This window comes from Vibrio sp. Y29_XK_CS5, assembly GCF_024181835.1.
GTDB lineage: Bacteria > Pseudomonadota > Gammaproteobacteria > Enterobacterales > Vibrionaceae > Vibrio > Vibrio harveyi.
On the sequence record NZ_JAMZAM010000004.1, the window covers coordinates 403,700 to 461,370 of the forward strand.

At 42.1% G+C, this 57,671-nt stretch carries 64 protein-coding genes and 3 pseudogenes (2 of these 67 running past the window's edge); 19 read left to right on the forward strand and 48 right to left on the reverse strand.

Going from position 1 to position 57,671, the window contains the following annotated elements; translation table 11 throughout:
- The 15 genes from pheS to thrS all read right to left on the reverse strand — a co-directional run.
- On the reverse strand, positions 1-311 hold the start of the coding sequence (pheS, locus tag NL647_RS18065) for a phenylalanine--tRNA ligase subunit alpha (protein WP_005439802.1). It extends 673 nt beyond the left edge of the window; 311 of the gene's 984 nt are visible here — the first part of the coding sequence; its start codon is at positions 309-311; the stop codon falls past the left edge of the window.
- Positions 312-592: 281 nt separating this feature from the next.
- Positions 593-1,717 (reverse strand): GGDEF domain-containing protein, encoded by a 1,125-nt coding sequence (locus tag NL647_RS18070; protein WP_029791128.1) that lies wholly within the window; start codon positions 1,715-1,717, stop codon positions 593-595.
- A gap of 177 nt (positions 1,718-1,894) precedes the next feature.
- Positions 1,895-3,076 (reverse strand): hypothetical protein, encoded by a 1,182-nt coding sequence (locus NL647_RS18075; RefSeq protein WP_253650503.1) that lies wholly within the window; start codon positions 3,074-3,076, stop codon positions 1,895-1,897.
- 9 nt (positions 3,077-3,085) lie between these two features.
- The gene (locus NL647_RS18080) at positions 3,086-3,823 is read right to left on the reverse strand and encodes an outer membrane lipoprotein-sorting protein (protein ID WP_253650542.1); all 738 of its coding nucleotides are present in this window, start codon (positions 3,821-3,823) and stop codon (positions 3,086-3,088) included.
- 95 nt (positions 3,824-3,918) lie between these two features.
- The gene (locus NL647_RS18085; protein ID WP_253650504.1) at positions 3,919-6,294 is read right to left on the reverse strand and encodes an RND family transporter; all 2,376 of its coding nucleotides are present in this window, start codon (positions 6,292-6,294) and stop codon (positions 3,919-3,921) included.
- Positions 6,295-6,495: 201 nt separating this feature from the next.
- Complete coding sequence (locus NL647_RS18090; protein ID WP_009697355.1) at positions 6,496-7,284, reverse strand: TetR/AcrR family transcriptional regulator; 789 nt, start codon at positions 7,282-7,284, stop codon at positions 6,496-6,498.
- Positions 7,285-7,454: 170 nt separating this feature from the next.
- Positions 7,455-8,264, reverse strand: a complete 810-nt coding sequence (locus tag NL647_RS18095; protein ID WP_005445576.1) for a helix-turn-helix transcriptional regulator — start codon at positions 8,262-8,264, stop codon at positions 7,455-7,457.
- A gap of 348 nt (positions 8,265-8,612) precedes the next feature.
- Positions 8,613-9,062, reverse strand: a complete 450-nt coding sequence (locus NL647_RS18100; protein WP_253650505.1) for a hypothetical protein — start codon at positions 9,060-9,062, stop codon at positions 8,613-8,615.
- A 144-nt stretch (positions 9,063-9,206) separates the two neighbouring features.
- On the reverse strand, positions 9,207-9,521 hold the full coding sequence (locus tag NL647_RS18105; RefSeq protein WP_005443150.1) for a heavy metal-binding domain-containing protein: 315 nt from the start codon (positions 9,519-9,521) through the stop codon (positions 9,207-9,209).
- Between the two features lies 1 nt (position 9,522).
- On the reverse strand, positions 9,523-9,912 hold the full coding sequence (locus NL647_RS18110; protein ID WP_253650506.1) for a VOC family protein: 390 nt from the start codon (positions 9,910-9,912) through the stop codon (positions 9,523-9,525).
- Positions 9,913-9,924: 12 nt separating this feature from the next.
- Positions 9,925-10,305 carry a RidA family protein gene (locus tag NL647_RS18115; protein ID WP_005445587.1) on the reverse strand — a complete coding sequence of 127 codons (381 nt, stop codon included), beginning with the start codon at positions 10,303-10,305 and terminating at the stop codon, positions 9,925-9,927.
- Between the two features lie 317 nt (positions 10,306-10,622).
- Entirely contained in the window at positions 10,623-10,976 is a 354-nt protein-coding gene (gene rplT / locus NL647_RS18120; protein ID WP_004727974.1) for a 50S ribosomal protein L20, read from the reverse strand.
- Between the two features lie 40 nt (positions 10,977-11,016).
- Positions 11,017-11,211: a 50S ribosomal protein L35 gene (gene rpmI, locus NL647_RS18125; protein WP_005445589.1), complete on the reverse strand. Its 195-nt coding sequence runs from the start codon at positions 11,209-11,211 to the stop codon at positions 11,017-11,019.
- Between the two features lie 123 nt (positions 11,212-11,334).
- On the reverse strand, positions 11,335-11,886 hold the full coding sequence (gene infC / locus NL647_RS18130; protein WP_074050532.1) for a translation initiation factor IF-3: 552 nt from the start codon (positions 11,884-11,886) through the stop codon (positions 11,335-11,337).
- Positions 11,887-11,889: 3 nt separating this feature from the next.
- Positions 11,890-13,818, reverse strand: a complete 1,929-nt coding sequence (gene thrS, locus NL647_RS18135; protein ID WP_005445593.1) for a threonine--tRNA ligase — start codon at positions 13,816-13,818, stop codon at positions 11,890-11,892.
- A gap of 295 nt (positions 13,819-14,113) precedes the next feature.
- Here thrS and NL647_RS18140 point away from each other — a divergent pair, with 295 nt between their 5' ends.
- Positions 14,114-15,103, forward strand: a complete 990-nt coding sequence (locus NL647_RS18140; RefSeq protein ID WP_038897611.1) for a DUF3187 family protein — start codon at positions 14,114-14,116, stop codon at positions 15,101-15,103.
- A 4-nt stretch (positions 15,104-15,107) separates the two neighbouring features.
- Here NL647_RS18140 and NL647_RS18145 read toward each other — a convergent pair whose 3' ends face one another.
- Positions 15,108-15,851, reverse strand: a complete 744-nt coding sequence (locus NL647_RS18145) for a sporulation protein (RefSeq protein ID WP_009697351.1) — start codon at positions 15,849-15,851, stop codon at positions 15,108-15,110.
- Between the two features lie 193 nt (positions 15,852-16,044).
- On the opposite strand from NL647_RS18145, the gene hutC reads away from it, so the two are divergent.
- The 6 genes from hutC (at position 16,045) to NL647_RS18175 (ending at position 23,792) form a co-directional block, all read left to right on the forward strand.
- Positions 16,045-16,752: a histidine utilization repressor gene (gene hutC / locus NL647_RS18150; RefSeq protein ID WP_005445599.1), complete on the forward strand. Its 708-nt coding sequence runs from the start codon at positions 16,045-16,047 to the stop codon at positions 16,750-16,752.
- 121 nt (positions 16,753-16,873) lie between these two features.
- Positions 16,874-18,124, forward strand: a complete 1,251-nt coding sequence (hutI, locus tag NL647_RS18155; RefSeq protein ID WP_222326317.1) for an imidazolonepropionase — start codon at positions 16,874-16,876, stop codon at positions 18,122-18,124.
- Position 18,125: 1 nt separating this feature from the next.
- On the forward strand, positions 18,126-19,139 hold the full coding sequence (gene hutG / locus NL647_RS18160) for a formimidoylglutamase (protein ID WP_253650507.1): 1,014 nt from the start codon (positions 18,126-18,128) through the stop codon (positions 19,137-19,139).
- Positions 19,140-19,252: 113 nt separating this feature from the next.
- The gene (gene hutU / locus NL647_RS18165; protein ID WP_009700165.1) at positions 19,253-20,950 is read left to right on the forward strand and encodes a urocanate hydratase; all 1,698 of its coding nucleotides are present in this window, start codon (positions 19,253-19,255) and stop codon (positions 20,948-20,950) included.
- Between the two features lie 11 nt (positions 20,951-20,961).
- The gene (gene hutH, locus NL647_RS18170; protein WP_253650508.1) at positions 20,962-22,497 is read left to right on the forward strand and encodes a histidine ammonia-lyase; all 1,536 of its coding nucleotides are present in this window, start codon (positions 20,962-20,964) and stop codon (positions 22,495-22,497) included.
- Positions 22,498-23,066: 569 nt separating this feature from the next.
- Positions 23,067-23,792 carry a DUF3581 domain-containing protein gene (locus tag NL647_RS18175; protein ID WP_005445610.1) on the forward strand — a complete coding sequence of 242 codons (726 nt, stop codon included), beginning with the start codon at positions 23,067-23,069 and terminating at the stop codon, positions 23,790-23,792.
- Between the two features lie 82 nt (positions 23,793-23,874).
- Here NL647_RS18175 and NL647_RS18180 read toward each other — a convergent pair whose 3' ends face one another.
- Positions 23,875-24,336, reverse strand: coding sequence for an isoprenylcysteine carboxylmethyltransferase family protein (locus tag NL647_RS18180; protein WP_049535844.1), 462 nt, complete (start codon positions 24,334-24,336; stop codon positions 23,875-23,877).
- Between the two features lie 92 nt (positions 24,337-24,428).
- A complete protein-coding gene (locus tag NL647_RS18185) occupies positions 24,429-27,464 on the reverse strand; it encodes an FAD-binding and (Fe-S)-binding domain-containing protein (RefSeq protein WP_253650509.1) in 3,036 nt (1,011 codons plus the stop codon).
- A gap of 259 nt (positions 27,465-27,723) precedes the next feature.
- On the opposite strand from NL647_RS18185, the gene NL647_RS18190 reads away from it, so the two are divergent.
- From NL647_RS18190 to NL647_RS18220, 7 genes are all read left to right on the forward strand, one after another.
- Complete coding sequence (locus tag NL647_RS18190) at positions 27,724-28,407, forward strand: DUF3334 family protein (protein WP_009697342.1); 684 nt, start codon at positions 27,724-27,726, stop codon at positions 28,405-28,407.
- 145 nt (positions 28,408-28,552) lie between these two features.
- Entirely contained in the window at positions 28,553-29,248 is a 696-nt protein-coding gene (locus NL647_RS18195; RefSeq protein ID WP_005445617.1) for a DUF2786 domain-containing protein, read from the forward strand.
- Between the two features lie 156 nt (positions 29,249-29,404).
- Positions 29,405-30,073, forward strand: a complete 669-nt coding sequence (locus tag NL647_RS18200; protein ID WP_005445618.1) for an OmpA family protein — start codon at positions 29,405-29,407, stop codon at positions 30,071-30,073.
- A 76-nt stretch (positions 30,074-30,149) separates the two neighbouring features.
- The gene (locus NL647_RS18205; protein ID WP_152163271.1) at positions 30,150-31,127 is read left to right on the forward strand and encodes a J domain-containing protein; all 978 of its coding nucleotides are present in this window, start codon (positions 30,150-30,152) and stop codon (positions 31,125-31,127) included.
- Positions 31,128-31,308: 181 nt separating this feature from the next.
- A complete protein-coding gene (locus tag NL647_RS18210; RefSeq protein WP_005445621.1) occupies positions 31,309-31,494 on the forward strand; it encodes a hypothetical protein in 186 nt (61 codons plus the stop codon).
- 361 nt (positions 31,495-31,855) lie between these two features.
- Positions 31,856-32,248, forward strand: a complete 393-nt coding sequence (locus NL647_RS18215; protein ID WP_253650510.1) for a SulA-like leucine-rich domain-containing protein — start codon at positions 31,856-31,858, stop codon at positions 32,246-32,248.
- 203 nt (positions 32,249-32,451) lie between these two features.
- Positions 32,452-33,555 (forward strand): phosphoribosylaminoimidazolesuccinocarboxamide synthase, encoded by a 1,104-nt coding sequence (locus NL647_RS18220; RefSeq protein WP_253650511.1) that lies wholly within the window; start codon positions 32,452-32,454, stop codon positions 33,553-33,555.
- 293 nt (positions 33,556-33,848) lie between these two features.
- Here the strand turns inward: NL647_RS18220 and NL647_RS18225 are convergent, their stop codons facing one another.
- The 21 genes and pseudogenes from NL647_RS18225 to NL647_RS18375 all read right to left on the reverse strand — a co-directional run bounded on the left by NL647_RS18225 (position 33,849) and on the right by NL647_RS18375 (position 47,789).
- Positions 33,849-34,250, reverse strand: coding sequence for a hypothetical protein (locus NL647_RS18225; RefSeq protein WP_005445628.1), 402 nt, complete (start codon positions 34,248-34,250; stop codon positions 33,849-33,851).
- 136 nt (positions 34,251-34,386) lie between these two features.
- On the reverse strand, positions 34,387-34,833 hold the full coding sequence (locus NL647_RS18230) for a hypothetical protein (RefSeq protein ID WP_199450026.1): 447 nt from the start codon (positions 34,831-34,833) through the stop codon (positions 34,387-34,389).
- A 648-nt stretch (positions 34,834-35,481) separates the two neighbouring features.
- Complete coding sequence (locus NL647_RS18235; protein ID WP_017817976.1) at positions 35,482-35,727, reverse strand: hypothetical protein; 246 nt, start codon at positions 35,725-35,727, stop codon at positions 35,482-35,484.
- 665 nt (positions 35,728-36,392) lie between these two features.
- Positions 36,393-36,644 (reverse strand): DUF2442 domain-containing protein, encoded by a 252-nt coding sequence (locus tag NL647_RS18240; RefSeq protein WP_017817975.1) that lies wholly within the window; start codon positions 36,642-36,644, stop codon positions 36,393-36,395.
- Between the two features lie 1,244 nt (positions 36,645-37,888).
- A complete protein-coding gene (locus NL647_RS18245) occupies positions 37,889-38,320 on the reverse strand; it encodes a GNAT family N-acetyltransferase (protein WP_253650512.1) in 432 nt (143 codons plus the stop codon).
- Between the two features lie 208 nt (positions 38,321-38,528).
- Complete coding sequence (locus NL647_RS18250; protein ID WP_005445653.1) at positions 38,529-38,945, reverse strand: hypothetical protein; 417 nt, start codon at positions 38,943-38,945, stop codon at positions 38,529-38,531.
- A gap of 170 nt (positions 38,946-39,115) precedes the next feature.
- Positions 39,116-39,532 (reverse strand): hypothetical protein, encoded by a 417-nt coding sequence (locus NL647_RS18260; RefSeq protein ID WP_253650513.1) that lies wholly within the window; start codon positions 39,530-39,532, stop codon positions 39,116-39,118.
- The gene (locus NL647_RS18265; protein WP_253650514.1) at positions 39,529-39,963 is read right to left on the reverse strand and encodes a T6SS effector amidase Tae4 family protein; all 435 of its coding nucleotides are present in this window, start codon (positions 39,961-39,963) and stop codon (positions 39,529-39,531) included. The genes NL647_RS18260 and NL647_RS18265 overlap by 4 nt, the downstream gene beginning before the upstream one ends.
- Before the next feature lie 277 nt (positions 39,964-40,240).
- Complete coding sequence (locus tag NL647_RS18275) at positions 40,241-40,567, reverse strand: hypothetical protein (protein WP_253650515.1); 327 nt, start codon at positions 40,565-40,567, stop codon at positions 40,241-40,243.
- A gap of 144 nt (positions 40,568-40,711) precedes the next feature.
- Complete coding sequence (locus NL647_RS18285; RefSeq protein WP_025640084.1) at positions 40,712-40,996, reverse strand: MazG nucleotide pyrophosphohydrolase domain-containing protein; 285 nt, start codon at positions 40,994-40,996, stop codon at positions 40,712-40,714.
- 158 nt (positions 40,997-41,154) lie between these two features.
- Positions 41,155-41,574 (reverse strand): hypothetical protein, encoded by a 420-nt coding sequence (locus NL647_RS18295; protein ID WP_045459106.1) that lies wholly within the window; start codon positions 41,572-41,574, stop codon positions 41,155-41,157.
- Positions 41,575-41,711: 137 nt separating this feature from the next.
- On the reverse strand, positions 41,712-42,152 hold the full coding sequence (locus NL647_RS18305) for a hypothetical protein (protein ID WP_047517177.1): 441 nt from the start codon (positions 42,150-42,152) through the stop codon (positions 41,712-41,714).
- 33 nt (positions 42,153-42,185) lie between these two features.
- A pseudogene (locus tag NL647_RS18310) lies at positions 42,186-42,288 on the reverse strand (DUF3265 domain-containing protein).
- Positions 42,289-42,297: 9 nt separating this feature from the next.
- A complete protein-coding gene (locus tag NL647_RS18315) occupies positions 42,298-42,858 on the reverse strand; it encodes a hypothetical protein (RefSeq protein WP_253650516.1) in 561 nt (186 codons plus the stop codon).
- Positions 42,858-43,550, reverse strand: a complete 693-nt coding sequence (locus tag NL647_RS18320) for a hypothetical protein (protein ID WP_253650517.1) — start codon at positions 43,548-43,550, stop codon at positions 42,858-42,860. Before NL647_RS18320 ends, NL647_RS18315 begins: the two co-directional genes overlap by 1 nt.
- 694 nt (positions 43,551-44,244) lie before the next feature.
- Positions 44,245-45,090 (reverse strand): hypothetical protein, encoded by an 846-nt coding sequence (locus tag NL647_RS18335; protein WP_080539600.1) that lies wholly within the window; start codon positions 45,088-45,090, stop codon positions 44,245-44,247.
- Between the two features lie 134 nt (positions 45,091-45,224).
- Positions 45,225-45,668, reverse strand: coding sequence for an N-acetyltransferase (locus NL647_RS18340; protein WP_017817951.1), 444 nt, complete (start codon positions 45,666-45,668; stop codon positions 45,225-45,227).
- Positions 45,669-45,809: 141 nt separating this feature from the next.
- Entirely contained in the window at positions 45,810-46,337 is a 528-nt protein-coding gene (locus tag NL647_RS18350) for a CbrC family protein (RefSeq protein WP_253650519.1), read from the reverse strand.
- A 135-nt stretch (positions 46,338-46,472) separates the two neighbouring features.
- On the reverse strand, positions 46,473-47,132 hold the full coding sequence (locus NL647_RS18360) for a hypothetical protein (protein WP_061065189.1): 660 nt from the start codon (positions 47,130-47,132) through the stop codon (positions 46,473-46,475).
- A 157-nt stretch (positions 47,133-47,289) separates the two neighbouring features.
- Positions 47,290-47,628, reverse strand: coding sequence for a hypothetical protein (locus NL647_RS18370; RefSeq protein ID WP_152816208.1), 339 nt, complete (start codon positions 47,626-47,628; stop codon positions 47,290-47,292).
- Positions 47,629-47,656: 28 nt separating this feature from the next.
- Positions 47,657-47,789, reverse strand: a pseudogene (locus NL647_RS18375) (DUF3265 domain-containing protein).
- Between the two features lie 85 nt (positions 47,790-47,874).
- On the opposite strand from NL647_RS18375, the gene NL647_RS18380 reads away from it, so the two are divergent.
- A complete protein-coding gene (locus NL647_RS18380) occupies positions 47,875-48,180 on the forward strand; it encodes a hypothetical protein (protein ID WP_253650521.1) in 306 nt (101 codons plus the stop codon).
- Positions 48,181-48,401: 221 nt separating this feature from the next.
- Here the strand turns inward: NL647_RS18380 and NL647_RS18390 are convergent, their stop codons facing one another.
- From NL647_RS18390 to NL647_RS18435, 6 genes and pseudogenes are all read right to left on the reverse strand, one after another.
- Positions 48,402-48,797 (reverse strand): ACT domain-containing protein, encoded by a 396-nt coding sequence (locus tag NL647_RS18390; RefSeq protein WP_253650522.1) that lies wholly within the window; start codon positions 48,795-48,797, stop codon positions 48,402-48,404.
- A gap of 727 nt (positions 48,798-49,524) precedes the next feature.
- A complete protein-coding gene (locus tag NL647_RS18405; protein WP_253650523.1) occupies positions 49,525-50,169 on the reverse strand; it encodes a hypothetical protein in 645 nt (214 codons plus the stop codon).
- A 773-nt stretch (positions 50,170-50,942) separates the two neighbouring features.
- Positions 50,943-51,161, reverse strand: a complete 219-nt coding sequence (locus NL647_RS18415) for a hypothetical protein (RefSeq protein ID WP_253650524.1) — start codon at positions 51,159-51,161, stop codon at positions 50,943-50,945.
- Positions 51,162-51,305: 144 nt separating this feature from the next.
- Positions 51,306-51,764 carry a GNAT family N-acetyltransferase gene (locus NL647_RS18425; RefSeq protein WP_253650525.1) on the reverse strand — a complete coding sequence of 153 codons (459 nt, stop codon included), beginning with the start codon at positions 51,762-51,764 and terminating at the stop codon, positions 51,306-51,308.
- Between the two features lie 31 nt (positions 51,765-51,795).
- A pseudogene (locus NL647_RS18430) lies at positions 51,796-51,898 on the reverse strand (DUF3265 domain-containing protein).
- A 15-nt stretch (positions 51,899-51,913) separates the two neighbouring features.
- Complete coding sequence (locus NL647_RS18435) at positions 51,914-52,372, reverse strand: GNAT family N-acetyltransferase (RefSeq protein ID WP_253650526.1); 459 nt, start codon at positions 52,370-52,372, stop codon at positions 51,914-51,916.
- A gap of 1,403 nt (positions 52,373-53,775) precedes the next feature.
- Here NL647_RS18435 and NL647_RS18450 point away from each other — a divergent pair.
- A complete protein-coding gene (locus NL647_RS18450) occupies positions 53,776-54,246 on the forward strand; it encodes a hypothetical protein (protein WP_253650527.1) in 471 nt (156 codons plus the stop codon).
- A 163-nt stretch (positions 54,247-54,409) separates the two neighbouring features.
- Here the strand turns inward: NL647_RS18450 and NL647_RS18455 are convergent, their stop codons facing one another.
- On the reverse strand, positions 54,410-55,195 hold the full coding sequence (locus NL647_RS18455; RefSeq protein ID WP_061065152.1) for a hypothetical protein: 786 nt from the start codon (positions 55,193-55,195) through the stop codon (positions 54,410-54,412).
- Between the two features lie 173 nt (positions 55,196-55,368).
- Positions 55,369-55,929: a lasso peptide biosynthesis protein gene (locus tag NL647_RS18465; RefSeq protein ID WP_069545884.1), complete on the reverse strand. Its 561-nt coding sequence runs from the start codon at positions 55,927-55,929 to the stop codon at positions 55,369-55,371.
- Positions 55,930-56,121: 192 nt separating this feature from the next.
- Between NL647_RS18465 and NL647_RS18475 the strand changes: the two genes are divergently transcribed.
- From NL647_RS18475 to NL647_RS18485, 3 genes are all read left to right on the forward strand, one after another.
- Positions 56,122-56,406 (forward strand): type II toxin-antitoxin system RelB/DinJ family antitoxin, encoded by a 285-nt coding sequence (locus NL647_RS18475; protein WP_225478357.1) that lies wholly within the window; start codon positions 56,122-56,124, stop codon positions 56,404-56,406.
- Entirely contained in the window at positions 56,403-56,681 is a 279-nt protein-coding gene (locus tag NL647_RS18480) for a type II toxin-antitoxin system mRNA interferase toxin, RelE/StbE family (RefSeq protein ID WP_005377065.1), read from the forward strand. The genes NL647_RS18475 and NL647_RS18480 overlap by 4 nt, the downstream gene beginning before the upstream one ends.
- A gap of 290 nt (positions 56,682-56,971) precedes the next feature.
- Complete coding sequence (locus NL647_RS18485; protein WP_253650527.1) at positions 56,972-57,442, forward strand: hypothetical protein; 471 nt, start codon at positions 56,972-56,974, stop codon at positions 57,440-57,442.
- A gap of 179 nt (positions 57,443-57,621) precedes the next feature.
- Here the strand turns inward: NL647_RS18485 and NL647_RS18495 are convergent, their stop codons facing one another.
- Positions 57,622-57,671, reverse strand: the 3' end of a protein-coding gene (locus tag NL647_RS18495) for a hypothetical protein (protein ID WP_253650529.1). Its footprint extends 721 nt past the window's final position; the window shows 50 of its 771 coding nt (coding positions 722-771); the start codon falls outside the window, past its right edge; the stop codon is at positions 57,622-57,624.

Here is a 57,671-nt window from a genome sequence, read left to right on the forward strand (position 1 = left end):
CCGTTCTCGATACGACGACCTGGTAATGTTACGTCGATCGTTTCTGCCGCTAGCTTCGCTTCAAGCTCTGCACGTTGTAGTGCGTCTTTACGAGCTGCGATAGCTTGCTGAACTACGCCTTTCGCTTTGTTGATCTCTTGACCCGCTTCACGGCGTTCTTCTGGTGGTAGTTTACCTAGGCTTTGAAGTTGAGCAGTTAGCTCACCTTTTTTACCTAGATACTGAACACGCACTTCATCAAGTACGACTAGCGATTCTGCAGCTTCAATTGCTGCACTCGCGTTAGCAATGATCTCTTCTAGATGTTGCATCGTTTCCTCATCTACCTATTGGTAGTATCCATAAGGGAGTGATTGGTTTTTTGATAGCTGTACATAGTAGCCAAACCCGCCACCAAGGCCAAATTGAATTATGAAAAGAAGAGGTTATTGAATAAAAAGAACACAAAAACGTAAAAAATGAAGGGTTGCTATGGAATAACCCCTACTTTTTCGTGTTTGTTTTTGCATAAGTAGCTAAAGAATACGCCACATAGATTTTCACCAAACAGTGAAAAAATTGGGTTCTCTGGCGTTCTAATGTGAATGACGAGTTAGTTCGAAGATATTAGCTTTTGCGATGACCGTACTCGGTTTTTACCGTTTTGTTTTGCTAAGTAAACGCCTTCGTCAGCAACTCGGATCAAATCAGTGTAAGTTTGCATTTCTTCGCGGCGTTCTGCTACCCCGACACTGATGCTGCCTCGCCAAGGTTCGAATGCTGTTGGAACCAGCATGTGAGAGATCTGTTTTCTCACCATCTCGGCAACATGCAACCCACCTTCAAGACCCGTGTCCGGGCATATAACAACGAACTCGTCGCCGCCAAGTCGGCACACGATATCATCACTGCGGAAAGAGTGTTTTAGCGCTTGTGCAAGTTCTTTTAAGACCAAATCTCCGGCTTCGTGACCACAGGTGTCATTGACTTGCTTAAAGTAATCCGCATCAATCATGATACAAACCAAAGGTAAAGCTCTCACCTCCTCGTTTCTCCACAAGGTCTTGAGAGATTTAATCGCACTTCTTCGGTTCGGCAGTTGAGTCAACGAATCCGTGAGTGATAAAGCCTCTAGCTGCTTGTTGGCTTGAGAAAGTTGTATTGTCCTTTCATCCACTTTTTCTTCCAAAACCAGATTAAGCTTCAGTAATTCTCGGTTACGCTCTGAAACTTGTGAAAACAGAGCATTTAGCGCATCCAGCAATGGCGCAGTGGATGCGTTGGCTTGCTTTTCTTGTTCATCATACGCCGCCCTCGGTGACATCCCAGATTGAATGGCAGCCACTTGCTTAGACATATTTTGATCAATACCAAGAATGTGGTAAGCCAACCAATGAATGAGGAAATCCAATAACTGCTCAGCAGCGCGTTTATTGGCATCACTGATAAAGCTCTGCATACTGATGATGTCGCTCATAAATGCGCGATGTACTTGGATATGTTTTTCTAGGTGCTCTGGGTGGATCTCGACCTCTCGCATCAAGTTCTCTTCTTCTTTGAAGTGGAACTCGGCATAGCGAGACAATTCAAATAATGCCACTTGAATGTCCGTGAGAGTGATGCTGTTTTGCGCCAAAAGTTCGCCGTACTTGTTGATAAATCCAACAAGATATTGGTGCTGTTCATCGACTTCTTCGATGCCTGTTTCAAAATAAGTGTCCCAGCGAAATGAATTCAACGTTACTACCCCTAAGTAAAACCGGAGGGTTTTGTTAGTTGCTTATCGCATCGCTATCAAAACCACAACAAACATAAGGAATAGTAACGATAAATCTTCCTTACAGCTCTAGCAGCCAGTCAAAATAATGACATGGATCTCTTTGCCTTAGAATTTTCGACTTAACTATCTCCCGCACTAAAAATAGTACTGGATAGATAGCTCGATAAAATCATCGTCTCTTGCGAAATACAAGAGGTCCGTTGGCGTGTCATTTTTAAACAACCAAGCATCAATTTGCCACTTAAAATGATTTGAAATGCGGCTGGAAGCCTCAAGTTTTGCGTTGTACACATCGGTATTATCGAGATCTTGTGTGATACCAGTTAGGATTTCGGTGCCATCTTCATCATTAAACGCTAAGCGAACACCTGCAAAGACATCATTTTGACCAATGTTCTGCGCGTTGTTACCACGGCTATCATATAAATACTCACCGATAAGACCCACATCCCATACCGCTTCAAAAGCCCCCACTATCGTGTATTCAAATCCGGTAACAACACCGACATGATTATCAAAACTATCACGATAAACACTTTCAAGTTTCCATAACCAATCTCCCACGATTCCCTGCACATCCAGTCCAACATGACTCATCAATGCGTAGTAAGGTTTTAGCTCGCCTTGCTCGAATCGAAAATACGGGTCACGGTTCGTTCCATAGACATAGCTCAAGCCGAGATCCCAATCGCCAAACATTTGTGCATACCGCAACGCGACATCTACATGTTTTTCTTCTCGACTCGATTCGTACAACGCATCATCGGAGACAACAGGATCGAACCTCAAACGCCCATCTTTACCCGCGAATGTTCGTTCACGAAAATAAGACAAGATCATCGCATCCAGCGTTCCCCACTCTTTGATGGACGTAAAATGCACCATGGGTTGTCCCAATTTATCTTCACCATCGACCGCTTCTACCGCATCAATTTGGTTTACAACATCCACTAAGTGCGCAGATTCTGTTACACCCCAAAACACCTTGCTGATACCAACACGAAGTTCATAGTCATCCCAATAGGTTAAATACAAGGCTTCTCGAATATCAGCATGCGTACGATCATCATCCATGCTGTCCCAACGATAAAAAGGCGTAAAGGTGAAACTCGCATCACCATCTTGAAGCTCCCAGTAGAGCTCTGGTTGCAATACTAGCGATGTTTGCCCTTTGCTCTGCCCTTGAGCACCGGCAGAGAAAAATTGTCGATGCTCGAAGTTAACCTGACCTGCCAATTCAGCGCCAAGCAAAGACGAAGAACAAAGCACAGCCATAATGCTAGCCAAGACTCGGCCAGCAGCGATTGCCCTAGTCATTCAACCTCCCTACTTGACACGCTTGAGGATGTTTTTGTTGAAGTCGCTATCTTTAAGACCGGTCTGAAACGTCAATTCACTGGTTGTCAGTTCTGTACTCTTGCCCGTTTGGTGATTCATCATTGCCATAGTGTGGGCACGCCAGTATTGATTCAGATACTGTTTGTAATCAGAAAACTCTAACGTCTTTAACAACGCGCCTTTGCGGTCATAAAATTCTACTTTCAGAGGACGATAATGTGCTTGATCTAGCCAAACCACCTGCTTGGTGTAACCGGAGTTTTTATCTGTCGGGATTTGCTCTAATACAAACGTCTGTTGGTCATTCATCGTTTCATCTTTAAGGTAATTGAAACGGTACTTTTCAATCTCGAATGAGCTCAGGTCTTCATAAGCAAACTCACTGCCCATAAATGGACCAGATTTATTGCGTGAAGCGATACGTTTTACGCGTTTGAGCGCGGGTAGATAGAGCCATTGGTCGTCAGCGCCCACCGTGTGTGAATGATTAAGAAATGCGGTTCCTTTAACATCTCGTGGTTCATCAAAGATAGTTAGCCCTTTATCGCCATCATCAGCGACCTCCAGTGATTTTAGGCGCATCAAGCGAGTACTACTTTCTCCTTGAGCATTGCGAAGTATCATTTGCATGGTGGCAACAGAATCTCCCCAGCCTTGGTCACGCGCTTTGCGCTCTTGTGCAATTTCCAACCCTTTAGCTTCGTCAGCCCAAGTGAGAGGAGCCATTAACAGAGAAATCGATAATGTAACGACATTCAGAGGTTTGCTAAATAACTTCATCATATAGTCCTTGTCTTGTTTTCCTTGACGGCACTGTTCAATCACAACGATGCCGTAATGTTTTTCTTCGCTTGTGTTTCTGGCGTTTTAGTCTTTGTTTGCTCGACATATGCTGCTTTATCAAAACGCATGAGTAGCGTTGGCAAGAATAAAAAGTCCACGACCAAGGCGATAAAGATCACGATCGCACTAAGCTGCCCCATATCTGCATTTAAGCGGAAGCTCGACATCGCCAATACTGAGAAACCTGCTACCAATACGACGGTAGTGATCCAAAGTGCACGACCAACAGTGTGGAAGGCATAACGAACGGCCTGTTCAGCATTTTGTCCTTCTTTTCGTGCTCTTTGATATTTCGAAAGGAAATGAACCGCGTCGTCGACCACAATGCCAAGCGTCAAGGTCACCACGACTGACAGTCCTAGATTGATTTCACCGGAGATCAGCGCCCAAAGACCGAAACCAAGCACGGCCGGGGCAATATTTGGAACCAAGCTGATGAGACCAAGCCTTAGCGAACGCAGTGCAAAGATGAGTAATGCAGAGATCAAAACTAATGTAATTGGTAACGTAGAGAGCATACTTGCCATATTGGTCTCACCAATGTGAGCAAACATCAATGATGGACTCGATGCGACCACATCATATTGCGGTGCATTGTCGGCAAACCACGCGTAGATTCGGTTCTCAAGGTCAACTAATTCAACACTCCCTAAATTATCGACGGTTAACACCATTTTGATCGAAGATTTATCAACGTTAATCTGATTATTAAGATCTAAGCCGTACGGCAAAGACATCTCATAGAGTAGAAGGTATTGCGCCGCCAATTCTCTATCTTGTGGTAGTAAGTAGTAACGCTCATCATCAGCGTGCATGTTTTTATTGAGGCGTTTATATACATCCGCGAGCGTTGCAACATGATCTGTCTCAGGCTGTTCGCGAAGCCAATCGGTAAAGTTGCCTATAGCGGTAAGAAAAACAGGATCAGCAATCCCTTGCGACTCATTGGTTTTGATGGCAATGCTGAGATTGGTCATGCCGCTGATACGTGCTTCCATAAAATCGGCAGCTTGACGAAAATCACTGCGATTATCGAAATACTTTACGGATTCATCATTGACTCGATTTAACGGTATCAAGCTTGCACTCACTGCAATAACGATCACTGATATTGGTAGTAACACGTTACGACGTAAAACGACAAAATCTCCTAGCTTGTCCATGAAGTCGGTCCCGCTCTGTGAGGCAGGTTGCTTAACTGAGACTGGTAATAGTGTGAGTAACGCTGGAAGCAGCGTCACTGATAGAAAACAGGCAATCATCACCCCTAATGCCGATAAGTTACCAAAATCTCGCAGCACAGGAGAATCCGACATATTCATCATCAGAAAGCCAATTGCGGTTGTAACTGACGTGATTAGGATGGGCATAAAGTTAAGAGAGATACTGCGCTCTATCGAATGTGCCTTACTAAAGCCGTTTTGCATCGACTGGCGCATAGTTGCAATAACATGCACGCAGTCCGCTACAGCCAATGTCATGACCAAGGTTGGCACATTAACCGTCGCAGTGCTTAAAAACATACCAGCCCAACCAGACAACCCCATCGTTGCTATCACCGAGCCAATAATCACAATAAGAGTCGCGACAACACTTAAGAATGAACGCAGCATGATGGTTAAGAACAACAAAATAACCAACAGCATCGTTGGTACTAAGGTAGCGCTATCCTCTTGTGCTGCGGTCATGAAGGCATAGTTCATGGCGATAATACCAGCTTTATGAAACTCAACATTTGGATAGTTTTGCTGATACTGCGCCAGCATCTGATTAATGTGAGCCATCACCTCTTGGACTTCCGCTGTTTTATCAACCTCCGGCAATTGAACGGTGATATTCACGACAGTGACATCGCCTTTTGCAGAGATCAGCGCATTTTTTAACACTGGCTCTGTTAGTGCGATATTTTTTACTTTCGCAATTCGCTCTGGAGTCAACTCATGCTCTTCGTAAAGCAGGTCTTCGACCAAGAGATCATCTTCAACCGCTTCCGTATGCTGGTAATTAGCCAGAGAGTCTACTCGACTCGAATACGGCACTTGCCACGAATCCACTGTTAAGTTTTGTATGAGTTTCAGGATCTCAGGAGTAAACACCTCTCTGCTATCAGGAGCGATCACGATAGCAAGATTGTCTGTTTTGGCGAAGGTGGTTTGAATTTCGTCGAAAGCTAATAACTGCTTATTGCTGCCATCGAAAAAGATATTATAGTCGCCCCGAAAATAGAGATTCTTTGCTCCGATCGTTGCGATAATAACGAGTAATACTGTTGCCAGCAGAACCCAAAGGCTGTGCTTGGTTGGTATTTTCCCCCATTGACCGGGGCTTGCTTGTTGAGCTTGGTGGTGTTTCATCACACTCTCCCTTTGTGACGTTTCGTCAAAAAACGGAGTTAAAAAAGCAGCTTACGCTGTTCTCTAATTCCAGATGCGTTAATAACGCAGTTTTGGCACTCTAGGGATTAAAAATCCTGATACCAAAACAATCGTTATTGACGATCCGTCAAATAGTGTGACTTAAAAACCAATCGAATAACCGATTGGTTTATACCCTACTCAGCGATTGACTGAATCAAGGTAAGCAATTTCTTCGCTAAATAGTTCCTGCTCAACTCGACGCCAGGTTTTGCGGTAATCCCAATCTGTTGAGAGAGGTAACCACCCTAATCCATCAAGTAACATATTCGCATTGTGTAATACCGAAAACGGGTCTTGCAAACGCTGAATACATCGACTGTTAGATGCATTTTGCGCCAAAGCATTAGAACCAAACGCAATCGACCAATTGGCAAAAACAATCGCATCAGCACCAACAGCAGGAGAGAATTTTAAATCTCCAATTTCCACGGCGTGGTTTACTAATGCGTCCGCTCCAGATATTACTTCTTCTTCCAGCTTGTTCAATTCATTCAGTCGAGCGGGTGAAGCTTTCTCTATCACCCAAGGAGTTTTGGCGACAATAGCACAAGTCGACAATACGGGTTCCATACGGGCGTAAATACGATACCCAACATGCATTGCAATGATCTTTTCACGCGTGTTGCCATCAAAATTTGCCGTACGCTCAAAAAACACCGCCTCACTTTTCAGTGAGTGTATACAAAGTGCAAGGATCACATCTTCTTTGCTGCAAAAATGGTTATAGATGGTCCCTTTTGAATACGGACTGGCAGCCGTTAGCTTATCCATGGTGAGATTAGCAAAGCCTTGTTCTTGCACTAAAGATTTAGCCAGTTGAACTAATTCGACCTCGCGATCAGCGATCGCCTGCTGTTTCTTAGTCAAACCAGAAGCAATTCGGCCTCCCTCTTGCTTGTCATCTTTGTTGCAACCAAAGTTAAACATACTTCCTCGTCCCGTATCCCTGTGTAACTCAAATGAATTGTAACACGAATATGGTTTGCAGAAACGCCACCACATTTCTGACGAATCGTCATAATTGACACTTCGTCATATTAGTTCATTAAATAAACATTTCAAGGGTGAATCTATAAATCACTAAAAATAACTAGAAGCTATATCGAAAGGCTTGGTTTATCCCCAGCCGAAGCGATAGCGTAGCGAATGTCATCAATGAAGTTGACTTCTGTTTGTACAATACCATCAGAAAACGTTACAGGCTGATGCGGACCTGCTATCAGCAAAACATTGGTAAAGTCTGACACATTAAAGTTCTCTGCAACGACGTTTTTAGAATGAAAATCTAACACGGTTTTCGCCATCTGCTCTTCTAAGATAAGTAGCTGTTCTTCCGTGATTTTCATTCGCGATAGCGCTACACGTACACACTTCTCATGTGTAGTCGTTTGTTCTTTAAGGATCTCGGTGTACTTCTCGTTAAGTTTAGAGTTTTCTGCATAGCTGTAATAAAGCGGACCGTGAAGCGTGATGTTGTTATCTTCGTCCACATAAACCAAATCAAGCAGCTCTAGAGCACCAAGGTAGTCAGACATGCTTTGCTTTGAGAGATCATACTTTTTCATAAGAATGGTGTAGCCATCCTTCCCCCTCAGCATTCGAAGTTCTCGATAAAAATCGTAAAGATGCGGAAACTGGAAAAAGACTTCATCCTGCGTACGACTGAAATAGTCCTGATCCTCAGCTTGTAGCTGATTTGCCAGCTTTTGAAGCTCATCGAGGGTACAATCCACAGCTCGACAATACTCAAGTAGCTTATCAAGACCTAGGTTAGTGCTAGTTAAATGACGTTTAAAAGTGGACAACGGCATGCCCATTTTCTCAGATAACTCTCGATATGTTAGCCCTTTGGTTTTGATCGCTTGTCGTAATGCGGCTAACAAGTACTCGGGAGTGAGTTCTCTCATCTACAATTCCTTATGGCAATGTTACAACTGAATGGTATTTGTAACAATTTAGAACCAATTGGCAAGCCATAAGTTCATATTTTTATAAGAAAACAGTGAATTAATATACCCAACATCACATTTAGATGAGCAATACCGCCACCAGAAATGCATTCAGTTTCATTATATCTAATCAATTAAACACATCATAAATACGGTATAACATCCATAGCCCGTCGCATTTCATGCTGATTTATGGAAACTACTCGAATACTTTCGACTTTGAAAGACGTTCATTTTTAGAATAATCACATTAAAACGCACACGCCAAAAAAACTGCATATATATGCAACAAAATAGTTCTATTTCTTAAGGCTGAACTTTCTCTGCCACATTCTGTTCAGTGTCAACTATATGGGAGCGCAAAAAACGTAAATGGATAATAGAAATCCCAACGATGATGAATGGAACATAGATACTCGTTATTGAGTTTGCGATGTAGATCAGGGTCATTTTAAGTTTACCGACAACGCCAACTGAATGAGACCAGCCCTCTGTATTCCCGTCTGAAAAAATACCAAAAGCAAGGTAATACAACATCAGATACAACAGAATAGATTCTTTCCATTGCCCTTGATTCAAATGCCCGACAGCACTCCAAGATACAAATAATGACAAGAATAAAAGAACAAGTAGACCTAAGAAGTCGATAGGAAAAGACAACATGGTCACGAGTAAATTACCTTTAGCTGCTAGCGTCGCTACCAGTAAGCACACGCAGAACGTCACAATTGCATTATTTAAAACTGTATCACGCATAAATTCGCCTCCTTTTTTAGGAGGCGAATTATGAGATAAAAACAGCCATTGACGCTTAGTTAAAAATGGGGAGACGAGCTACCTCTAACGATTTCATCTTTATTGCACATAAGTTTGCAACACGCTGTGCAACATCATACTTTATTAAACGAGCTTTACTGCCGTACCAAAGGCAAGAATCTCTGATGAACCGTCCACAATCGAACTGGTGGTAAAACGAATACCGACAACAGCATCTGCTCCTAGGTTCGCGGCATCCTCTACCATTCGTTGAATAGCGATATTTCGGGCTTCAGTCATCATTTCGGTGTAGCCACGAATCTCACCACCAACAATGCTTTTTAAGCCAGCCATGAAATCACGCCCAATGTGCTTTGACTGAACCACATTGCCCGTCACGACCCCTTTTATCTCCGCAATTTCACGCCCTGGAATCGTCTCGGTTGTTGAATAAATCATGTTATACCTCAGCAAGATAATTAGATAACTCAATTAAGTTACCATCTGGGTCTTTAATGTAAACCGATAGGATGTTACCAATTGCACCTGTCCGTTGAACAGGACCATCAATAACCTCGACAGAATGGGAGTCTAAATGGGAGAGCACATTTGCAATTGGCGTATCACATACAAAACATAAATCAGCACTCCCAGAAGCTACTTGACTTGCCTTAGGTTCAAATTCATTGCCAAGCTGATGCAAATTGATCTTCTGCCTTCCATACACAAGTGCAACACGCCCCTCACCAAAGGCGATGCTTTCCATACCAAGCACTCGCTCATAAAAATCCACCGTGGTTGCAATGTCTTTTACTGTTAAAACCAAATGGTCTAATCGATTTATTTTCATCCCTACCTCTTATTACAACGCCTCGCTTGAGATTACTGCCTCTATTTCTATTGCCAAATCAGCATGGATCAAGGCATTTACTTCCACCAGCGAACACGCCGGCAAGTAGCCCTCATAGAAATCAAATAGTACTGAACGAATCGCCGCGAGTTGACTCATATCAGTAATAAACACCGTCAACTTCACCAGATCACGCTTCTCTCGTTGCTCTTCAGCCAGTATTTGCGATAGATAAGATAAAACTGTCTTTGTTTGATCTACTAGCCCCTCAGCTTGGCTGGAAGAGCCTAACGCAGTCAACCCTGAAACATATAAGGTCTCACAGTGTCTAGTAGCATGAACATAAGGACCTGAAACCTGTGGCAAAAATTCATAACTGATTCGTTGAACCATACATTCCTTCCCTAGCGGTTAAATTTTCGTTTGTTCAGTTGCTCTTTCTAGTCGTGGAGCAACGCCATAGTTCCCTTAATGATGTCCTCTAACGGCTGCGCCTTGGTGTCTTTCCTAGCTCTTTTGCTCGTTATGCCGATAAACCCTACCACAGATTAATAACAAAATGATTTAGCAAGCACTGAGATGGAAGTGAGAAGTGAGAAGTGAGAAGTGAGAAGTGAGAAGTGAGAAGTGAGAAAACTTACGGATAACAAAACAAAAAGCAATAAAAAAGGAGAGCTAATGCTCTCCTTCTCTTAATCCTAAACTGCTAATTAAAGAGCAGCTTTCGCTTTTTCAACTAGAACAGCAAATGCTGCTTTGTCGAATACTGCGATGTCCGCTAGGATCTTACGGTCGATCTCGATAGATGCTTTCTTAAGACCGTTGATGAAACGGCTGTAAGATAGACCATTTTGACGAGATGCCGCGTTGATACGTGCAATCCATAGTTGACGGAATTGACGTTTCTTAGCGCGACGGTCACGGTAAGCGTATTGACCAGCTTTAGTAACTGCTTGGAAAGCTACGCGGTAAACACGTGAACGTGCACCGTAGTAACCTTTAGCTTGTTTTAGAACTTTCTTATGACGTGCACGAGCTTGTACACCACGTTTTACGCGAGGCATTATGCTTCTCCTAAACTAAACGATTGATAACTAAAAAGAATTAAGCGTATGGCATCATACGAACAACTGCAGCCACTTCACAACGAGGAAGGATTGAGTTTGGACGTAGTTGACGCTTGTTCTTAGTAGTACGCTTAGTCAGGATGTGACGTTTTGTAGCGTGCTTGTACTTAATACCACCAGCAGTTTTCTTAAAACGCTTAGCAGCACCTTTGTTGGTTTTCATCTTAGGCATGATGAATAACTCCGCATTGAGTAGGTTTAATAAACAACGTAATTAGGGCGAACAAAACCCAGCCGCTATACCTTTTATCAGAAGGAAAGGCGGCTAGGTCTTAATTACTTGATGAGCCGTTAATTACTTCTTTTTAGGGGCAAGAACCATGATCATCTGACGACCTTCGATCTTACTTGGGAAAGATTCCACTACAGCAAAGTCTACAGTGTCTTCTTTCAAGCGATGAAGAACGTCAACACCGATGTCTTGGTGTGCCATTTCTCGGCCACGGAAGCGAATTGTTACCTTCACTTTGTTGCCTTCTTCAAGGAAACGCGTCAGGTTGCGTAGTTTTACCTGATAGTCTCCAATATCAGTTCCAGGACGGAATTTTACTTCCTTAATCTGAACCTGTTTTTGCTTTTTCTTCTGCTCTTTAGCAGATTTGCTCTTTTCAAAGAGGAATTTGCCGTAGTCCATAACACGACAGACTGGCGGCTCAGCGTTAGGACTGATCTCCACAAGATCCATGCCTGCTTCTTCAGCAGCTGCGATCGCTTCTTGAATCGATACAACACCAACTGATTCACCGTCAGCGCCAGTTAGTCGAACTTCACGAACGCCACGAATTTCACCGTTCATACGGTGTGGGTTTTGTTTTACCGGCTGTTGGCCGCGTCTTCCGCCTTTAATAGCTTATTCCTCCAGATTGAGCTTACGGCTAGAGATCTCGTCTTGGATGTATGCGATAAAGTCATCCACTTTAAATTTACCGAGATCTTTACCTTTACGAGTACGTACTGCGATTTCGCCTGCTTCCATCTCTTGGTCACCGACAACAAGCATATACGGTACACGCTTCAAAGTGTGTTCGCGGATTTTAAAGCCAATCTTCTCATTTCTCAAGTCCGCTTTAGCTCTAATTCCACTTTTTTGTAGTTTTTGTACTACTTCCTGAACATAATCTGACTGTTTATCAGTAATGTTCATAAGAATTGCCTGTTCTGGCGCCAACCAAGTTGGGAAGAAACCAGCATATTCTTCGATAAGGATACCAATGAAACGCTCTAGTGAACCTAGAATTGCACGGTGAATCATTACCGGAACAAGACGTTCATTGTTTTCACCTACGTAAGTTGCACCTAGGCGACCTGGTAGGTTGAAGTCTAACTGAACAGTACCACACTGCCACGCACGGTCTAGACAGTCGTATAGCGTGAATTCAATCTTAGGACCGTAGAACGCACCCTCACCTTCTTGAATTTCGTATGGGATTTCCATCGATTCAAGAGATTGTTTCAATGCTTCTTCAGATTGATCCCAGATTTCGTCTGAACCTACACGTTTTTCTGGACGAGTAGACAGTTTCACTACGATGTTGTCGAAACCAAATGTTTGGTACGTATCGTACACCATCTTGATACAGTTTGTTACTTCTTCTTGAATTTGGCTCTCAGTACAGAAAATGTGAGCGTCATCCTGAGTAAAGCCACGTACACGCATAATACCGTGTAGTGCACCAGATGGTTCGTTACGGTGACATGAGCCGAACTCAGCCATACGTAGCGGTAGGTCACGGTACGATTTTAGACCTTGGTTAAAGATCTGTACGTGACCTGGACAGTTCATTGGCTTAATCGCGTATTCACGGTTTTCAGAAGAAGTTGTGAACATCGCATCAGCGTATTTGTCCCAGTGACCAGAGCGTTCCCAAAGAACGCGGTCCATCATTAGCGGACCTTTTACTTCTTGGTAACCGTACTCATCTAGCTTAGCGCGAATGAATACTTCTAGATCACGGAAGATAGACCAACCATTGTGATGCCAGAACACCATACCCGGCGCTTCTTGCTGCATGTGGAATAGGTCTAGTTGCTTACCAATCTTACGGTGGTCGCGCTTCGCCGCTTCTTCTAGGCGAGTTAGGTGCGCTTTCAGAGCTTTCTTATCGTGGAAAGCTGTACCGTAGATACGTTGAAGCATTTTGTTGTCGCTGTTACCACGCCAGTATGCGCCTGCCACATTTAATAGTGTGAAATGTTGACAGAAGCTCATGTTAGGTACGTGTGGACCACGACACATGTCGATGTATTCTTCATGGTGGTAAAGACCTGGACGATCATCACGAGATACGTTTTCGTCTAGGATTTCCACTTTGTATGGTTCTTCACGTGATTCAAACGTATCACGTGCTTCCTGCCAGCTTACTTTTTTCTTAACCACTTCGTACTTGGTTTTCGCTAGCTCTTTCATACGCTTTTCAATCTTTTCAAGATCGTCTTGCGTTAGAGACTCGTCTAGGTCGATGTCGTAGTAGAAGCCGTTGTCGATTGTTGGACCAATCGCCATTTTAGCTTGAGGGTAAAGCTGCTTAAGAGCGTGACCAAGAAGGTGAGCACAAGAGTGACGAACGATTTCTAGACCGTCCACTTCATCTTTAACTGTGATGATCTCTAGGCTTGCGTCTTCTTCAATTAGGTCACACGCATCTACGCGGTTACCATTTACACGACCAGCGATAGTTGCTTTTGCAAGACCAGGACCGATCGATTGCGCAACTTCCATAGTAGAAACTGGGTTGTCAAATTGACGCTGACTGCCGTCAGGAAGAGTAATAATAGGCATGCTATGTCCTTTACAGTGGTGTTGCACACCAAGCAACACATGTTATTCAAATTAGAAGATATTTCGAAAGTTGATGACGGTCGCTCGGTAACACGAATACCGGACCTTCATCAGAACGAGGATTGTACCTAGCTCACATTTAGAATGCAAAGAGCGATTTCAAAATGTCATCTAAACTTCATTACTACCAATTCAACACTAAGCCCAAATTGTATAATTATTACAATTGAACAGCATTCAAAACATGAAGACACTATAGTTAATTTATTGAGTAATCTCATTTTAGGCTTTCATCATGATGGATTTAAGATGGCAACCTACTCTTTTGAGTTGCGCCTTGTTTCTAAGTACCCCAGCGTTCAGCGCATCCGATTTGTATGGTCCACTGCGCTCTTATGCGCAATCTCCAATACAAGTGGTCAGTCATACTAACGTACTTCGCTCTGGGTATAGTCTTCCCTCCGGCTACGTTGAAGCATATGGCTCGGGCACCATCGCAAGTGTCTGGGCTCACACAAGCGATTATTCTCTCGATTACTATCACAACCAACTTGAGCTCGGTGGAAAATGGCAAATCAACGACCAGTGGCAATGGGAACTGAACTATCGTTGGGTCTTTGCTGCAGACAACCATTTAGATGGACTGACCGAAAGCTTTCACGACCTATTTGGTATCGGACAAAATGGGCGAGATGAAGTCGACAAGAACCGCTTTTATATGTCGATGCCCGAGTACGACATTTTAATAGAGGATTTTGAAGGTGAAACACTGGCAAACAACCTCTCAACGTATATCCAATACCAAATAATACAAAATGAACATCATGGTTTATCTGTCGGTGGTAGTCTCTACTATAACGATGTCGCTCACGGCTCCTTTAAAGGAAGCAGTTTTGAGCAAGGAGTACAAATTAACTACAGCTACCGACTCAATGCAGCCAATGTATTCTATTCCATGGCGGGGATGACGTTTCGAAATAGTGATCGAGCGCTTGTTGACTTCCCATACCGGCACAACACGGCAGCGCTTGCTGGCGGATATCGTTATGCGTTAAGCAACAATCACCACTTTATCCTTGAATATCATTGGTATCAGGGCTCCACTGAAGGTCCAAGCGAGTTTGCTGACGCATCGAATGAGTTTGTGATTGGGTATCGCTATTTGATGGAGAACTCTGCCATTGAAATCATGGCGATTGAGAATGCGAGAAACATGGATAACAGTACCGATATCGCCTTCACTTTTGGATATCGGTACCTATTCGTTCCAGAAACGGAAAGTTAGATGTTTACAGATTCAATGTCGGCGCAACTGCTGCCGCAACTTCTGAATCAGAAGCTCCAATCGGTAACGAGAAAGAACGGTATTGATCGCCTGACATACTAAATGAACGGTCGATCTCTGCTAAACAGTGGATAATCCCACCATCTAGGATAAATGAGAGTTCGATCTCTTTAGTTGACACAAAACCGTTATTACGAAATTCCAGTTCTTGATAGATACCGGAGCGTGAAGAGAACGTATTGCCACGCAAGAAGCCTTTCTCGACATCCGCTTTCACCATAGTAAAACCCGCTTGTTCGATGGCTTGGATTACACGCGAAGCAACTGGTAACGGCTTAACCTCGATGTAATCTCTATCACGCGGGTCAATCGCAAAGCCAATATCTAGCGTAGTTTCTACCCAAACATGGCATTGATTTTTCTGTGCACTCACAGCTGTGATTGGTGTTTCGTCATGAAGTTTGAGCTCGAATGGCACTTGTTTTTCTTCATTCGGTTGAATGACAAACGGTTCGACCGCTTTAAGTTGGTCTATCGTGAAAGTTTGGTAACTGATACTGTCATCCACTTCCACTTTCATTTCGGTATTGAGCTTGATGGTAATGGCATCAATTTGTTGCTCTACGTCACCACCTTTGATTTGAACATGACCGCGCAGTGTTGCCCCTTGGTACACGCTCATTTCATCTAAGATCGTATCGACTTTAGCTGAGCCGATCCCAAGCGACGCTTTGAGTTTTTTAAACATGCGATTCCTTTGTGACTGTCTATTTTCATTGTTTTGATAAGTCTCTGTTTACACAACTGCAGAAACTCCTGCAAGTAATAGACGACAAGAATGCGGACTAATTCCTTTTATCACTGCACAAAATAGGTATGTTTGTTTGCAATTTGTCCATAGATTACGCACTATTTGTATAGTCAATTAAAAGGAAATCTTTATGTCTGCGCCACTCTACATGCAAATCAAGCAATTCATCCTCGATAAAATTGACTCGGGAGAGTGGATAGTTGGGCATCGTATTGCGACAGAGATCGAGTTGACTGAGCAGTTTGGTGTAAGTCGAATGACCGTCAACAAAGCCATTCGGGACTTAGTCAACGAGGGGAAACTGCAACGTCGCCCTCGCCTTGGGACTTTTGTTTGTGATCCGGCGGAGAAGTCAGAATCGCCCCTTTTAGACATTCGCAATATTGCCGATGAAATCAGTAATCGCGGACGAGAACACCGCAGCGCAGTGTTACAACAAATCGCTATAAAAGCCGATGACGCTATTGCAACCAAGCTTGGCGTGATGTTAGGCACAACAGTATTTTATAGTGAAATCATACACTTTGAAGATAACAACCCGATTCAACTTGAATTGCGTTGGGTCAACAGCCAATATGCGCCAAATTATCTACAACAAGACTTCACTTGTAAGACGCCAAACCAATACCTATCAGACAATTGTCCACTGAGCGCCATAGAGCATACGGTCGAAGCGATTATACCGGATGGACGCGTTAAGCAAGACCTGAAAATGCAAGCCAATGAACCGTGCTTACTCCTCAATCGCCGGACTTGGAGCCAAGATAAACTGGTCAGTACAGCCCTTCTGTATCACCCTGGTAACAAGTACAAATTAAGCTCTAAGATCCTGTTATAAACTGGACGTTACTTCTTCGTTTCGATCACATTTCTGCAACATTAGTCTTGTCAGTGATGCTTTTTTCTCCTATTTATTTGTATATACATTTAAAGAATACGAATTGAAAGGAACGACAAGAATGGATCTGTTGATTGAGAACGCCCGTTTGGTCACGATGCAAGAAGGAGAACATGGTTACCTGCCTTCTCCTCCTGCCCGCGTTGGCATTCGTTCGGGAAAAATCGTTGCCATCAGTACCACAGAAAAAGGCAAAGACAGTGCACAAACCGAATCCATTCTGAATCCAGATCATTACGAACAAACGCTTGACCTTCAAAACAGGTTGTTACTGCCAGGGTTAATAGATTGCCACACCCACCTCGTATACGCGGGTAATCGAGCCAACGAATTTGAAATGCGCCTCAATGATGTGCCTTACGAAACAATCGCCAAACAAGGCGGCGGTATTCTCTCTACCGTTCATGCCACACGAACCGCGACTAAAGAACAACTTATTGAGCTCGCTTTGCCACGCCTTGACGGTTTGATTGCAAGCGGTGTCACGTCGATTGAAGTCAAATCCGGTTATGGATTAACTCTGGATGATGAAATCAAAATGCTACATGCAGCCAAAGCCTTGGAACATGAACGTAAGGTTAAGATCACAACCACCTTACTCGCAGCTCATGCGCTTCCTCCAGAATATAAAGATTGCGCTGACGACTATATTCAGCATATTTGTGACGACATTATTCCTCTTGTCGCTCAAGAAAATCTCGCCACCAGCGTCGATGTGTTTTGCGAATCGATAGGCTTTAACTTAGAGCAAACCGAACGCGTCTTTCAATCGGCTACCCAACACGGGTTAAGAGTGAAAGGCCATACTGAGCAGCTTTCTATGCTTGGCGGTACTGCTTTAACCGCTCAATACAATGGTCTGTCTGCCGATCACATCGAATACCTAGATGAACAAGGCGTAATAGCTTTAGCCAACTCTCCAACGGTTGCGACGCTGCTCCCCGGCGCGTATTACTTCCTACGTGAAACCCAATTACCACCGATTGATTTACTTAGAGAACACAAGGTTCCAATGGCGATTGCAACAGACATCAACCCAGGAACATCCCCGTTTGCCGATTTAACCTTGATGATGAACATGGCATGCACACTTTTCCGTTTAACACCACAAGAGGCATTGCGTGGTGTTACGCAAAACGCTGCAAAAGCATTGGGTTACGGAGAATCTCGTGGCGTCATTGATATTGGCTGTGACGCCGATTTCTCCATCTGGGATATCGAGCATCCAGCAGACCTCAGCTATCAAGTCGGTGCAAAACGCTTAGTAGGTCGTATAGTGAATGGTGAATACGTTTCCCACGGAGGGCATTAAAATGTCTCAATCCGATGTAAATCACCCACCCTTTCACTGGCAAGGTCGTCACGATGCCGAAGATGGAGAACAAGGAAAGCGTGTCCACCACGTGATCAAAAATATCTCCACCGAAGAACTACCACATTTAAGCGAAGGCGTTTCAATACTTGGCTTTGCTACCGACGCAGGTGTGGCGCGTAACAAAGGTCGCATTGGTGCGAAGAAGTCACCAGATTTAATCCGTCGTGCCTTAGCCAATCTTGCATGGCATCAGGACGCGCCACTTTACGATATAGGAACCGTCGTTTGTGAAGACGATTTACTAGAGTCAAGTCAGAATCTGTGCGCGAGTACTATTGCTCAAGTCCTACCCTATAGCCCTGTCGTCGTCTTGGGTGGAGGGCACGAAATTGCGTGGGCTTCATTTTCTGGATTGGCCAAATACTTCAAAACCCATCACCCAGATAAGCAGCCAAAAATCGGTATCATCAATTTCGATGCACACTTTGACTTACGCGCTTTTGAAAGCCCCATTGCAGAGGTAAAGCCAAGTTCTGGTACACCATTCAATCAGATCCATCATTTTTGTCAGCGTAACGATTGGGCATTTCATTACGCCTGCATAGGTGTCAGCCGCAGCAGCAATACTCAGGCTCTTTTTCAAAAAGCAGATCAACTCAACGTCTGGTACGTGGAGGATAATCAGCTTTGTTACATGAACCACAGCTATCATTTAACCCAGCTCCAACACTTTATCGATGACTGTGATTATCTCTATCTGACGATTGATTTGGACGTATTTCCAGCGGCAACTGCACCTGGGGTAAGCGCGCCAGCAGCGAGAGGCGTAAGCTACGACATCCTTGCACCGTTTCTCGATCGAATACTGCATTACAAGAACAAACTCATGTTGGCAGACATTGCAGAGTACAACCCCACTTATGACGTCGATAGCCAAACTGCTCGATTGGCAGCACGTCTGTGCTGGGATATTGCCAATGCCATGGCAGAGAAAGACCATAAACCCAAATAACCGAATTCAATAACACTTAACTCGAATAATGGTTAGTTCTCATGCCAAGTTATTTGAGGAGAAGTAGCCAAGCAGAGACTTGGATATAAACGTGAAACTAAAGGAGTCTTAAAATGACACAGCGCCAGGGACAAGATCCACGACTTGATACAAGCAGAACAATTCGTGCTCCACACGGTACACAACTGCGCGCCAAATCTTGGCTGACGGAAGCGCCACTTCGTATGCTGATGAACAACCTTGATCCAGATGTAGCCGAGCACCCTCACTCGCTTGTCGTCTATGGTGGCATTGGTCGAGCAGCACGAAATTGGGAATGCTTCGATAAGATTGTTGAAGTGTTAGAAAGACTCGACGATGACCAAACTTTACTCGTCCAATCAGGCAAACCTGTCGGCGTTTTTCCGACGCATAAAAACGCGCCGCGCGTGCTGATTGCGAACTCAAACTTAGTGCCACATTGGGCGAATTGGGAACACTTCAATGAGCTCGATAAAGAAGGCTTGATGATGTACGGTCAAATGACCGCAGGCAGCTGGATTTACATTGGCTCACAAGGCATTGTTCAAGGTACTTATGAAACCTTTGTGTCTGTGGCGAAAAAGCACTTTAAGGGTGATGCCAAAGGTCGCTGGATCTTAACTGGGGGCCTTGGTGGCATGGGTGGTGCTCAACCTCTTGCTGGCACCATGGCTGGCTTTTCCATGATTGCGGTCGAGTGTGACGAATCACGCATCGATTACCGCCTACGCACCGGTTATGTTGACAAAAAAGCAACGTCTTTGGATGAGGCACTAGCGATGATCAAAGAATCTGACGCACCCATTTCAGTTGGTCTACTGGGCAATGCAGCAGATATCTTCCCGGAGCTTGTAGAACGTAACATCACACCAGACGTAGTAACAGACCAAACCTCTGCGCACGATCCATTGAATGGTTACTTACCTCAAGGTTGGAGCATGTCACATGCAGCAGACATGCGTTTACAAGATGAAGCGAGCGTAGTTAAAGCAGCCAAACAGTCGATGGCGATTCAAGTGAAAGCTATGTTGGAGCTTCAAAACCGAGGCGCGGCAACGCTCGATTACGGAAATAACATCCGTCAGATGGCTTTAGAAGAAGGCATTGAGAACGCGTTTGACTTCCCTGGCTTTGTACCGGCTTACATTCGCCCGTTATTCTGTGAAGGCATCGGACCGTTCCGCTGGGCAGCATTGTCTGGAGACCCAGAGGACATCTACAAAACCGACCAAAAAGTGAAAGAGCTGATCCCGGATAACCCACATCTACATAACTGGCTAGACATGGCACGCGAACGCATTCAGTTCCAAGGTCTACCAGCACGTATCTGCTGGGTTGGTTTAAAAGATCGAGAACGTTTAGGTCAAGCCTTTAATGAAATGGTGAAAAACGGTGAGCTCAAAGCCCCTGTCGTCATTGGTCGTGACCATCTAGACTCAGGGTCTGTAGCAAGCCCGAACCGTGAAACCGAAGGCATGATGGATGGCTCAGACGCCGTTTCAGACTGGCCACTACTAAACGCATTGCTGAATACCGCAGGGGGTGCGACATGGGTATCTCTTCACCATGGTGGTGGCGTAGGTATGGGCTTCTCACAACACTCTGGCATGGTGATTTGTTGTGACGGCAGTGATGACGCGTCGGAGCGCATTGCACGTGTTCTACATAATGACCCAGCAACGGGGGTTATGCGTCACGCTGATGCAGGATACGACATCGCAAAACAATGTGCAGCTGAGCAAAAACTGGATTTGCCAATGCTCAATGAAGAACTGAAAAAGCTGAAGTAAGGATGAAAGACATGCTCAATTTAACGCTAAAGCCAGGTCATATTAGCTTAAACGAACTACGCCAAGTGAGCCGCTCACCCGTAAACCTTACTCTGGATCCAAACGCGATTCCAGCAATAGAAGAAAGCACTCAAGTGGTCGATCGAGTGATTGCAGAAGACCGGACGGTTTACGGCATTAACACCGGCTTCGGTTTGCTAGCAAATACACGCATTGCACCAGAAGATTTGGAAACACTGCAGCGCAGTATCGTGCTTTCTCATGCGGCTGGTATCGGCAAGTTCATGTCAGACGAAACCGTTCGTTTGATGATGGTATTAAAGATCAACAGCCTCGCCCGTGGCTTCTCTGGCTTACGTTTAAAAGTCATCAGCATGTTGATTGATTTGGTGAATGCTCAGGTCTACCCATGCGTCCCTCAGAAGGGCTCTGTAGGCGCATCTGGTGACTTAGCGCCATTAGCTCATATGAGTACGGTTCTTCTTGGTGAAGGTCAAGCTCGCCATAATGGCAAAGTGATTTCAGGTCTAGAAGCACTGCAAATCGCCGGTCTTGAGCCAATCACTCTTGCTCCAAAAGAAGGGTTAGCACTGCTTAATGGTACTCAAGCGTCAACAGCATTTGCACTAGAAGGTTTGTTCATTGCCGAGGACCTGTTCTCATCAGCGACGGTTTGTGGTGCGATGTCAGTAGAAGCGGCTTTAGGCAGTCGTCGTCCGTTCGACCCACGTATCCATCGTGTTCGTGGTCATCGTAGCCAAATGGATGCCGCCTTGGCGTACCGCCACCTGTTAGAGGCGACCAGCGAGATTGGTGAATCTCATACCAACTGTGAGAAGGTACAAGATCCTTATTCACTGCGTTGCCAACCTCAAGTAATGGGAGCTTGTTTGCAGCAAATTCGCAATGCAGCAGACATTCTACAAGTGGAGGCCAACTCTGTGTCGGATAACCCGCTGGTCTTTGCGGAAGATGATGACATCATCTCCGGCGGTAACTTCCATGCAGAGCCAGTCGCTATGGCGGCGGATAACCTTGCACTTGCGATTGCTGAAATTGGTAGCTTGTCTGAGCGACGCATGGCACTACTTATAGATAGCGCTCTATCTAAGCTTCCTCCCTTCTTAGTCGACAATGGCGGCGTGAACTCCGGCTTTATGATTGCTCAGGTGACGTCGGCAGCATTGGCAAGTGAAAACAAAACATTGGCTCACCCAGCTTCTGTCGATAGTTTGCCAACATCCGCAAACCAAGAAGATCACGTTTCGATGGCTACTTTTGCTGCTCGTCGTTTAAAGGAAATGGGAGAGAATACACGTGGCATTTTGGCGGTTGAATACTTGTCAGCTGCTCAGGGGCTAGATTTCCGTGCACCAAACAAATCTTCAGAGCGTATCGAAATTGCCAAGCAAATGCTGCGTGAGAAAGTGTCGTTCTACGATAAAGACCGCTACTTCGCGCCAGATATCGAGCAAGCCAATGCACTACTCAAGCTCGCTCTGCACAACGCATTAATGCCAGAAAGCTTACTACCAAGCGTGCATTAATACATAATGAGTGATGACTTTAAAGGCTCCTGCGTGGAGCCTTTATTGTATTTATATATACCCAAGTAACCTCGAGATGCTAGGTTCAGCGAGAATGACTTGGTTTGTAGACGCGGCGGCGATTTAAAGGTCTAGTGGATCTAAATCAAGAATCGCCAATAAAATATACAAGCCAAGGTCCTTACTATTTGTAAAGAGTACCCTTTGGAAGCGTGTCATTGACTCGCTTTTCTATCAAACCAATGGCTAAGTCAAACAACTTGGAAATAGATGGCTGTTACGCTGCGTTGTTTTCCTTGCTTGCTTTCGGTAAGTAGGGAATCAATGACAACGCTCTGAACCCTGCATCTTGAAATCACTTGGGTATATACTCATCGCCCGAAGCGAATGGTAAATTCCTGATTTATAGCCATACTGAATAATGTGACACAAAAGCACTCTTTTTGATGCTTAATTGCCCTGCGTTATCGTTTCATTGTTAAGATACAGTGAAGTTTTCACTGGATGGACCATTGCTACGCAGATATTCGCATATAATCCCTGACAGTTTTGGTTACTACGTAAAAATTATGTTTCTAACACCTTATTTTTCAAACACTAATCACCAATTTCAGTTCACTCGTGAGCAAGCAAGTCACTTCGCTAAACGCGTCGCTGGTGATTACAACCCTATCCATGATGAAGACAACAAACGCTTTTGTGTGCCGGGCGATTTACTTTTTGCCGTATTGCTAAGCAAAGAAGGGGTAAGCCAAAAGATGCGTTTCGATTTCTCCGGAATGGTGAACGATGGCGTAGCGCTTCATATCGAGAATAAGTGTGAAAAAGAAAGTGCCGTAGTCGATGAAGCAGGTAAAGAATACCTGCACATGTCTCGTGAAGGCGAAACTAACCTCAACCCTGAGTTCATTGAACACGTGGTGACTAACTACGTTCAATTCTCTGGCATGAACTTCCCTCACATCATGGTTCCTCTGATGGAAGAGAAACAAATGATGATCAACTGCCAACGACCATTAGTGATCTACGAAAGCATGGAAGTAGAATTCAGTCGTTTAGACCTAACTCATCCAGAAGTAGATTTCACTGGTGCGACGTTCGATGTTGAAGGTAAGCGCGGCGTAGTAACACTAAACTTTGCCTTCAAAGAAGATGGCGAAGTTGTTGGCAAAGGCATCAAGCGCATGGTTGCGAGTGGTCTTAAGCCATACGACCAAGATGCAGTGGACGATTTGGTTCAACGCTTTAACGAGCGCAAGGATGCCTTCCTAGCAAAGTTTGCTAAGGCAGCATAATCATCCCACTGCCGACAGATTTCAAAAAGAAAGCCCAGCGTATTGCTGGGCTTTCTTTCATCTGTAACTCGGTATCTTTGCGTCAAATCCAGCGACGCACTTGGTTTTTATAATCCAAATAGTCTTCGCCAAACAACTTCTCTAACGCACGTTCTTCTGGCTTTATTTGATAACGGTTCATGTAGGCCACAAACAATACACCACATAAAATGACGCTTAAGTGTTGCCACCACAAACCTATAGCGACAATAACTAATAATAACGCCACATACATTGGGTTACGCGTGTAGGCAAAAACGCCGGAATCCACCACTAGTGAAGCCGTCTCTGGTTTAACCGGATTTACGGTCGTCTTTGCTTTGCGAAATTCATAAACACCGGCAATACCGATAAAACCAGCAAGAATAATGAGCCCCGCCGTAACGAACTCGACAAACGGCACTGTAATTTTCATTTCAGGCATCGCTTCTTTTAACCCATACATCAGTAGTATCATCAAGAAAAATAGAGCGACAGGCGGCACTTTAAGCTCAAGCTTTTTCAATCTTCATATCCTTATGAAAGTAAAAACAGATTCATGTTCAGTTACATAGCACTAATGACAACAAGCCCAGTAAAACTGGGCTTGAGTAAACGTTATAACAAGGTTAGCAAAGCTTGCACTGGGTGTTTAGGTTTGATGCCTTCAAAACGCTTTACTTGGCTTCGACAGGAATACCCTGTAATTAAGCATCGGTCATTATCAAGCTTATCTAAATTTGGTTTCCAGCTTAGATCATAGATATCACGAGACATAGTTAGCTTATCCACTTCATGACCAAAAGTGCCAGCCATACCACAACAGCCTACAGGCACAGTATTCAAGATCGCACCAAAGTGAGCAAAGATTGCACCCCACTCTTTCTCAGCATTTGGCATTTTTGTTTTCTCAGTACAATGCGCAAACAAATACCAAGGTGCTTGTTCTTTGGTATCTAAAGCCTCGAACTCGCTCAGTCTTGGATGAAGCCATTCATGAGCAGTTAAAACATCAAACTGACCACGCTTACTGCCCAATACCTCAGCATACTCATCGCGATAACAAAGCACTAGCGCGGGATCAACACCCACCATTGGAATGTCTAAATCCGCAACCATCTCCAAGAACTTAGCGGTATCTTGAGCGGTGTGCTTGAACTGGCGTAAGAAACCTTTAATGTGCTGTGCTTTGCCATTTGGCTTAAATGGCAAAAGAACAGGGTTCATACCCAACTTCTTAACCAGCTTGATAAAGTCTTCCACCACCTCAGCATCGTAGTAGCTGGTAAATGGGTCTTGTACAATCAGTACATGCTGTTGTTTGTCCTCACTTGATAAACCACTCAGCACTTGAAGATCATAAGCCGTCGTTAACGTGTCTACACGATCCTTCAAAGTAGGCACAGACAGCAACGGTGCATCGACATAACCCACAGTAGATGCCGTTAAACTTTGCACCCAAGACTGCTTAAGCACTCCATTCACAAGCGTTGGTGCTTTTGCCATTAAGGGCAGCATCGACTCAATGTTCGACACCAAGTAATCTTTTGCCGGACGTTGGTAGCGCGAGTGATAGATGTTTAGGAAACGAGAGCGGAAGCTAGGCACATCAACCTTGATAGGACACTGACTCGCACACGCTTTACATGCAAGACAACCATTCATTGCTTCGTATACTTCGTGAGAGAAATCATACTCATGACGACGATTGATTGAATGACGTACACGGTCGATCACGGTTTTGATAGGCGTTTTATTTTCTAGCGTCTGCTTCTCTAAGTCGAGAATATCAATGCCTTGCTCTGTCAACTGACGTAACCATTCACGCACCAAACCTGCTCGCCCTTTTGGTGAATGGCGACGATCTGCTGTCACTTTCATCGAAGGGCACATCGGCGAGCTAGTGTCGTAGTTAAAACATAAGCCGTTCCCGTTACACTCCATTGCCTGCTTGAAGCTATCACGCACCTGAACGTCAATCTGACGGTCGAAGTAGCCACGTTTCGTATCCGTGACTTTCACAAGTTCTGCATCGCTGTTTAACGGTGTACAGATTTTGCCAGGGTTCATTTTATTGTGCGGGTCGAACGCCGCTTTCACACGTCGTAGCTCTGTAAACAGTTCCTCACCGAAGAACTCAGGTCCATATTCAGAACGAAAACCTTTTCCGTGCTCACCCCACATCAAGCCACCGTATTTGGCCACCAGCTTAACAACCTCGTCTGAGATTTCATGCATTAAGGCTTCTTGATGAGGATCGCATAAATCCAATGCAGGACGGACGTGAAGTACGCCAGCGTCTACATGACCAAACATACCGTAGTTGAGTGACTTCGCATCCAGCAGTTCACGGAACTCAACAATAAAGTCCGCTAGGTTCTCTGGCGGCACACAAGTGTCTTCCGCAAACGCTACCGGCTTAGCACGCCCTTTCGCGGCCCCCAACAGCCCCACAGCCTTTTTACGCATGTTGTATATACGCCCGATGCTCGCAACATCATTGCATACTTGATATCCAATAATACCCGCTTCTTCGGTCTCTAGCATGCTATCAAGTCTGCTCGTCAGGGAGGCCACTTGCGCGGCAACTTCCTCTTCATCTTGACCTGCGTATTCCACCATATTGATGCCAAGCATCTCTTTGTTGGGAACGTCGGTGATCAGGTCGCTGACGGTGTGCCAGACAATGTCTTGTTTGGCAAGGTTAAGCACCTTAGAGTCGACGGTTTCGACTGATAGAGCATTTGCCTCAACCATAAATGGAGCGTTACGCAATGCAGAGTCAAAACTGTTGTATTTTACGTTCACTAACGTTCGAGCTTTAGGGATACGAGTTAAGTTAAGTTTTGCCTCGGTAATGAATGCCAACGAACCCTCAGCCCCACACAATACGCGAGTAATATCAAAACGATCTTCCTGCTCATCAAACGCGTTCTTTAGGTCATAACCGGTTAGAAATCGATTTAATGGTGGAAACTTATCATTAATTTGCTGACGCTTATCACGACACACCGCTTCGGTAATGCGCATCGCGTTGTGGGCAAACTCACCTTCAATGGGCATACCATGAGACAGATCCGATTCTAAGATGGAACCGTCAGCAAACACCGCTTGCAGTGACAAAACATGATCTGACGTTTTACCGTATTTGAGAGAACCTTGACCAGATGCATCGGTATTGATCATCCCACCAATCGTTGCTCGGTTACTGGTCGATAGGTCTGGTGAAAAGAAGTAACCATAGGGGCGCACGGCATCGTTGAGTTGGTCTTTGACCACTCCCGTTTGAACACGTACCCAACCTTGCTCTTCGTTAACCTCTAACACCTTATTCATGTGACGCGATAAGTCGACCACAATGCCTTTGGTTAACGACTGTCCATTGGTACCTGTTCCGCCTCCACGTGGTGAAAACGTTATACGTTCATAAGCTTCCTTATTGCTCAACCGACCAATAAGGGAGACATCTTGAGTGTTTTTGGGGTGAACAACAGCCTGAGGAAGTTGCTGGTAGACACTGTTATCGGTGGCTACCGCAAGGCGGCTAGAATACTGGCTTTCAATATCGCCAGTGAACCCGGATTGCTCAAGTTCTTTGAGAAAACTCAGAACAAGAGGATCGACATCCGTTTGCGAGTGTAATCTTGGTAACATTTGCTTCCTGCCCCTACTGCGCTGATCCAATCAGCTGCGGGTTATGTAATTTTTAAGCACCCACGCCTCGGAACTACACCGTCAACAGCAGAAGACAGAGACATGAATGAGGTAATATTCTTTGAATTACGTCACTTTACAACATTTAAAAAGGCGTTCAAATCAGAATCTCCAAACAAGAATTAAACTTATGCTTTATTTTTTGAGGCTTGATGCCTTACATTGAAAGGGAAATAGCCCTTTAATATGAGCTTTCAGGATGAAAAAAAATAAAGTTGTAACCACTGAAGATATCCTTCTAAAACTTTGCCAGTCGGTTTCTGGCGTTCTTACTTCGGCGACTTCCTCTCAAGTTAACTACTCAGCAATGGTGCAAAAGATCAACAAAACCAGCCTCAAGCCGGATTTTGGTTGTTTTGTACTGTTTGACGGTGGGTTTACTGGATTGGTGGTCATTAACTTTACTGCTAAAGCGGCACTGGAGGTCTACACCAACTACATGCGCAACATGGGCATGCCAGAAGAGGAGTTAGCGATCTCGCACACCTCTGACGAAGTAGGTGATGTTCTTGGTGAGCTGATGAATCAGTTGGTTGGCGACTTCACCAACAAGATCCGCAAAGAGCTACAAACCAACATTACTCAAAATCAACCCAAAATGTTGGCTCTGAATAAACAGGTAATTTTGCAAGTAGACACCAACCTCGACCGACCTCAAGCGCGTCGCGTGACCTTCTCTACGGCAAATAACAACATTTTCTACTTAGAACTTGCGATGGACAAAACCGAGTTTATTCAACTTGAAGAGTTTGAGGTGGCGGAAGACGAGAGTCCAGACGACATTTTAGAAGCGACTCGCAAAAGTATGGAAGACAAGCAAGCGTCACAATCAAGTGGTTCTAAAAATGACGCAGATGATCTGTTAGACCAGTTAGGTTTATAACGTTTCATTCGCTATTAACACCGTATTAAGCCCCTTTTAATAAGGGGCTTTCTTTTTGCTCACAGTTCGCCTTTCTGGCGTTTTTTGTGCGAAAAAGGTAATATGTCCGACTTCTTAAATTTTCTGCTCTTGGTACTGTTCATCGATGGATAAACAAAAAGCTCTGAAGAAAATCGCCAAATGTTTAGAACTGGGTAATTCCGCCAACGTCAATGAGGCTGCAAACGCCATCAAAATGGCGCATCGTTTGATGCTTAAATACGGGTTGGATAAAGATGACATTGAGTTTATCAAGATGGGTAAGACGCAATCGTCACACCTGCTGCCAGCCAACATCAGTTCAACATTGCTGCGTGTGATCCGCGGTATTAACACTAAATTTGGTGTCGAGGCAGTACTTCTAAACCATAAAGGATTAAAACGAGTTGAGTTTATCGGTGAAGCAGACCGTGCGATTTTTGCTGCATTTGCATTCGATATTATCTATCGTGAAATGAACGAAAGTACTGGTCAGTTTCGTAACAGCTTTGCCGGTTCAGGCACCTCATCAATGGAAGTCACTCGTCGCGTGAACTCTTTTGTTTCAGGTTGGGTTGAAGGAGCACTTGAGAAACTACCAGTGATCTCCCCTGATGAAGAGTCCGCGAATAAGATCAATAACTACATTGATAAAGAATTTAAAAACATCGACCGAGAGACGTTCAAGAAACAACTCAAAGAAGCGATGAAAAACCTCACAGCAGATTATGAAGTTGGCCTAAAGAAGGGTCGTAAGGTCTCCGTTAATCGCGGAGTGGGCGGAGAGCAAGCGAGAAAAATGTTGGATAACCCATCGAAGTGAACCTATCACTGGTTATTCAATCGCCAACTATCAGAAAAAGCTGACGAACGTCCTACCAATCTGACGTTCACATAACAAATATCAATACCTTCTATTCCATAATTCACATCCCATTATGAGGCGCCATTGCGCCTCGGCTTATACGGAGATTTTCCTTTGAAAAAGATGTCTATTGCACTTGCGCTAGTGCTGGCTCTTACAGGCTGTCAAGCAACCCAACGCCAAAACGCAACCACAGGTGAATACGAAACAAATTCCACCACACAAGGTGCGCTTATCGGTGCGATTGCTGGCGCAGCAATCGGTCTTGCGACGGGCGACAATGCAAAAGAACGTCGTCAACATGCATTAATTGGCGCTGCAGCTGGTGGCGCAACTGGTGCTGGCATTGGTTACTACTTTGACCAACAAGAAGCAGAATTGCGTCGTGCACTACTGAATTCAGGTGTGCAAGTTGAACGCGTAGGTGAAAACAAACTGCTTCTTCGCATGGAAAACGGCATTGGCTTCTCTTCAAGCTCTTACCAATTAGACGCAAGCATCCATAACACACTACGTGGCGTGGCGCGCATTCTGGTTGAATACCCAGACACTAGCCTTGTGATCGATGGTTACACCGACAGTACTGGTAGCGATTCTTACAACCAAACGCTATCTGAGCGTCGTGCTGAATCGGTACGTCAATACCTAGTATCACAAAACGTCGCAGCAGGTCGTGCAATCGCACGTGGCTACGGTGAGCGTAACCCAATTTGCTCAAACCAAACTTCTGAAGGTCGTGCTTGCAACCGTCGTGTTGAAATCCAGATCTTGCCACTGAAGTAATTTGGTTGCACCATATCGGTAATAACTAAAATTACCGGAGCAGGTCTAGCGATAAGCGCTAGACCTGACATACCTCATGTGTTTCAAAACTTTTGCCCTTTCTCTGGTATTGATGACCAGTCTGACGGGCGCAGCATTCGCCTCCCAAAACCCAATTCAGCCTGAGGCGCAATTCGAACTAGCGCAGCAACTGGCTCTATCCCCTAATCCAACTTCACCTAATGACGCACGCTATTGGTTAGAACAATCGGCACATCAAGGGTATATTCCAGCGCAAAAGCAGTTAGCCGAAGACTACGCTAGAGGTTTAACCGGAGACGTAGATTACACCTTAGCAGTGTATTGGTTTACATCAGTGGCACTGGATGATCCAAACGATCGCGGGTTCTTGTTGGCTGATTTTGTAGAACATCATCAGCAAGAAGTATCAAACGCCGATTTGGTTGAAGCCTGGTATCAACTTTCGGCTTTAAAAAACCCGCAAGCAGAGCAAGCGTACAATCAATTTTTGGAAGCGCGGTTTAACCAATTACGAGCTAAACAAGTATCGGAAATCGTCGAGTTAGACAAAAAAGCCACCGACGAAGAAGAACAAGACCAAAAACAAGCGAAGTCCACGCAACAAGCACAAGAGTCCACACTTTGGTACTTCTTTGGCGCCCTAGGTGCTGCTTTAGTAATTGCTGGAGGCGCATTCGCAACTCGCCGACATCGTCAGAATATCAATGCAAATACCGCCCACCAAGTATCCAGAACGCTGCAGTTAGAAACTCAAACTAAAGAACTTGAATTTGCAAATAAGCAGCTTAAACGTCAACTTGAAAAGGTATTCAAAGAGTTTAGGAAGATCAAAGGTCAATCGGAAGGACACAGATTGGCTGTAGCATGTGCCATGTTCGGTTATACCCCACAGAGTATCCCAGACAGTAAAGCAGTGAAATTGCGCTACAGACAACTATCAAAGCTCTATCATCCTGATTCCAGAGGAAGTGAAGAAGAAATGAAGCGTTTAAATCAGGCGTTTAAAACCATTTCACAGAATGTTACAAAATAGTAAAACCAAGTCAAACCCCTTTAGCATGCGAGCTTTTCTGCCTCTAAAATAAAGGCTCGCAATCGATCTCCCTCTCAAACAAATTAACAGACATTTAACCTAGCTATCTTTTGTATGCCATAATACTTGGCGAAAAATAACACCTAGCGACTCAAAATTCATGTAGGTGGGGAGAAAATCAATGTTCACTGAAGAAGGCACCTGTGACTGGTGCAAAAAACCTAGCTTTGTTACTCGTCATGATTACCTAGATGGTAAATACCATCGTTCTTGCAAATCTTGCTACGACATCGCCAAAATTGATGTGCGCCTCTTTAACCAAGGTGAATTGCAAATGCGTGAACGTATGGTTCAGCGAGCAAGCTAACCACAACAAATCAATGGAACTGATTTTCAAAGGCGCCTTGTTTAAGGCGCTTTTTTGATCGTATCAGCTTACCATTTTCCATCCTGCCTTTTCGTCTCCGAGTCAAATCCTACTGTGCAACCCCTGTCTATACAGTAGAAAAACACTGTATAGACAGGAAGCGCAATGTCGATGAGTTCACATTTTCTCACACTGCCAATCTACACTCGATAATAACTTTATTTCTATAATTCAACAACTTAACAAAATCCCAAGCCATAAACATGCGACATTTATTCTAAGTCATCGATAAAAATGGGTTGATCAGACTTCGAAAACAAACTACTGTATACACATACAGCATGTATAAAGGAACAGTAAGATGCAGTTACAAAGTCAAACTCATACATACTCTCGCTACAACGTATTGGCGCAAGCAACACAACCGATGGATGTCTCTGACCAACTTCTTTCTCAGTTGGCAGTATTATCTCAGCAACAGCAGTGGATTTTGTTTACTGCTCAGTGCCCGCGTCCTGATTTTGAGCAACTTGCTGCTTCTAATATTCGCTGTCAAAACATCATTCAGATGAAGCCATCTCAGCAACTTTCTGAAGTGGAAATCGTTATTAAAGCCATCCAATCTGGCAATGCTAGCGCAGTTGTTGCTTCGAATGAGATTGCTCTTATCAATCAATCTATGCTTCGTGACATCGCTCAGCGTTATCAGTGCGAAGTCTTTTTCGTCGGAGGCCGTCCAAGCCAATACCACTAATAATATCGACGTTATCCATCCTGCATCTCGCCTCCTTTTAAGGGGGCTTTTTTATACCAAAACAAAATAAGGCAAACGTTTGCTTTTTCTCTGGCGAGTTAAAATAGTTCTGGTATGATGCCCTCATTCGGTTTATTCAGTGCGCACTGTGCGCTGAGTAAGTTCTCTTTCTGACGTTTGATTAAGATGATAGGAATGTCGCAATGAGCCTTGCTAATCAAGTACTTGCCGTCAATGACGACCTGCCAATTCGCACTCACAAGCCCGTCCACAGCGGAAAAGTTCGCTCTGTTTACTGGTTAACAGAAAAAGACAGCGCACGACTGATCAAAGAAAAAGGATACGACGTCGCCCCAGATGCGCCCTTGGCCATTATGGTAATCAGCGATCGCATCTCAGCATTCGATTGTATTTGGCACGGAGAAGGAGGACTAAAAGGCGTTCCGGGTAAAGGAGCAGCGCTGAACGCAATTTCAAATCACTGGTTTAAACTGTTTAAAGAAAACGGTCTTGCAGATAGCCATATTTTAGATATCCCCCACCCGTTTGTCTGGATTGTACAAAAAGCCAAACCAGTTAAGATTGAAGCCATCTGTCGTAAGTACATTACGGGCTCTATGTGGCGTGCTTATGCAAATGGTGAACGCAACTTCTGTGGTATTCAGCTTCCAGAAGGTCTTGAAAAAGATAAAATGTTGCCAGAGCTACTAATGACACCTTCAACCAAAGGTATCTTGAAAGGCATTCCTGACGTCCCTGAAGCTGATGACGTGAACATCACTCGCGAAAATATCGTGGACAACTTTGCAGCTTTCAACTTCTCTCATGCAGAGGACATAGCGCAGTACGAGAAGCTACTCAAAGAAGGCTTTAACGTGATCAGTCATGCACTGGGAGCCATCGACCAAACCTTTGTTGATACTAAGTTCGAGTTCGGTTACGTACACGATGCCGCAGGTAATGAAAAACTAATTTATATGGATGAAGTTGGCACACCTGATTCATCGCGAATTTGGGATACCAAAGCGTATCAAAAAGGTCAAATCGTCGAAAACTCGAAAGAAGGTTTCCGTCAATTCCTGCTAAACCACTTCCCTGACCCAGATATTTTACTTAATAAAGAGCGTATGTCAGAACGTGAAGCATTGGCTCGCAACAACGAATTGCCAGTCGAATCTTTAATGGATATCTCTCGCACTTACATTGGTATTGCAGAAAAAATTACCGGAAAGCCAATTACGTTAAGCCAAAACCCTAAAGCTGAAATCATAGAGATTTTAAGTAAAGACTATGGCTTAATTGACTAAGCTACCCATTGCCGTTTACTGGTAGTATAGTCTCGATTAAAAAACCCGCACATTGCGGGTTTTTGTTTTTATTCGTTTGCATTTAGCTAACTTAATAAATGTTTCGTAAATAACGCATTGTTCAGCTTCGAACCAATGTGAAGACAGGACAGGCCTTCAGAATACAACTTTGAGAGTCGAGTGACAACGTAACCACAACAAAGACTACTATACCAAGTTAAATAGTGTGTTTATACCCAAATTCAAAGTAAATATGATTGAGTTAAATACTCTTGAGTTCTATATCGACAGGCTCAAGCAATCTCTTTTTCCAATGTTTCTATAACCCTTTTAGCATCTCTCAGCGAAGCCCCCATCTCTTTTCTATAAAGACGAATAGCTTTTAATTTAGCCCCGGATTTAACCGCATCACACACCTCGATTGAGACACCAAACCGTTGATCGACCTCTAAACCTGATTGTTCCAATAAGAGATCTATCTTGCGCTCAATTATCTTTTGTCGATACTTAATTGAAGAGAACTCGTTTTGCCCCCAAAATACAGCAAAAGCTAATATGCCTAACATCCACTCCACAAAGCCCTCCTTTGACACACGTTGCTCCCCTAAACAGGAAAAGTTGTGAGGAATAAAACCAATAATTAACATGAGTTCAATTGCTTCGGTATAACTATCTCTAATTACGCCAGTAATCATGGCTTTTACTGCGATGCACCTTCAAGCTTCTTGAATTAGAAGGCATGGTTAAAACGAAATAACTCACTTTTTCGTAGTCCATCGCCATACCGATCATCATCAGATGTTGACACAATATAATTCTCACAGCTTAGGTTCATTCGTGTTTTATTAATCCCATCGCTTCTGCTGTTGTTATAGCATTGAAAGGTCCCAAAATTTGATTAGAGAGAAAGATAAGCTGCTGTTCATCTAAATGTTTAACATCAACATTGTTTGGCATGTCGAAGTAGATAAATCCTTTCAGAACCTCATTGAGCGTTGTAATGTCATATTCGCTCAAAACACTTTTAAGTTTTTCAGCTTCTTCTTGAGTGCACTCGTAATCCTTAAGAAAATGTATGTATAAGAATACTTTTCTTTTGTTATCTAGAGTCAAACTTTCGAACCAATCAGACTGAGGAAATACGATAGTCGTTTCCTTGCCTACCTTGTCACACTCTTGCCACTTGTCATTCCATGTTTCCAAATAGCTCAGTTTATCCACTTTTGACACGCATCCAACTAAAATGAGTAGCGTCACGTTGATAACGAGTGTTTTCATTATCCCCACGCAATATAAACAACAAAGTTGATTCATTTTTTCCTCGTTCTTACAGAAACATTAAATCAAGCGCTCGTTACAATCTAACATTTTGACTGGTAACTGGTTATCCACGAGAAAGTAATAAAATCGCAAATCCTCGATCAAGTCTTTCGAAGCAAGTTCAAAATCTTGGTAAGTCTGATTTTTGTAGCGAAAACGAACCGTGTGTTCAAACCTCTTGGTTTGTCCATACAGAATTTCTTTTACATCAGATGTCATGATACACATATTGAGAAACCTCAACTTAGTGCCATCAAACGAGACCTCGACAGACTGTCGTGGTTTTGATACTGAATAATCGATAAGTAGTGAGAAACCACAACCAAAGGCTATAAAGCTGAGTTGAGTAAGCAATGGTTCTTCTGAAATGATCACTAAGTAGTAAGCTAAAATACTAAAGAAAAAGACTCTGTTTATAAAACTATGAAGTAGCTTAATATTGTACAACTTGTTTTGTCTTAATAATGTTTTCATGTTTCCATTTATCATTTTCACTAAGAAGTAATAATTTTTCTAAAATTTTCCAAAGCCCAAAGATAATTTGGTCACTCTTCCCGTTTTTAGTTTGTAGATCCTAATGCCCGTATTGGGTGGAAATAACCTTATTTATATTTTAGTAAATTTAAAGATTAAACATTCCAGTAGCATGAGATCGTTTGCAAGTTCGATATAATCATCACTGTCTTCATCTAATTTAGCTAACAAAGCTAAATCACGCTCATACTTCTCAATTAAGTAAATCTTTATGTACCTCAGTTCTTTATCATCAAACATAGAGATCCAAGCCTGTTTTAGCGCTGCTTTGAAATCCATAGCTGATAACGTTTTTGTGCCGTTGGCGAAACGTAACACTCTTTACTTTCAACCCATATAGGGCGCTGTCGCCTATTTAGAAGCGAAATATGTATCGTACTTCCATCATCTGCAGTGCACTCGTCCCCACCGAGACAACATTGGTTTCGCTGCCATCGCTTTCCTTGAAAGTAGTAAGACTGACCATTACGAGTTAGTGTTATCAGATCTATCAAGATATCTCCATTTTGTAACTCAACATATGCGAGTAAATTTCGTGACTTGCGTTTCACTTCTCCCTCCAATGGAGCAACATTGAATAAGGTTTTCACTTTCAATACATCTAAGGAATCCTATCAGTAAAGCGAGTATCATAAGTCTTCTTGGTTAAAATTAAGTATTTGTTCCCCAAATACAACCTTCGCCTCACTCTCAAGTGACTTTCTGAGTAGTTGAACCTTTATATAATCATTAGCAGCATTAGCGGGAACATTTTCATCATCGGAAAACTCACTTATACTCCTTAGCCTTTCAAGCTCATTAAGCGTAGATTCTAATATTATTCTAGTTTCCCAATCAACAAAGCTACATTTTAATTCCCTAACATAGGTTATGTGACTTTTCTCTATTTTACTTGATGATAGTAAGACTTTTCTTTTCCATGAACATTTCCGTCTATAATTAAGTTTTCGCAAACTAAAAACTTTTAAAACAAGGAAGAATCATTAATTAATGATATTATTTTCATAAAGATCTTCAATAGGAAAAATCATATTATAATCATGCCAGTTCAGATTCCCATCAACAATGTCAAAGTCAACAAAGAAACAAGTATCCCTGTACTGCTCATAATCCGGGTGTTTTCCACTAAAAATAAATGATGAGAAGTCAACAATAGATATGTGTCCGTCACTGAATTGTATCTTTAATATGTATCCAAAAAGATGTTTTACCTTGACTATTGAAATGTTTTCCACTTTTTCCTTCTTAAATCTGTTCAGGATAATTGTCCATTTAGGGAGGGTTACTGTTTATATGAAAAACGATAAAAACAAGTTTTAAAGTACGTTCCATTAGAGTTGGTGATAAGGCGTAAATTTCGAATTAATTAGTAGCTTTACACTTCAGTGTATTATCTCCAATAAAACTGTATGAGAACATACCATTAGATTCAATATAATAAAAATATATTGAATACGCACACCCAAAAAAAATATATATCAAGATACTTACCCAGCCATTTTTAATTAACGACTAAACTAGAAAAATTAGAAGTAAAAACATATTTTTAATAAGTCCACTTCTTCTTTTGGATGCTTTTAATAACATAAATTCTGACGAATAGTATTTATCGTAAAGTAAACCCAATAAAAACGAAAAATATATTCCACATACAAACAATAACAAACTTATGTCGATTTTAATGAGCACTACACCAAGGAAAGGACAAACTAGTAATATAGAGATAAGTATCATCCATATTCTGAGCATTGACACATTTTCAACTCACTCAAACTTCCTAGCCATAAGTTTCGGCAAACAATCCATTTTACCTCCTGATACATTAGACAGGTTTCATCTTGCCTATATGCTTCAAGTAAAAATATAAATCATATCACCCTAATAAAGAAGCCTCACCATTATATAATTGACACCTTGAGATCAATGGCTCAGTTATAATGTTGTAAGTTACATTTTTGTATTAATTTAGAAACATAACTAAACACTAATCCCGAAATTAGATTCTTGACTTAATAAGTTAACGCCACGGGCACTAATTACTATTGCAATAATTTCTGATATCGGAAAGTGTGAGGCTATCAACTGTGCGAACTCTGCATATGCCGTGTATTATCTGCGGCTTTTTACCACCACAGGCTTTCCCATAATATTTAATGTCTGGCGAAGAATACAATACAATGATAGTGCTTTCTCAGCATAAGTCATTACAGTTCCCGCTTCGCCACACAACGCCCCAAACGCATAAGGCTTTATAAATTTATGGTGTTATTATAGTAGTTGATCTTTTAACCAATATTTTGCGGTATTGTCATGCTACGCCCAAGCAAATAGCACACTGAACTGGTTTGGAGTAAAAACGCCAAGCGTTACGAATCACTCTTAAATTTATTGTTATGTGATTTTTCACCACATACGGAAACGCCCAAAGTTATTAGCTTTGGGCGTTTCTTCTAGCAAACTGGTTACGACAAACCGAGCTCTAAAGTGTCATATGCAGAATTGGAAAAGGTTTTCCCATATCATCAAGCGGTGAGCGAGAAACTACTTTAAAACCCATATGCTCGTAGAAACCTACGGCTTTCGGGTTTTGTTCGTTTACATCCACTTTGGTTGCGCCTAACTGCTCTATTGCGTATTGCAGTAGCACCTTACCAACACCTTGCCCTCTTGCCTCGTTTAAGATGAACAGCATTTCAACCTTTGAGTCGTGAATACCCACGAAACCTAAAATTGAACCACTTTCATTTTTCACACATCTTAACGTGACAGCAGGAAAAGCCTGCTCAATGATAATTGGTTTAAAAAACTCAATATCTTCTTCTGATATGAAGTCATGAGTTGCTCGGACTGAATTTTCCCAAACACTAAGCATTTCTGCGTAATTTTCAGGAACCACATTTTCTACAATCATCGTATTTTCTCTAAAGTTGACTGAAATTCATGTGCAGCCGCGAGGAGGAATGTTAACCTCAATAGGTATGAGTTGTCCACCAATCGCATAATTCCCTGCTAAGAGTGAGCAACACAGAACAAAAGCTGTCGCACATCACCTTAGTCACTAAAATCAAGGGATGATAAAAATGCTATGCTTGATGCCCTCCCTAAACAGTTTGTTATGTTTATGTGTTGGAGCGAATGATCTCAAAACCGTCGTCAGCGGCAATCCTAAAGTTATTGCTAAATCCATTTTTTATAGTTACGTCTAATGATTTTTTGCACTGTTTGATATCAGGACATACTCCATTTTCTACTTCGAATACGTATCCTCCTGGAGCTAAGTAAATGGTAATTTCCTCCATCACGTTAAGCCACACCACGTATTCTCCATCTATTTTCAAGAATGTAGTAGCCAAAGACCCTAAAACACCAGTGTCCCGTGTTATCGTCACTGGAACAGTTCTAAGTTCAGAAGGTTTATATAAATTTTGATTATATAATCGTTTATGAGACGCTAGCTTAATATCAGATGGTGCTGTTGGAGCTGTAGCGCATCCAACTAATCCAACAATTAAAAATAAACACAAAATCCTTTTCATATATTTCTCGACAAATTAGCTATACGTTTTTAAGCTACATACACATAACGCCTTGTTAAGGTATAAAGCACGCAAAATACCTAAGCGACCGCATACCACCTCAAACACCAAATGCAACGCATAGTAAAAATGCCACGCGTGCTGAATCACTCTTGAACAGATTGTTAGAATTACTTTTGCACGGACTTTGATACAAAGTATTCAAAAACCCTTCTTTCTCTATCAGCCCCGCAACTACCACTTTCCTTAAACCAGTTGATCAACTCTACTGGTTTATCACGGCGGAAAATTAACGCTCCATAACGAGAAGTGCATTCTTTGTTGTCGAAAGATTGAGATTCAACCAAAACTACATATTTATCATTGAATCGCTCTAGATGAATTAAACTAGTTTCTCCAAACTTAATAAACGAACATTTTTTTTCCCCGATATCACTCAGTTCTTGAGAATATGAGAGATTCCCAGCGTTAATAACGTCTACGGTACAATCTTCATTTAACTTAATTTCTCTTTCAAAAATCGAGAATTGCTCTGCGCTAACGGAAAACGAGATCAAAATACCTATATAGATAGGGAACTTACTCATGTTAACGTCCACATCCATATAGTTTTCGCTTCCCAATAGGCATCGCCTACAGCTTTAGTCCCATCCCATAAGTCTATATGCCCTTGCCCTGAAAAGTCAGGAATGTTCATATAACATACAATACCTTTCTTACCGATAGCATTGCTTGGCGGATGCCCATTTGCTTGACTTGTCCAACCGAGTGTACGTGTCCCTAAGACTTTTGGAGAACCTAGCTCTGCAGCTAAACCTTGTGCCCCCCTTAAATAACCATGCGGGCATTTATTCTTTGACGAATTCTTAAAGGCTGTAAGGAAGTCACTATCTGTTTTAACTAAAGCTTCGCTCATCCTAATTGCGCAAGTATTGGGAAATGCCATTGAGCATGAATGGATTTGCGTAGGAAGAGTTTTATAGTTTACTTTGAGCTTGCTGAAACTTGGCTTTTTCATATTTAACCTTTATTGGTGTGAACTTAAGGGATGCTCACATATGCAAATATGTTGTTAAATATGAGTACGTCTTTTTGTCGACTCATATCGATATTTATAAGTCTATTAATTTCAATTCGTTGCATGCGCCTTTGTAGTTCTAACGCCCTGTAAAGGTGTGAGCAACGCAATACCGAAGCCGCTGCATACCACCTTAATCACTTAAACCAACGCACAGTAAAAATGCCACGCGTTGCGAATCCCTCTTGAACAGTTTGTTATGTTTGTACTGACGTAGCTAGACAAACTTATGGTTGTATAGAGGTAAAATGTTGATCACTGGTTCTTCGTAAGGGTGAATTGTTCGAATAGCATCAAGTGCAGCTTGAACTAAAGGCTCTTGGCATCTAACGTCAATTCTGACCTCTTCACCAAAGTTAATTTCACCCTTCTTGCCAGTAACAGGTTCCGAGCCTTCAGTTGGTCTCCAAAACCCTGAAATTCTTACGATAGAAATAACGCTGTCATAGTCACCCACAACACCAGCGCCAACTGAGTTAAGTGCATCACGGATAGATACAACTTCTGTGTCAGGTGCATAGATTTCTAGCTTGAATTCCATCATTTTCTCCCAAAAAACATAACGCCTTGTTAAGGGGTGAAGCACGCAACACCGATGCTACTGCATACCACCTTAATCAATAAAACCAACGCATAGTAAAAGTGCCACGCGTGCTGAATCCCTCTTGAACAATTTGTTATACGCGTCTTATCGGTTGTACTTAACTTTATTCAAAACTTCTTTTAGTTCATGCGTTTTCTCAAGGTTTACACCGTGAATATTGGCTAGAGCACAAACATAATACAAAACGTCATATAACTCTTCTGCAACTGAACCTTTGAGCTCATCTAGCGTTGGTTGCCCACTTTTGCCTTTGCGAATAGATTCCGATAATTCGCCAACTTCTTCGATTAGTTTTAAAAAATAGTGTTCAGATTGCTCTGGCGCATAATCGAATTCTTTTATGTGACTTTGTAACTCAGATAACTTCATAACGTCCTTTTTGTATCATTTTCCATAAAGCGTATAACGCCCCGTTAAGGGATGAGCAACGCAATACAAGAGCCGCTGCATACCGCCTTAAACACTAAAACCAACGCATAGTGAAAATGCCACGCGTTGCGAATCCCTCTTGAACAGTTTGTTATGTGCTAAACGACTGAGCGCCATGATTTAGTGAGCTTTTCTAGCCGCATACCTTCAATCTTACCTAGATTAGAAACATCTTTACTAAAAGATGCACTAAATATTCGATGCCCAGTTGCATGTAAAGTTACCCCAATTCTCTCATTTGAAATTGTTTTCAATTCCAATTTGATTAATACACAATCATCAGTTTTGATTGGTAACAATTGATTTGGATTGACGACTTTACGCAAACATTTCACTTTATAGAAATTGACAGTGCGACCGTCATATTCCCTTTGAATAAGGTTGTACTCTTTAAATTGCGCTGCAGCTATTCCCTTTAGGTTTTCAGGTAAATTATCAATACACAATTTAATAGATTGCTCTTCAAATGGAGTTAGATCTGTACAACCTAAAATCATTTTTCGCAGTTTATTTAACATCGCCTTCCTTAGCACATAACGCCCTGTTAAGGTGTGAGCAACGCAATACCGAAGCAGCCGCATACCACCTTAAACATTAAACGCAACGCATAGTAAAAATGCCACGCGTTGCGAATCACTCTTAAACAGTTTGTTAGCTATGTACTCAACTTTTTCAATTTAGCCTCTTTGACTAGCCTTTTGCTTTCTAGTTTAGCAATCGCCTCTTGATAGTTTTTAAGGTTGTCATACCTTTGCCACCAACGATATGCTACACCAACAAACGCAGACCAAAGAATAAGTGAAGCCATTTGGGGGATGCGAAAAAGGTTTCCTAGACCAGCAAGATCAAATACAAGAGGTATTAAGTTAGCCAAGCCGAAAAGAAAGAACATTGCAAATATTCCTTTGAAAGAGGAACGGCTCATTTCAACACTAGATTTTCTGATTTTTCCAAGATGTTCGATTTCAAAGTCGATAAGGTCAATGTCATCTTTGAGACTCTTAGCTCTCGACTTTTTGTATACTGCAACAACAAACATCACTATTACAGTCCCTAAAATACCAATAAACAGACTTTTAAGATCCGTTCCATCCATACTATCATTTTTCCTTAAATAGCTAACGCCCTGTTAAGGTGTGAGCAACGCAATACCGAAGCTTCCGCATACCACCTTAAACACTAAAACCAACGCATGATAAAAATGCCACGCGTTGCGAATCACTCTTAAACAGTTTGTTATATCAATTTTTACTATCTCGAGGGACTATGACATAATAAGTAACCTTACCATCTCTAGAGTTATAGCTGTCATTTTCATCGACAGAAACACACAATTTGCCACCACAACTCGTGATGTAACCATACTGATTAAGCTTCTCTATCTGAGCTTGAAGTTGCGCTTTCTCACTTCTTAGTTCGTTAATCTCATTTATAGTGGGAATATCTTTGACAAATAGAAGCCAAATACTAACTGCAACACAAATTAATAATACAAGCATAATGAAAGATAGTTTTAACACCGAGTATCTGCTTGCTTTCTCATACCTGGACGCTGCTTGTTCTGCTTTGACATGCGCATGTTCAAGTTTTTTAAATAATTGCTCTGAAACGTTATCCGCTATTTCACTCGATGCATTTTTGGTAGACTCTTTTATTGCTCTTTTAGTCTCTGACTCAACTCTACTAACGCTCTGGTTAGTCTTTTCAATTGACGCGATTGCATTAGAAAATCTTTGTTCATTTTTCTCACTTGAAGCAAGCAAATTAGCAGCTGCATCAAATAACTTGTCTAACCTCTCCATTATAGAATTACCCCCCTATCGAAGCCTTTGGTTCTATTAATACTTTTTTTAACCTCTATACTTTTATTAAATTGATTCTTTATCTCGTCCACATATTCTTTGTGTTGTAACCTGAGCTGCATAATGTCCGTAAACTGGAAATACTTAATTCCACTCTCAGAAACTGCGATGATTATACCTCCAGTTCCTACCTCTCCTGTACCTTGGCATCTAGCAACCAAACTCAAATAGTCTTTAAAATCATCATCGCTAAAAGTGGTATCAGTACTAAATACATCGTCTACAATTTTTTCAATAAAAGTTTCTAATGTAAAACTATCGTTAACACTACAATCAAAAGCATCCAGATAAGGTTTGATATTGTTTACACAAAGATCATCAAAAGGCTCGGTTTCAACATACCAATGAACACTCTTAGACAAAGAAATATTTGTATGATCATCTCCCAATGCCGATTTCAATTGAGAGTGTCTTTGCATCTCTTTTTTTAGGCTGCCAGCTTTGTTTTTAAACTCGATAAGTTTTACAACTCCAGGAAATTCTAAAAGTACATCGCCCAGCTCTTTGTCTGCTGGCGTTTGCTGAAGCAGATTTACGACTGACAAAACCTCATTTCCGCCTTTCTTAGTACCAACAGAGTAGCCTAACCCATAAAGAAAGTTTCCAATGACTACATTCTCATATAGTTTCATTATTTTTTGCACCTATCCTTAAATTGATATAACGCCTTGCTAAGGTGTGAGTAACGCAATACAAAAGCTACCGCACGGCGCCTTAATCACCCTAAGCCACCGCATAGTAAAAATGCCACGCGTTACGAATCACTCTTAAGCAATTTGTTAGTACATGCGCTACTTCTATTTGTGCGCTCCAAGATATTGAAAAGTAGCATGATATGAAAGGCTTTGAACACTGAAGTGAGACGGGCAGCTACAAAACTTTACCTCGATTGGAAGACGAAAGTTGGCTAGAAGAAAAACGCACTAAACTGCCCTACTTTCCCGAGCTTCAAATTAGAAATGGATTATTTCCTCGTACTTCAACAGCCACACCAAAAGTAACCAAGGCTCTCTCAAAAGCCACCACGAAAATGAAGAAGCGCCAAAGAAATAGGCTAAGAGTTAGAAGCCGTAAACGGTGGAATCAAAGCGAACACTCCGCATATAGTGCCACCGGAAAGAACGTGAAAGGTACAAACTGAAAGGTGTAAAAACGAGCGCCAAAACAGATAAACACCAAAACTTATGACCTTTGATGTCAAACACGTACTAACGCTCTGTTAAGGGGTGAGCAACGCAATACCGAAGTAGCCGCATACCGCCTTAAACACTAAAACCAACGCATAGTAAAAATGCCACGCGTTGCGAATCACTCTTAAACAGATTGTTATGTATTAAATTTCACCATTCGATCTAACAAATCTTTTTGACTAGCAAAAGTAGCAACTTTCTCTATTTGTGCTAGAAACTCTGGAAAATACTCTTTTCTAACGACCTGAATAGAACATTCACGCTCTTCGTCACGTTCTCCTATAACCCAAGGTAATTTAACTCTTAGGCTTGCCCAATAAGACTCTTCGACCTCTAACTCTCCAGAATCGTCTAAGTACGCATTAAATAATGGGCAGTCGACAATTAAAACAGGAGATTGGAGTTCATAATGGAGCATCGTATCTGGATTCGTTTTGCGATCTTGCTTTAGTACATCAAGGAATTGTAGGTATTTGCTTCTATAGAATTCATTGGCTTTACAAAGTCCCATTATACCCTTGTATATATTTTCATCGGACTTACTAAACGATGTCACGAGCGAATAACCAACTAAGCTAGCTTGAGCGAACTCTCCCAAAAGTTCAGCTCTTTTATCCTTTTCGAGGTCAAGGATTGACGCAACAACCATCAGATTTAAAGGTGGGGAGTCTTGTCCGATAACTTCATGTCCAAACAAAGTCATAAAACGCTCAGTTTTATCAGAAGAGGCTGTAAGTACAATCAGAGGTTTCTCCGATTTTTTACATTCAATATAAAGCTTTGTTTCAAAGCTACACGGGATATCATCCCCGCCGACTAGCTTATGAGCAACGACATCCAACTCACGTGAGACAGATGTATCTAAGTCAACGTATAGTGGTGATTTGTCGCAAGAATAACCTGCTTTCATTAACTCTTTTTGCACATAGAGCTCTAATGGATAGCCTGTTTTTTTAAGCCAATCTTTTATCTTTTCTTCCACATATTGTCCTTTAATACATAACGCCCGCTTAAGTGGTGAGCAACGCAATACGATGTTTCCGCATTACACCTAAATCACCAAAATCAACGCATGATAAAAGTGCCACGCGTTGCGAATCCGTCTTGAAGCGCTTGTTAGGTTGAAATGGTGAGGACTGCAAGCATATCTTCATCGTCTTCATCCATACCAATTTCAACAAAACCAAAACTCGAATAGAACTCTCTGGCTACAGGATTCTCTGGGTCATAGCAAATCTCGACCTCTTTTAGCTCTGGCAATTGCTTTATTTCACTCAGTGCGAGCTCTAAAGCTCTACGACCAATACCGCTTTGCTGATGTTTATAATCGACCATGAACCGCCATATTGAAACTTTAGACAATGACTCCTTGACCCACATAAAGAAGCCGACAGGTTCATTTTTGACATAAATAGCCCTAGTTTCATACCCCTCGTTGAACATTGACTCAACAAGAGACCACATATTGCAAGCAACGTATTGTTCTTGCTCCTTCAATACGTCTAGTTCACATACCTTTTCATAGTTTTGTTTTGTAACGTTGCGAAGTGAAACTTCCATTGTTTTCTCCTTGAAACCTAACGCCCTGTTAAGGTGTGAGCAACGCAATACCGAAGCTACCGCATACCACCTTAAACACTAAAACCAACGCATAGTAAAAATGCCACGCGTTGCGAATCACTCTTAAACAGTTTGTTAGCTTTACGCAAAGTCCAGCGAATAAGTAAATATGCCACATGATCTACACTTGAACTTGTAGATTGCAGGATTCCCACCTTTTTCATAGTAAGTGACTATTTGGTGCCACTCATTACTACTTATTAGCTGATCGTTTAGTAAAGCCTCTAATTCAGCGTCTTTTACCTGTAATAGATCAGACTTCTCTGCATCTCCATGAAATTCGCAAGCATCGCCACAGTGCGATAACCACACTTCTTGCTGCCATGAAATATAGCTTGGAGTTCTTTCACAAACTTCTTTTACCACAGACTTATCAAGTCCAGCTTTCATCAATGGATGTGGGTCAGCAAACTCTCCTTCGAATTTCTTCGCCGCCGAGCCATCAGAAATGCACCAAGGACAAATAGTTTCTACGTCATGTTCAGAGTAAATAGTAGAAGTTGCCCTGTAGCCACGACTGACACCACAACATTCACAATTTTCATCTGTAACTTCTACAGCACCCGTTTTTATAGGATCTGGATGATACTTAAATGTTGGTAATTCCATTGTACCTCCGAGTAAAGCTAACGCCCTGTTAAGGTGTGAGCAACGCAATACCGATGCCGCCGCATACCACCTTAAACACAAAACGCAACGCATAGTAAAAATGCCACGCGTTGCGAATCACTCTTAAACAGTTTGTTAGGGCAATTTGAACCCCTTGCGCTTTTGAGATATTTTTTTCGAAAGCTCTAAGATGCCTATTTTGTCTCGCAAAGCATCAATTACAATACGAGCTGTAATTGCTCCTAAATAAACTCCAGAAACGATGCCTGTGATTAAAGGTGATAAGTTGAATATTTCTTCGGAACCCAATGCTTTAACATATGCCAAGTAGAGCATGATGATAGCTGGAACAATACCGAGTTTATCAACAATTCCAACAAGGAAACCTACCCTCGATTCTAAATACCTGATGCGATCCTCAAAGAGGACCTTAACGCAGTCTATGCTGTCATCACCGAAGGTCGAAATTTCTTCCGCGACTATATAGTCCGACCGATATCTTTCATTTATATCTTTTAAAGTTTCTTTTGTTGCACCCACAAAGAAGCGAACTGTAGAAATGAATGAGGACAATGAATACAGTACAAGAAATGCAAAAAAAGCAAATAACGATATGTAAGAAGTGGTAGCGTCACCTAATAGAGCTGCAATCAAAGCAATAGCTAAAGATACAACGCCCGCCAGAAATGAGAGTGCTTCCATTTTATTGGCAATAAAAAAGTTCTTAACATCGTTTAGTGCACTCTCTTTCGATATAAAGCATTCAATGATCGCACCAATATCATCACTGTTCAAAATATACTCCTATTGCCCTAACGCCTTGTTAAGGTGTGAGGCACGCAATACCGAAGCCTCCGCATACCACCTTAACCACTAAAGCCAACGCATAGTAAAAATGCCACGCGTACCGAATCACTCTTGAACAATTTGTTAGGCGACGACTTTTGGCTATCTAATGACCTCGAACAGCGAATGCAACACCGCAGACTATGAAAAGAACAATAAACCACAAAATTGCGGGCATCGGGTTTCCATTTTTAGCTTCAGACGCCAAATATGAATTGAACTCTTTTTTACTTTGTCTTCTGCCATGTTTCGTGGACAAATTGTGCTGCCCCAACGGTGTGGTTCCCGACTCAACATACTGTTTCGCAGATGCGAGGGTAGGTACAGGACCAAAATCATGAGAACCGTTTGCAGTAAGTACAAGCCAGCCTGAACCTTGTTTTACAATAAAACGCCCATCATCCACCGAGTATTGTCCCGCTTGGATTCTAGTTACCTTAGCCAATATTAACTCCTAGTCGCCTAACGCCCTGTTAAGGGGTGAGCAACGCAATACAGAAGCCGCCGCAAACCACCTTAAACACCAAAACCAACGCATAGTGAAAATGCCACGCGTTGCGAATCCCTCTTGAACAGTTTGTTAGTCGCGAGGCACCGAGCGACAATTTTAAGCCGAGCTAAACTTTGAAAACAACCAACTTTATGTGTTTTGATGCACTTAAGTCAGGCGTAGTCTCAAAGCGGCTAGTCAATGAAACCACTTGGAATAAAAAACGCCGCAGAAAACGGACTGACAACACCAAAAAGCGGTTTTGGAAAGCCAATCTCACAGTGCGAACTTTCAACAAAGTCACTGAAACCACGTGGAATTTACAACACCAGAGAAAACGTCATTTCAGCCAGTAAATCAGCTTTTGTACCAACAAACTCACCGAGCAGAGTTGCAACCAAAAACAAACTCTCGATTGCCCTGCGCTGTCAGCCCCAAAGAACAAAACAACCGCTAGGACACTTGCAAAACTTGGACTTAAAACAGCTGAAAATGAGTTTGAACTAACGTCGATGAACCTGTGGACCGGACAAACAGTTGCCAAATATTAAGCTTAGAAACATGATTTTGATTACTAGCTTTTTCTGGCGACTAACGCCCTGTTAAGGGGTGAGCAACGCAATACCGATGCCTCTGCAAACCACCTTAATCACTAAAAACAACGCATAGTGAAAATGCCACGCGTTGCGAATCCCTCTTGAACAGATTGTTAGCAATATGGCTCAACCCTATGCACTGAACTCTTCTAATGCTGAAACTGCCGCTTCTGCTTTACCACTTTGAACAAAGATATGGTCGTGATAGTAAGCTGCGAACACATTAGCACTGATACCTTTTGATGCTAACTTGCTAGCCACTGCTGCTGTAAGACCAACAGCCTCCAAACTGGAGTGTACCGTCAGAGTGATTTGACTGTATGTGCCATCAAACGACAAACCTGCCTTTTCTGCCGCTGATTTCTCTAGAACCAAAGTTAAACCCTCAGACTCAATAAACGTAGCAACTGGATTTAGCTCAACATACTCCGTAAGAACACCAGAAACTGTGCAAAACACAAACTCTGACCCTACTAATTTTGGACTCATAGAACGCAATAGTTCATCTAAATCCGTGATTCCTGACATATTGATTTCCTCTTATATTGCTAACGCCCAATTAAGGTGTGAAGCACGCGACCACGACACTTAATTTGACCACCATAATCAGTAAACCCAACCCAAACCAAAAATGCCAAGCGTGCTGAATCACTCTTAAATTGTTTGTTATATGGTTGCTGGTACCAAAACTATTGCATCAATAATTGAACTTATCTACATGAAAATTAATAAGTTGGCTCTTCTCAATAAAGAATGAAGTCGAGTATCTAGCACTTATAGGCTTAAAGCCATATTTGAAACAAAAGTCCCTTAGAATTGGGTTGTCTACATCTTCAAATACGATTATGTCCCAAGGGGATTTCTTTGACACATAGTTAAGCAATGACTTGAGTACTGAAGATCTTTAGAAAGGTAAACACTAGCGATCGTCATGCACGGTTCATTAATATCGTTAGTATAATTTCTAAAGAGAAGTTGAATGCCATTTGACTCAAAATCGCAGTCTTTCCAAATAAACGGATCTTCTTCCTGTAACTTTAGCCAGCGTTTAAACTGTTTTTTATACTTGGCTTTTCAAGCAACTGCCACATTTTAAATTCACCAGTTTTCACTCTTTACCTCATAGCTGAAAAACCATATAACGCCCTGTTAAGGTGTGAGCAACGCTATACCGATGCTGCCGCAAACCACCTTAATCACTAAAAACAACGCATAATAAAATGCCACACGTTGCGAATCACTCTTAAACAGTTTGTTATACCTCGGTTGCGAACCTAGCTCTTATGGATTGAACAATAAGAAACACACTCATTGCAGCCCCCAAATAAGCGACTGCTTCGTAGAGTTCAGCTAAGACAAACAGACCAACTACAAATAGAACATATAACCCACTAGCTATATCAAGTGTCATCTTGTATGAGCGGGAGTGATCAAACAAACTGATAATCAAGACCACAAAAGGAAAAGTTATTGCGAAGATCATTGCAGCCAATGCATAAAGAATCGGATGGGGAGAAACACTTACCCACTGAATAATTTCAAGAAAATGAGCAGAGAGAGCTAGCCCTACCAACGCTCCAATAATACCTAACCCCATAACAACGGTAGCCTCAACTACCCTGACCGTAAATCGCATAAACAGCTTTGTCTTGTCACTTAGATCAACAGGTCTTGTTCCTAACCTTGTTACTATTGCAACGAATATGAGTGCTGACAACATAAACAATGCAAAAGTTGCTATGGACAATGGTCCTGTGGCTGCTGCCATCGTGTCGTCAGGCAAAGGGTCTGAGAATCCCCAAATAGACCCAATGAAAAGGTTTACAAAAAAACCATAAATCCCAAAAATAAGTAGAGCAACCGCACCAGATTTAGCTCCAAACCTTGTCAAATACTCCACTTTAAAAAGTTCTCCTTATTGATAGAGGTATAACGCCTTGCTAAGGTGTGAGTAACGCAATACAAAAGCTACCGCACAGCGCCTTAATCACCATAAGCCACCGCAAAGTAAAAATGCCACGCGTTACGAATCACTCTTAAGCAATTTGTTAGTACATGCGCTACTTCTATTTATGCGCTCCAAGATATTGAAAAGTGAGATAATATGAAAGGCTTTGAACACTGAAGTGAGACGGGCAGCTGCAAAACTCAATTTCAGTTGAAAGACGAAAGTTGGCTAGAAGAAAAACGCACTGAGCCACCCTACTTTTACTGGCTTCAAATTAGAAAAGGATTCTTTCCTCGTACTTCAACAGCCACACCAAAAATAATCAAGGTTCTCTCAAAAGCCACCACAAGAATGAAGAAGCGCCAAAGAAATAGGCTAATAGTTAGAAACCGTAAACGGTGAAATCAAAGCAAACACTCCGCATATAGTGCCACCGGAAAGAAAGTGAAAGGTACAAACTGAAAGGTGTAAAGACGAGCGCCAAAATAGATAAACACCAAAACTTATGACCTTTAATGTCAAACCCGTACTAACGCCGCGTTAAGTGGTGAGCAACGCAGACCACCCGACTAAACTATTGTGCAGTAGACACTAAATTCAAAGCAAACGGAGAATGCCAAGCGTTGGGAATCCGTCTTAAACGCTTTGTTATGTGCGTACTTTCAACGACCTCAAACCTAAATGTGCAATCTAGAATTAAATTAACTGGAGCTTGTAGTTTTTATTCAAGACCAGTCAACTTCCCAACCAGACTCTTCAAAGTAGCCGTTCAAAGCCTGATAATCCTCCACCCAATTATCGTAGCAATTATTGGGCTTCTGGCTAAAGGATTCAGATACAGAAATGATATAGCCACCTGTACTCTCAGAATCATCGATAACTAGGACTTCACAGCCTAAATCATCTCCTTGAACAATTTTTCCTGTATGCCCAATTTTTATCATTCGACCTCCAAGCACATAACGCCCTGTTAAGGTGTGAGCAACGCAATACAGAAGCCGCTGCAAACCACCTTAATCACTAAAATCAACGCATAATAAAAATGCCACGCGTTGCGAATCACTCTTAAACAGTTTGTTATGTGCGTGCTAATTGAGGTACTTTTGCCAATGTTGCTGCCCTGTCAAAACTACTCTGTAATCTTCGTAGTCCAATGAACTGTAGAGCTTTTTAGCTGCAACATTATCATCACCGACCTCTAGTGTGATTTTGAGGTAATCATTATCACGACAATACTGTTCGATACCATTAAGTTGCGCTTTACCCACACCTTTACCACGAAAGTTGTCCGACACCATAAAGTCATGGATATTCATCACTCTTTGCGCACGATAAGTTGAAAACGATTCAAAGCAAACCGCAAAACCAGCAGGCTTATCGTCGACAAGACTGATAAATCCGTGGAAATAAGGCAATGCAAACAACTGAGCAATTACTGAGAGATCTAGCTCAACTGAGAATCCAGATAGGTACTCTCTAAACAAAGTCTCGAATATACCTTTGTCCTCAATGCTTTCTGTTTCGATACGTCTGATTGTGATTTCCATATCCATTTCCACCAAAGCACATAACGCCCTGTTAAGGGGTGAGCAACGCAATACCGAAGCCGCTGCATACCACCTTAAACACTAAAACCAACGCATAGTGAAAATGCCACGCGTTGCGAATCCCTCTTGAACAGTTTGTTATGTGCGTGCTAACTGAGGTACTTTTGCCAATGTTGCTGCCCTTTCAAAACTACTCTGTAATCTTTGTAGTCCAATGAACTGTAGAGCTTTTTAGCTGCAACATTATCATCACCGACTTCTAGTGTGATTTTGAGGTAATCATTATCACGACAATACTGTTCGATACCATTCAATTGCACCTTGCCAACACCTTTACCACGAAAGCTGTCCGACACCATAAAATCATGGATATTCATCACTCTTTGCGCACGATAAGTTGAGAATGATTCAAAGCAAACCGCAAAGCCAGCAGGCTTATTGTCGACAAAACTGATAAACCCGTGGAAATAAGGCAACGTAAATAGCCGAGCAATTACTGAGAGATCTAGTTCAACTGAGAATCCAGATAGATACTCTTTGAACAGAGTCTCGAATATACTTTTGTCCTCAATGCTTTCTGTTTCGATACGCCTGATTGTGATTCCCATATTCATTTCCACCAAAGCACATAACGCCTTGTTAAGGTGTGAGGCACGCAATACCTAAGCTCCCGCATAACACCTTAACCACTAAAATCAACGCATAGTAAAAATGCCACGCGTGCCGAATCACTCTTGAACAATTTGTTATGTTTATTACCACCCGCCAGTACGTTACCGTAAATGAGCAGAACAATTTTACCGGCTAAAAACTTAGCTTTTACCTGCTGCTAAAAAAGCAGAAAATCCCATAAAAACAAAGGATATGAAGAGTGACACCATAGAATATCGAATGACAGTAAACAACCAAGAGCTACTTTCAGGATACTTCGAGATATTTTCGCTACTTCTTACGTAATTAAAGAGAAGCGCACTAGAAAAAGGAACAAACAAAAAGTAGATCGCTTTATATCTACTCGGGTCTATTCTTTTCATCTGCAATCCGAGGGAAATACTACTCCCAAGGAGCACTATCATTGAAGATATGAGCACTAGAAAAGCCGCAAATGCTAGTAACGAATACACATCCATCAACTCTCCTTTTCCACAATAAGCATCTGAATATTAACTATAGTTTTCTACACTCGACTAAGAAACATAACGCCCTGTTAAGGGGTGAGCAACGCAATACCAAAGCCACTGCAAACCACCTTAACCACTAAAACCAACGCATAGTGAAAATGCCACGCGTTGCGAATCCCTCTTGAACAGTTTGTTATGCTTGTTCTATCAGTAGACACAGTGAAATTCCAACGCTGCATACAATTAGACTATGCCTAAAGAGGTCTTATTTATGATGTTCTTTACTACGCGAATGCTCGGCATACTTTTTGGAAATTAATTGATGGATATGAAGCCCTGTCTTGCGAACAAGATACCAATCTATCGCTGCTAAAATGACCAATCCTATTATAGTTCCCATCTAAAACCCTCCTTACACAACGAATCATAACTCTATCAAACCACTGATAAGTTAGATAAGACAGAGCGCAATTTTTGTTGGGCAGCGATGGTTTTCAGAGACGTTAGAGTCAATTAAAGGATAAACCTCTTCACTTCTAGTAAAGATACTAGAGCAGATACAAGGTGATATTTGTGGAATACGTAAAGTGCCCATACTTACAAGTTTGAGAAAAAGCATAACGCCGCATTAAGGTGTGAGCAACGCTACCACGAAACCTAACCATACCACCGTAAACACAAAACCCAACGATGGAATGAAAAATGCCAAGCGTTGGGAATCACTCTTAAATGCTTTGTTAAGTACCACCCCAACATAAACCACCAAAAACAAGTAATCATGCACACCAAACGTTGACAATTAAATCCAATCTATGTACTTTTTGTCTCGTAAACACCATACAGAATGTATCCGTTTACTTAACTTTGACCATTTAGTGGATAATAATTCAATGAAACGACTATTAACGAGCGCAGAAGAAACTGCAAAGCTAATTCTTCTAAACGCAGCAGATTACGAAGCAGATCAAAGAGAGAAGAAACCATCACGTCGTATAGATGTAAAAAGGTTTATCCTTACTGAAAGATCACTAAAGCGCCTTGCATTTCGAGATCGTCTAGATTACCGATTCTTAGACCAGTTAGCAGAATCTATGATCGAACTTGGCTGGTTTATGATTCCAACCGGAAATGCAAGCTTCATATTTTTACGAGCAAGTGCGACTGAAAACTGGGCAAGAATTGGTACTCGATCCAGAGATGCTGACTCTTCATATGAAAAGCTTAGACGAAGAACGGTTAGAGCTTTGAGAAATGAAGATTTAGATTTATTAGAGAGGACCATGAGTAAAATTGATCATCAAATATCACACCTCATCGATGATAATTTTGAACCATACGACGATCTAGATTCTATCGATTAACACAAAACATATGCGCATCACAATCTCGTGTGGTGCGCATGGTACTTAACGCCGCATTAAGGTGTGAGCGACGTTTGGCTATACTTGAGCGAAGCGAAACTGCCAAGCGTTGCGAATCACTCTTAAATGCTTTGTTAGCCATTTGATAAGCCACTCTAATTGCTCATTGTACATTTTCAAGAAGCCATTCAGTCCATCCTTGCCCCCATCCAGCAGAACTGGGAACCTTATAAATACCAGAGTTTTTTGAAAGTGATATACCGTTTCCCATATCGCAATGATTGGTTTTAATGCTATCGTTTGTAGATACGTTTTTAGTGTTGGAGCCAAGATAGATTGTAATACCTTCGCCTATTTCAGAGTCATAATCACATCTTTCATAATCTGCGTTGTATGAAATGCTAGAGTCTGTCATCTGAATTTGCCCACATTCTAATTGTAATTCCGGGCAACTATTCAAACTCAGTTTTATGACCTTCCCTTTGTTAGCGTCAAGAAACTGATTTAACTTGAGAAAGCTAAGGCGATCTTTGACAGTTAAACTCAATTCGTTTTCGATTGTAACTTTACGTGCAACTGCCATTTTTTGATGAACAGCTTTTCCATATAGGTCACTTTCCTTGAGTCCTTGGCAGTAGCTAGATTGATACCAATCCCGAAATACATCTATTTGATATTGACCGGATGTACTACTACCGTACGGTTCGTATTCATTTCGCGCACGCTGCCCAACGTTCATGATTAGCTCTGAAGAGTTGGTAATTTTCTTTTCTTTAGCTATTTCTTCCATTTTAAAAAGTGCGTTACTTCTCATCTTTAGGTCACTAAAGATATCTGCAGACTTTGCACATTTATATGCTTCAAAAACATCATCTTCAACATCACTGCAACCTGACACAGCTAAAGTAAAAATTACTGATGCATATCCAACTGCTTTCTTTATTAACATTAAAACTACTTCCAATATGATATGAACTACATGTGAGCATTAGTTGTTGGGATGGCTAACGCCCTGTTAAGGTGTGAGCAACGCAATACCGAAGCTCCTGCATACCACCTTAAACACCAAACGCAACGCATAGTGAAAATGCCAAGCGTTGCGAATCACTCTTAAACAGATTGTTAGAGAGAGTCCCCACGTAATACACGAAGCTTTGATGCGTATTTTTGCGCCAATTCTTCTGCATCCAGTTCATACCCTAACTCTGAGGCAAACTGTTCTGCCATAAACCACAAGCGATTAGGCATGGGGTCTTGTAACGCGTAGTTTCCTAAGTTTATTTGCGCTATGCTCCTAGCTGGTTCATCCAACCCTACTGGAGAAGGGATACCATAACCCAGCTCGGTTTTAGTTTCGCTATCCAAATCTATGGAAGCAAACACAGGAGGATGCCAGAGACCACCATCTAATGGCATGCAAATCGCAGCATCATAGATCTTGCCATCAATTTCTATCCACGAATGGTCGAAATATTTCTCACCCGTTTTCACTTCACCGATACAGAGTGAGTTCTTAATACCAAGTTCATTCAACACAACATGTAGAACGGCAGATGTATCATGACAACCACCTTTGTACTCAGTTTCAACTATAAACTGAAGCAACTCTGAATAAAGTTGAGAAATGATTTCGTCATTTTTATTCTGAATATTACGATTGATAATTGCTAACCAACTTTCCATATCATCACTCTCTCTAACGCCCAATTAAGGTGTGAGGCACGCAATACGATGCTCCCGCATACCACCTTAATCACTAAAACCAACGCATAGTAAAAATGCCACGCGTGCCGAATCACTCTTAAATTGTTTGTTAGTTGCCCATCTCAAAGCCTAGTGCTAACATTTGTACACACACCAACAAAGGAATATATCATGGACACTAGAATTCAATTTCGTGTTGATGAAGAAACAAAACGCCTAGCTCAACAAATGGCTGAGCGCCAAGGTCGAACTCTAAGTGATGCTTGCCGTGAACTTACTGAGCAACTCGCTGAACAACAAAGAAAAACATTATCTCACGATGCATGGCTAACTGAACAAGTAAACCTAGCATTTGAGAAGTTTGACTCAGGAAAATCCGTTTTCGTTGAGCACCAAACTGCTAAGTCTCGAATGGAAGAGCGCAAAGCCAGAATCCGTAATCGAGGTAAGCAATGATTTTATGGGAAGAAGAGTCACTTAATGATCGTGAAAAGATCTTCGAGTTTCTCTATGACTTCAACCCTGATGCGGCAGAAAAAACTGACAACCTCATTGAAGCAAAAGTAGAAAACTTGCTTGAACAACCTTTAATGGGTGTACAACGAGATGGCATCCGCGGACGATTGCTCATTATTCCTGAGATTTCGATGATTATCTCTTATTGGGTCGAGGGCGATATCATCAGAGTTATGCGTGTACTCCACCAGAAACAAAAATTCCCTACGGATTGATTGCTTCCTCTGGGGAACTAACGCCGCATTAAGGTGTGAGCAACGCTACCACGAAACCTAACCATACCACCGTAAACACAAAACCCAACGATGGAATGAAAAATGCCAAGCGTTGGGAATCACTCTTAAATGCTTTGTTAAGTACCACCCCAACATAAACCACCAAAAACAAGTAATCATGCACACCAAACGTTGACAATTAAATCCAATCTATGTACTTTTTGTCTCGTAAACACCATACAGAATGTATCCGTTTACTTAACTTTGACCATTTAGTGGATAATAATTCAATGAAACGACTATTAACGAGCGCAGAAGAAACTGCAAAGCTAATTCTTCTAAACGCAGCAGATTACGAAGCAGATCAAAGAGAGAAGAAACCATCACGTCGTATAGATGTAAAAAGGTTTATCCTTACTGAAAGATCACTAAAGCGCCTTGCATTTCGAGATCGTCTAGATTACCGATTCTTAGACCAGTTAGCAGAATCTATGATCGAACTTGGCTGGTTTATGATTCCAACCGGAAATGCAAGCTTCATATTTTTACGAGCAAGTGCGACTGAAAACTGGGCAAGAATTGGTACTCGATCCAGAGATGCTGACTCTTCATATGAAAAGCTTAGACGAAGAACGGTTAGAGCTTTGAGAAATGAAGATTTAGATTTATTAGAGAGGACCATGAGTAAAATTGATCATCAAATATCACACCTCATCGATGATAATTTTGAACCATACGACGATCTAGATTCTATCGATTAACACAAAACATATGCGCATCACAATCTCGTGTGGTGCGCATGGTACTTAACGCCCTGTTAAGGTGTGAGCAACGCAATACTAAAGCCGCCGCATGCCACCTTAAACACTAAAACCAACGCATAGTAAAAATGCCACGCGTTGCGAATCACTCTTAAACAGATTGTTATGTCTCGATTTTCTCAGTCATGTTTTGAAAAAAAGTCTAATACATCTTTATCATTCACTCGCC

Bases quoted from the DNA above. Each gene is read 5' to 3' on its own strand.
- NL647_RS18140 (WP_038897611.1), top strand. From the start codon at position 14,114: ATGATGGATTTAAGATGGCAACCTACTCTTTTGAGTTGCGCCTTGTTT.
- NL647_RS18305 (WP_047517177.1), bottom strand. From the start codon at position 42,152: ATGGATGGAACGGATCTTAAAAGTCTGTTTATTGGTATTTTAGGGACT.
- NL647_RS18090 (WP_009697355.1), bottom strand. From the start codon at position 7,284: ATGTTTAACTTTGGTTGCAACAAAGATGACAAGCAAGAGGGAGGCCGA.
- NL647_RS18315 (WP_253650516.1), bottom strand. From the start codon at position 42,858: ATGGAGAGGTTAGACAAGTTATTTGATGCAGCTGCTAATTTGCTTGCT.
- NL647_RS18340 (WP_017817951.1), bottom strand. From the start codon at position 45,668: ATGGAAGTTTCACTTCGCAACGTTACAAAACAAAACTATGAAAAGGTA.
- NL647_RS18195 (WP_005445617.1), top strand. From the start codon at position 28,553: ATGGATAAACAAAAAGCTCTGAAGAAAATCGCCAAATGTTTAGAACTG.
- hutI (WP_222326317.1), top strand. From the start codon at position 16,874: ATGGATCTGTTGATTGAGAACGCCCGTTTGGTCACGATGCAAGAAGGA.
- NL647_RS18480 (WP_005377065.1), top strand. From the start codon at position 56,403: ATGATTTTATGGGAAGAAGAGTCACTTAATGATCGTGAAAAGATCTTC.
- NL647_RS18075 (WP_253650503.1), bottom strand. From the start codon at position 3,076: ATGACTAGGGCAATCGCTGCTGGCCGAGTCTTGGCTAGCATTATGGCT.
- NL647_RS18265 (WP_253650514.1), bottom strand. From the start codon at position 39,963: ATGAAAAAGCCAAGTTTCAGCAAGCTCAAAGTAAACTATAAAACTCTT.
- rpmI (WP_005445589.1), bottom strand. From the start codon at position 11,211: ATGCCTAAGATGAAAACCAACAAAGGTGCTGCTAAGCGTTTTAAGAAA.
- NL647_RS18175 (WP_005445610.1), top strand. From the start codon at position 23,067: ATGTTTCTAACACCTTATTTTTCAAACACTAATCACCAATTTCAGTTC.
- NL647_RS18320 (WP_253650517.1), bottom strand. From the start codon at position 43,550: ATGAAACTATATGAGAATGTAGTCATTGGAAACTTTCTTTATGGGTTA.
- NL647_RS18285 (WP_025640084.1), bottom strand. From the start codon at position 40,996: ATGAAGTTATCTGAGTTACAAAGTCACATAAAAGAATTCGATTATGCG.
- NL647_RS18220 (WP_253650511.1), top strand. From the start codon at position 32,452: ATGAGCCTTGCTAATCAAGTACTTGCCGTCAATGACGACCTGCCAATT.
- NL647_RS18115 (WP_005445587.1), bottom strand. From the start codon at position 10,305: ATGGTTCAACGAATCAGTTATGAATTTTTGCCACAGGTTTCAGGTCCT.
- NL647_RS18390 (WP_253650522.1), bottom strand. From the start codon at position 48,797: ATGTCAGGAATCACGGATTTAGATGAACTATTGCGTTCTATGAGTCCA.
- NL647_RS18435 (WP_253650526.1), bottom strand. From the start codon at position 52,372: ATGGGAATCACAATCAGGCGTATCGAAACAGAAAGCATTGAGGACAAA.
- NL647_RS18145 (WP_009697351.1), bottom strand. From the start codon at position 15,851: ATGTTTAAAAAACTCAAAGCGTCGCTTGGGATCGGCTCAGCTAAAGTC.
- NL647_RS18380 (WP_253650521.1), top strand. From the start codon at position 47,875: ATGAAACCACTTGGAATAAAAAACGCCGCAGAAAACGGACTGACAACA.
- NL647_RS18260 (WP_253650513.1), bottom strand. From the start codon at position 39,532: ATGAGTAAGTTCCCTATCTATATAGGTATTTTGATCTCGTTTTCCGTT.
- NL647_RS18485 (WP_253650527.1), top strand. From the start codon at position 56,972: ATGAAACGACTATTAACGAGCGCAGAAGAAACTGCAAAGCTAATTCTT.
- hutC (WP_005445599.1), top strand. From the start codon at position 16,045: ATGTCTGCGCCACTCTACATGCAAATCAAGCAATTCATCCTCGATAAA.
- NL647_RS18425 (WP_253650525.1), bottom strand. From the start codon at position 51,764: ATGGAAATCACAATCAGACGTATCGAAACAGAAAGCATTGAGGACAAA.
- hutH (WP_253650508.1), top strand. From the start codon at position 20,962: ATGCTCAATTTAACGCTAAAGCCAGGTCATATTAGCTTAAACGAACTA.
- NL647_RS18350 (WP_253650519.1), bottom strand. From the start codon at position 46,337: ATGGAATTACCAACATTTAAGTATCATCCAGATCCTATAAAAACGGGT.
- NL647_RS18245 (WP_253650512.1), bottom strand. From the start codon at position 38,320: ATGATTGTAGAAAATGTGGTTCCTGAAAATTACGCAGAAATGCTTAGT.
- NL647_RS18275 (WP_253650515.1), bottom strand. From the start codon at position 40,567: ATGATGGAATTCAAGCTAGAAATCTATGCACCTGACACAGAAGTTGTA.
- NL647_RS18100 (WP_253650505.1), bottom strand. From the start codon at position 9,062: ATGCGTGATACAGTTTTAAATAATGCAATTGTGACGTTCTGCGTGTGC.
- NL647_RS18080 (WP_253650542.1), bottom strand. From the start codon at position 3,823: ATGGCTCCTCTCACTTGGGCTGACGAAGCTAAAGGGTTGGAAATTGCA.
- NL647_RS18225 (WP_005445628.1), bottom strand. From the start codon at position 34,250: ATGATTACTGGCGTAATTAGAGATAGTTATACCGAAGCAATTGAACTC.
- NL647_RS18190 (WP_009697342.1), top strand. From the start codon at position 27,724: ATGAAAAAAAATAAAGTTGTAACCACTGAAGATATCCTTCTAAAACTT.
- NL647_RS18215 (WP_253650510.1), top strand. From the start codon at position 31,856: ATGCAGTTACAAAGTCAAACTCATACATACTCTCGCTACAACGTATTG.
- NL647_RS18205 (WP_152163271.1), top strand. From the start codon at position 30,150: ATGTGTTTCAAAACTTTTGCCCTTTCTCTGGTATTGATGACCAGTCTG.
- NL647_RS18105 (WP_005443150.1), bottom strand. From the start codon at position 9,521: ATGATTTATTCAACAACCGAGACGATTCCAGGGCGTGAAATTGCGGAG.
- NL647_RS18465 (WP_069545884.1), bottom strand. From the start codon at position 55,929: ATGGAAAGTTGGTTAGCAATTATCAATCGTAATATTCAGAATAAAAAT.
- NL647_RS18230 (WP_199450026.1), bottom strand. From the start codon at position 34,833: ATGAAAACACTCGTTATCAACGTGACGCTACTCATTTTAGTTGGATGC.
- NL647_RS18085 (WP_253650504.1), bottom strand. From the start codon at position 6,294: ATGAAACACCACCAAGCTCAACAAGCAAGCCCCGGTCAATGGGGGAAA.
- NL647_RS18475 (WP_225478357.1), top strand. From the start codon at position 56,122: ATGGACACTAGAATTCAATTTCGTGTTGATGAAGAAACAAAACGCCTA.
- NL647_RS18110 (WP_253650506.1), bottom strand. From the start codon at position 9,912: ATGAAAATAAATCGATTAGACCATTTGGTTTTAACAGTAAAAGACATT.
- NL647_RS18250 (WP_005445653.1), bottom strand. From the start codon at position 38,945: ATGAAAAGGATTTTGTGTTTATTTTTAATTGTTGGATTAGTTGGATGC.
- NL647_RS18455 (WP_061065152.1), bottom strand. From the start codon at position 55,195: ATGTTAATAAAGAAAGCAGTTGGATATGCATCAGTAATTTTTACTTTA.
- NL647_RS18185 (WP_253650509.1), bottom strand. From the start codon at position 27,464: ATGTTACCAAGATTACACTCGCAAACGGATGTCGATCCTCTTGTTCTG.
- rplT (WP_004727974.1), bottom strand. From the start codon at position 10,976: ATGCCTCGCGTAAAACGTGGTGTACAAGCTCGTGCACGTCATAAGAAA.
- NL647_RS18210 (WP_005445621.1), top strand. From the start codon at position 31,309: ATGTTCACTGAAGAAGGCACCTGTGACTGGTGCAAAAAACCTAGCTTT.
- hutU (WP_009700165.1), top strand. From the start codon at position 19,253: ATGACACAGCGCCAGGGACAAGATCCACGACTTGATACAAGCAGAACA.
- thrS (WP_005445593.1), bottom strand. From the start codon at position 13,818: ATGCCTATTATTACTCTTCCTGACGGCAGTCAGCGTCAATTTGACAAC.
- NL647_RS18450 (WP_253650527.1), top strand. From the start codon at position 53,776: ATGAAACGACTATTAACGAGCGCAGAAGAAACTGCAAAGCTAATTCTT.
- NL647_RS18095 (WP_005445576.1), bottom strand. From the start codon at position 8,264: ATGAGAGAACTCACTCCCGAGTACTTGTTAGCCGCATTACGACAAGCG.
- hutG (WP_253650507.1), top strand. From the start codon at position 18,126: ATGTCTCAATCCGATGTAAATCACCCACCCTTTCACTGGCAAGGTCGT.
- NL647_RS18295 (WP_045459106.1), bottom strand. From the start codon at position 41,574: ATGTTAAATAAACTGCGAAAAATGATTTTAGGTTGTACAGATCTAACT.
- NL647_RS18415 (WP_253650524.1), bottom strand. From the start codon at position 51,161: ATGATAAAAATTGGGCATACAGGAAAAATTGTTCAAGGAGATGATTTA.